This window comes from Paenibacillus assamensis DSM 18201 (assembly GCF_000422445.1).
GTDB lineage: Bacteria > Bacillota > Bacilli > Paenibacillales > Paenibacillaceae > Paenibacillus_B > Paenibacillus_B assamensis.
The window spans coordinates 230,687-288,357 of the sequence record NZ_AULU01000003.1; the positions used below are offsets into that span (position 1 = coordinate 230,687).

Annotated in this window: 47 protein-coding genes (2 of these 47 running past the window's edge); 17 read left to right on the forward strand and 30 right to left on the reverse strand. The window is 43.9% G+C overall.

The genetic code is table 11. From position 1 onward, the window contains the following. Window positions 1-802 carry the 3' portion of an RluA family pseudouridine synthase gene (locus tag H580_RS22855; RefSeq protein WP_084508795.1) on the forward strand. 266 nt of this gene lie to the left of the window's left edge, so 802 of the gene's 1,068 nt are visible here — the last part of the coding sequence; its start codon lies off the left edge, out of view; it ends in the stop codon at window positions 800-802. A gap of 127 nt (window positions 803-929) precedes the next feature. Here the strand turns inward: H580_RS22855 and H580_RS0100825 are convergent, their stop codons facing one another. Further along, complete coding sequence (locus H580_RS0100825; RefSeq protein ID WP_028593113.1) at window positions 930-1,274, reverse strand: GIY-YIG nuclease family protein; 345 nt, start codon at window positions 1,272-1,274, stop codon at window positions 930-932. Between the two features lie 52 nt (window positions 1,275-1,326). Next, complete coding sequence (locus tag H580_RS0100830; protein ID WP_028593114.1) at window positions 1,327-2,079, reverse strand: DUF2087 domain-containing protein; 753 nt, start codon at window positions 2,077-2,079, stop codon at window positions 1,327-1,329. 198 nt (window positions 2,080-2,277) lie between these two features. Here H580_RS0100830 and H580_RS0100835 point away from each other — a divergent pair, with 198 nt between their 5' ends. The 3 genes from H580_RS0100835 to H580_RS22860 all read left to right on the forward strand — a co-directional run bounded on the left by H580_RS0100835 (window position 2,278) and on the right by H580_RS22860 (window position 5,065). After that, complete coding sequence (locus tag H580_RS0100835) at window positions 2,278-2,535, forward strand: YciI family protein (RefSeq protein ID WP_028593115.1); 258 nt, start codon at window positions 2,278-2,280, stop codon at window positions 2,533-2,535. 212 nt (window positions 2,536-2,747) lie between these two features. Further along, on the forward strand, window positions 2,748-3,077 hold the full coding sequence (locus H580_RS0100840) for a YnfA family protein (RefSeq protein ID WP_028593116.1): 330 nt from the start codon (window positions 2,748-2,750) through the stop codon (window positions 3,075-3,077). A gap of 347 nt (window positions 3,078-3,424) precedes the next feature. After that, window positions 3,425-5,065: an N-acetylmuramoyl-L-alanine amidase family protein gene (locus tag H580_RS22860; RefSeq protein ID WP_084508797.1), complete on the forward strand. Its 1,641-nt coding sequence runs from the start codon at window positions 3,425-3,427 to the stop codon at window positions 5,063-5,065. A gap of 136 nt (window positions 5,066-5,201) precedes the next feature. Here the strand turns inward: H580_RS22860 and H580_RS22865 are convergent, their stop codons facing one another. The 5 genes from H580_RS22865 to H580_RS22870 all read right to left on the reverse strand — a co-directional run bounded on the left by H580_RS22865 (window position 5,202) and on the right by H580_RS22870 (window position 9,824). Then, window positions 5,202-5,528, reverse strand: a complete 327-nt coding sequence (locus H580_RS22865; protein ID WP_036604257.1) for a hypothetical protein — start codon at window positions 5,526-5,528, stop codon at window positions 5,202-5,204. Between the two features lie 143 nt (window positions 5,529-5,671). Next, a complete protein-coding gene (locus H580_RS0100855) occupies window positions 5,672-6,544 on the reverse strand; it encodes a sugar phosphate isomerase/epimerase family protein (RefSeq protein WP_028593117.1) in 873 nt (290 codons plus the stop codon). 58 nt (window positions 6,545-6,602) lie between these two features. Continuing rightward, the gene (locus tag H580_RS0100860; RefSeq protein WP_028593118.1) at window positions 6,603-7,682 is read right to left on the reverse strand and encodes a Gfo/Idh/MocA family protein; all 1,080 of its coding nucleotides are present in this window, start codon (window positions 7,680-7,682) and stop codon (window positions 6,603-6,605) included. An 82-nt stretch (window positions 7,683-7,764) separates the two neighbouring features. Beyond that, window positions 7,765-8,637, reverse strand: coding sequence for a sugar phosphate isomerase/epimerase family protein (locus H580_RS0100865; RefSeq protein ID WP_028593119.1), 873 nt, complete (start codon window positions 8,635-8,637; stop codon window positions 7,765-7,767). Between the two features lie 206 nt (window positions 8,638-8,843). Further along, complete coding sequence (locus tag H580_RS22870; protein WP_036604259.1) at window positions 8,844-9,824, reverse strand: helix-turn-helix domain-containing protein; 981 nt, start codon at window positions 9,822-9,824, stop codon at window positions 8,844-8,846. 88 nt (window positions 9,825-9,912) lie between these two features. On the opposite strand from H580_RS22870, the gene H580_RS0100875 reads away from it, so the two are divergent. Beyond that, complete coding sequence (locus tag H580_RS0100875; RefSeq protein WP_028593120.1) at window positions 9,913-10,593, forward strand: MOSC domain-containing protein; 681 nt, start codon at window positions 9,913-9,915, stop codon at window positions 10,591-10,593. Between the two features lie 109 nt (window positions 10,594-10,702). Here H580_RS0100875 and H580_RS0100880 read toward each other — a convergent pair whose 3' ends face one another. From H580_RS0100880 to H580_RS0100910, 7 genes are all read right to left on the reverse strand, one after another. Next, on the reverse strand, window positions 10,703-11,512 hold the full coding sequence (locus H580_RS0100880) for a lincosamide nucleotidyltransferase (protein WP_028593121.1): 810 nt from the start codon (window positions 11,510-11,512) through the stop codon (window positions 10,703-10,705). Between the two features lie 104 nt (window positions 11,513-11,616). After that, window positions 11,617-12,291, reverse strand: coding sequence for an ABC transporter permease (locus H580_RS0100885; RefSeq protein ID WP_028593122.1), 675 nt, complete (start codon window positions 12,289-12,291; stop codon window positions 11,617-11,619). A 15-nt stretch (window positions 12,292-12,306) separates the two neighbouring features. Beyond that, a complete protein-coding gene (locus tag H580_RS0100890; protein ID WP_036604260.1) occupies window positions 12,307-13,236 on the reverse strand; it encodes a glycine betaine ABC transporter substrate-binding protein in 930 nt (309 codons plus the stop codon). 46 nt (window positions 13,237-13,282) lie between these two features. Continuing rightward, window positions 13,283-13,942 carry an ABC transporter permease gene (locus tag H580_RS0100895; RefSeq protein WP_028593124.1) on the reverse strand — a complete coding sequence of 220 codons (660 nt, stop codon included), beginning with the start codon at window positions 13,940-13,942 and terminating at the stop codon, window positions 13,283-13,285. Between the two features lie 2 nt (window positions 13,943-13,944). Beyond that, complete coding sequence (locus H580_RS0100900) at window positions 13,945-15,141, reverse strand: ABC transporter ATP-binding protein (RefSeq protein WP_028593125.1); 1,197 nt, start codon at window positions 15,139-15,141, stop codon at window positions 13,945-13,947. A 267-nt stretch (window positions 15,142-15,408) separates the two neighbouring features. Beyond that, window positions 15,409-17,361, reverse strand: coding sequence for an ATP-dependent DNA helicase (locus H580_RS0100905; protein WP_028593126.1), 1,953 nt, complete (start codon window positions 17,359-17,361; stop codon window positions 15,409-15,411). Between the two features lie 199 nt (window positions 17,362-17,560). Further along, window positions 17,561-18,145, reverse strand: a complete 585-nt coding sequence (locus tag H580_RS0100910; RefSeq protein ID WP_028593127.1) for a hypothetical protein — start codon at window positions 18,143-18,145, stop codon at window positions 17,561-17,563. Between the two features lie 465 nt (window positions 18,146-18,610). Here H580_RS0100910 and H580_RS0100920 point away from each other — a divergent pair, with 465 nt between their 5' ends. Both H580_RS0100920 and H580_RS0100925 read left to right on the forward strand, forming a co-directional pair. Beyond that, complete coding sequence (locus H580_RS0100920) at window positions 18,611-20,044, forward strand: aldehyde dehydrogenase family protein (protein ID WP_028593128.1); 1,434 nt, start codon at window positions 18,611-18,613, stop codon at window positions 20,042-20,044. Between the two features lie 42 nt (window positions 20,045-20,086). Beyond that, entirely contained in the window at window positions 20,087-20,821 is a 735-nt protein-coding gene (locus tag H580_RS0100925; protein WP_084508799.1) for a pentapeptide repeat-containing protein, read from the forward strand. Between the two features lie 220 nt (window positions 20,822-21,041). On the opposite strand, the gene H580_RS0100930 is transcribed toward H580_RS0100925, so the two are convergent. The 3 genes from H580_RS0100930 to H580_RS0100940 form a co-directional block, all read right to left on the reverse strand. Then, complete coding sequence (locus H580_RS0100930; protein ID WP_028593130.1) at window positions 21,042-24,635, reverse strand: FG-GAP-like repeat-containing protein; 3,594 nt, start codon at window positions 24,633-24,635, stop codon at window positions 21,042-21,044. A gap of 426 nt (window positions 24,636-25,061) precedes the next feature. Beyond that, window positions 25,062-28,619: an FG-GAP-like repeat-containing protein gene (locus tag H580_RS0100935; RefSeq protein ID WP_028593131.1), complete on the reverse strand. Its 3,558-nt coding sequence runs from the start codon at window positions 28,617-28,619 to the stop codon at window positions 25,062-25,064. A 378-nt stretch (window positions 28,620-28,997) separates the two neighbouring features. Next, window positions 28,998-32,507: an FG-GAP-like repeat-containing protein gene (locus H580_RS0100940; RefSeq protein WP_028593132.1), complete on the reverse strand. Its 3,510-nt coding sequence runs from the start codon at window positions 32,505-32,507 to the stop codon at window positions 28,998-29,000. A gap of 464 nt (window positions 32,508-32,971) precedes the next feature. On the opposite strand from H580_RS0100940, the gene H580_RS0100945 reads away from it, so the two are divergent. The 5 genes from H580_RS0100945 to H580_RS0100965 all read left to right on the forward strand — a co-directional run bounded on the left by H580_RS0100945 (window position 32,972) and on the right by H580_RS0100965 (window position 38,682). Next, window positions 32,972-34,672, forward strand: coding sequence for a peptide ABC transporter substrate-binding protein (locus H580_RS0100945; RefSeq protein WP_028593133.1), 1,701 nt, complete (start codon window positions 32,972-32,974; stop codon window positions 34,670-34,672). A 123-nt stretch (window positions 34,673-34,795) separates the two neighbouring features. Beyond that, window positions 34,796-35,734 carry an ABC transporter permease gene (locus tag H580_RS0100950; protein WP_028593134.1) on the forward strand — a complete coding sequence of 313 codons (939 nt, stop codon included), beginning with the start codon at window positions 34,796-34,798 and terminating at the stop codon, window positions 35,732-35,734. Beyond that, window positions 35,731-36,681 (forward strand): ABC transporter permease, encoded by a 951-nt coding sequence (locus H580_RS0100955; RefSeq protein ID WP_028593135.1) that lies wholly within the window; start codon window positions 35,731-35,733, stop codon window positions 36,679-36,681. The genes H580_RS0100950 and H580_RS0100955 overlap by 4 nt, the downstream gene beginning before the upstream one ends. 16 nt (window positions 36,682-36,697) lie before the next feature. Then, window positions 36,698-37,723, forward strand: coding sequence for an ABC transporter ATP-binding protein (locus H580_RS0100960; RefSeq protein WP_051217127.1), 1,026 nt, complete (start codon window positions 36,698-36,700; stop codon window positions 37,721-37,723). Beyond that, window positions 37,720-38,682, forward strand: a complete 963-nt coding sequence (locus H580_RS0100965; protein WP_028593137.1) for an ABC transporter ATP-binding protein — start codon at window positions 37,720-37,722, stop codon at window positions 38,680-38,682. The genes H580_RS0100960 and H580_RS0100965 overlap by 4 nt, the downstream gene beginning before the upstream one ends. A gap of 802 nt (window positions 38,683-39,484) precedes the next feature. Here the strand turns inward: H580_RS0100965 and H580_RS0100970 are convergent. The 3 genes from H580_RS0100970 to H580_RS0100980 all read right to left on the reverse strand — a co-directional run bounded on the left by H580_RS0100970 (window position 39,485) and on the right by H580_RS0100980 (window position 42,956). Continuing rightward, entirely contained in the window at window positions 39,485-40,153 is a 669-nt protein-coding gene (locus H580_RS0100970) for a DUF559 domain-containing protein (protein ID WP_028593138.1), read from the reverse strand. A gap of 310 nt (window positions 40,154-40,463) precedes the next feature. Further along, window positions 40,464-42,011 (reverse strand): L-glutamate gamma-semialdehyde dehydrogenase, encoded by a 1,548-nt coding sequence (gene pruA / locus H580_RS0100975; RefSeq protein ID WP_028593139.1) that lies wholly within the window; start codon window positions 42,009-42,011, stop codon window positions 40,464-40,466. Between the two features lie 24 nt (window positions 42,012-42,035). Next, on the reverse strand, window positions 42,036-42,956 hold the full coding sequence (locus tag H580_RS0100980; protein WP_028593140.1) for a proline dehydrogenase family protein: 921 nt from the start codon (window positions 42,954-42,956) through the stop codon (window positions 42,036-42,038). 215 nt (window positions 42,957-43,171) lie between these two features. On the opposite strand from H580_RS0100980, the gene H580_RS0100985 reads away from it, so the two are divergent. Then, window positions 43,172-44,524: a sigma-54-dependent Fis family transcriptional regulator gene (locus H580_RS0100985; RefSeq protein WP_051217128.1), complete on the forward strand. Its 1,353-nt coding sequence runs from the start codon at window positions 43,172-43,174 to the stop codon at window positions 44,522-44,524. 230 nt (window positions 44,525-44,754) lie between these two features. On the opposite strand, the gene H580_RS22875 is transcribed toward H580_RS0100985, so the two are convergent. From H580_RS22875 to H580_RS0101030, 9 genes are all read right to left on the reverse strand, one after another. Continuing rightward, window positions 44,755-45,846 carry a cation diffusion facilitator family transporter gene (locus H580_RS22875; RefSeq protein WP_051217129.1) on the reverse strand — a complete coding sequence of 364 codons (1,092 nt, stop codon included), beginning with the start codon at window positions 45,844-45,846 and terminating at the stop codon, window positions 44,755-44,757. Window positions 45,847-46,169: 323 nt separating this feature from the next. Beyond that, a complete protein-coding gene (locus H580_RS0100995) occupies window positions 46,170-46,430 on the reverse strand; it encodes a hypothetical protein (protein ID WP_157282619.1) in 261 nt (86 codons plus the stop codon). A 79-nt stretch (window positions 46,431-46,509) separates the two neighbouring features. Beyond that, window positions 46,510-47,025 (reverse strand): DUF2179 domain-containing protein, encoded by a 516-nt coding sequence (locus H580_RS0101000; protein WP_028593143.1) that lies wholly within the window; start codon window positions 47,023-47,025, stop codon window positions 46,510-46,512. A 194-nt stretch (window positions 47,026-47,219) separates the two neighbouring features. Next, the gene (gene cobS / locus H580_RS0101005; RefSeq protein WP_028593144.1) at window positions 47,220-48,086 is read right to left on the reverse strand and encodes an adenosylcobinamide-GDP ribazoletransferase; all 867 of its coding nucleotides are present in this window, start codon (window positions 48,084-48,086) and stop codon (window positions 47,220-47,222) included. Beyond that, entirely contained in the window at window positions 48,083-48,649 is a 567-nt protein-coding gene (gene cobU / locus H580_RS0101010; protein ID WP_036604262.1) for a bifunctional adenosylcobinamide kinase/adenosylcobinamide-phosphate guanylyltransferase, read from the reverse strand. The genes cobS and cobU overlap by 4 nt, the downstream gene beginning before the upstream one ends. Next, window positions 48,646-49,698, reverse strand: a complete 1,053-nt coding sequence (cobT, locus tag H580_RS0101015; RefSeq protein ID WP_425414096.1) for a nicotinate-nucleotide--dimethylbenzimidazole phosphoribosyltransferase — start codon at window positions 49,696-49,698, stop codon at window positions 48,646-48,648. Before cobT ends, cobU begins: the two co-directional genes overlap by 4 nt. Before the next feature lie 61 nt (window positions 49,699-49,759). Continuing rightward, window positions 49,760-50,626: an ABC transporter ATP-binding protein gene (locus H580_RS22880; protein ID WP_245583450.1), complete on the reverse strand. Its 867-nt coding sequence runs from the start codon at window positions 50,624-50,626 to the stop codon at window positions 49,760-49,762. A gap of 2 nt (window positions 50,627-50,628) precedes the next feature. Then, the gene (locus tag H580_RS0101025) at window positions 50,629-51,702 is read right to left on the reverse strand and encodes a FecCD family ABC transporter permease (RefSeq protein ID WP_084508801.1); all 1,074 of its coding nucleotides are present in this window, start codon (window positions 51,700-51,702) and stop codon (window positions 50,629-50,631) included. Between the two features lie 17 nt (window positions 51,703-51,719). After that, entirely contained in the window at window positions 51,720-52,712 is a 993-nt protein-coding gene (locus H580_RS0101030; RefSeq protein ID WP_028593148.1) for an ABC transporter substrate-binding protein, read from the reverse strand. A gap of 738 nt (window positions 52,713-53,450) precedes the next feature. On the opposite strand from H580_RS0101030, the gene H580_RS22885 reads away from it, so the two are divergent. Beyond that, a complete protein-coding gene (locus H580_RS22885; protein WP_051217130.1) occupies window positions 53,451-53,948 on the forward strand; it encodes a hypothetical protein in 498 nt (165 codons plus the stop codon). 88 nt (window positions 53,949-54,036) lie between these two features. Here H580_RS22885 and H580_RS0101045 read toward each other — a convergent pair whose 3' ends face one another. Further along, entirely contained in the window at window positions 54,037-54,594 is a 558-nt protein-coding gene (locus H580_RS0101045) for a nitroreductase family protein (protein ID WP_028593149.1), read from the reverse strand. A gap of 128 nt (window positions 54,595-54,722) precedes the next feature. Between H580_RS0101045 and lplA the strand changes: the two genes are divergently transcribed. The 3 genes from lplA to H580_RS0101060 form a co-directional block, all read left to right on the forward strand. Then, window positions 54,723-55,727, forward strand: a complete 1,005-nt coding sequence (gene lplA, locus H580_RS0101050; protein WP_028593150.1) for a lipoate--protein ligase — start codon at window positions 54,723-54,725, stop codon at window positions 55,725-55,727. A gap of 262 nt (window positions 55,728-55,989) precedes the next feature. After that, entirely contained in the window at window positions 55,990-56,913 is a 924-nt protein-coding gene (locus H580_RS22890) for a DMT family transporter (RefSeq protein ID WP_036604265.1), read from the forward strand. A gap of 57 nt (window positions 56,914-56,970) precedes the next feature. Beyond that, on the forward strand, window positions 56,971-57,671 hold the 5' portion of the coding sequence (locus H580_RS0101060) for a Cof-type HAD-IIB family hydrolase (RefSeq protein ID WP_028593151.1). 109 nt of this gene lie beyond the right edge of the window; the window shows 701 of its 810 coding nt (coding positions 1-701); it begins with the start codon at window positions 56,971-56,973; the stop codon falls past the right edge of the window.

The following is a 57,671-nucleotide window of genomic DNA, read 5'->3' on the forward strand; positions in this document are numbered from 1 at the left end:
CAACGCGGTTAAATCCGTACTAGCACGTGGACAAGTATCCGTAAATAACAAAGCGACAACCGTATATAACTTCCAACTTGAACCAGGCGATATTGTCACAGTGAGCAAGGAGAAAACGAGCGATGCGCCTGCCTTCGTAGGCTTGAGAATTATCCATGAAGATGATCATGTAATTGTTATCAACAAAGATGCTGGATTGCTTTCCGTTGCTTCGCCACAGGAAAAAGAAATGACGGCTTACCGTCAGCTTACGGCACATGTGCGCCAAGCGCATCCAGCCAATCGTATTTTCGTCGTTCATCGTCTGGATCGCGATACATCTGGTGTCATGATGTTTGCCAAGAGTGAACATGTTCAACAAACATTGCAAAATGCTTGGAAGGAAAACGTGCAGGAACGTCTATATGTTGCGCTTGTCGAAGGTGCTGTTACTAAACCAGAAGGTACGATTTCCTCCTGGCTAAAAGAAAGCAAAACGCTAAAAATGTACTCCAGCCCATACCCAAATGACGGTCAACATGCGGTTACTCATTACAAAGTGCTGCAGTCCAACCGCCAGTATTCCTTGCTGGAAGTTCAGCTCGAAACAGGTCGCAAAAACCAAATTCGCGCACATATGGAAGACATCGGACATCCAATTGTTGGAGATAAAAAGTACGGTGCAAAAGTAAGAACGATAGGCCGCCTCGGCTTGCATGCTCGTGTTCTTTCCTTTACGCATCCGATAACAGGCAAAGTGCTTCGCTTCGAAACAGACATTCCTAAGAAATTCACGAACCTATTTACAACCGTGAATTCTTAGTCTCAGCTTTCTCTAAATAAGCAAACAAAAAGGGACGGTCACAATGACTCGTCCCTTTTCAGTCTATTGAATTGGCATATCTAAGCCCATGTGGCAGGTATTGATCTCGTAATACCACATATATAGCTTACTTGTTATACCCTGCTTCACCATATGGCTGCAGCTCGTTCAGCCACTTCTCTTCTAGCTTCTTCAATTCTTCTTTCTCATCAAAATAACCATGTTCTTTCTTTTTCAAAATTTCCAGTGTTTCAATTTCAAACGCCGCTTCTCCATAGGCATTCCATTCTGATTGCAGTACCTTATTCATATGTCCGCCCATATTAAGCTGAAATTTCTTTCCTTCAATGGTTCGCAAATTCGACGTGCTTACCACAAGCCTTTTATTATTCATCGTATTGCGGATTTGATACACGCCCGCTTCCGTCTTTATTTCTTTATATGCTGCTTTTAGTTCTTCTCTGCGATTCACTTCTATCGCACTCCTTTCTACTCATAAACCCTCTAATTCATATGACTAGCTCTTACTTGAGCCAATATTCACTGCCGTCTTCTTTACGATCAAGAAAGCCATATTCGATCAAATATCTGCGCAAAGTCACGTAATCATCGTAAACCGCTTTTAAAACTTGATTAATCTCCTTCTCATTGTAAATCGTACCGATCTGGAAACGCTTAGTGATCTCTCGCAGCACGACTAGTTTACTCTTCTCTTTCATCGAGAACGTCTTCAACTTGCCATCCGTCCCGTCAGGGAAGTATTTTTCCAGAAGCTTATTATTCTCTTCTTGCGTCACGTTATATCGCTCATCTACCATCGTAGCCGTCTTATGATACTCTACAAAAGCAGGTGCGTGTTCATCCTTCTCCTTCAGAAGCTCCATTAACGTTAAGAACACCTTTGCTTGACGTTCTTTCTCCTTCAATACGAAGCGGTGATTCCGAATCGTGGAGGCACTACCGATGCCCATCTGCTGCTGAATATCACGATCGCTTTTCCCCTCATAAAAACATTGGAGCAAGCCGTTCTGGTGTTCTGTCAATCCTGTCATCTTCTTATCCATCTGAATGAGATAGCGGAACACAGATTGATGCTCACGCTCAATATGGAGGCGCGTGTATCGCTCAGCTTCGTACAACGTATCGCCTTTCTTATAGATAATGCCTTTCTCCACCTTCTGGCCGCACAACAAACAAACATATTGCTTCTCTTGCTCATGATATCCTTGCTTCAATTCATCTATAGAAGCATTCCAGAACATTTCTGATATATCCATACCTAAACACATCCTATTTTTGTTTGTCTTATAATAGACATTATTACTCATCGTTTGAATATTGTCAAACAAAAAGCAAACAACTGATGTGTTTGTCTATGAATTTTCCTCTGAGATACCCTATTTACACTTTTCGGGCTATACTGAATATAGCTCTGTAGTTCCATTTTCCATATCTATAAAAGGAGAGATCATCGTATGGCTTACTTTGCAGCTATTTTGAACATGAAAGATGTTTCTAAAAATGCTACTTATCGCCCTGACCATCTAGCTTACCTTGAAAGTCTGCACGCACAGGGAAAGATTTATGCTAGAGGACCATTCGCAGACGGCTCAGGTGGCATGGTTGTTTATATTGCAGACTCCTTTGAAGAAGCGAAGCAGTTGGCAGAGCAAGATCCATACATTATTGAAGGTGTACGTCACTTGGAGTTAAGAGAATGGGGTCTTATGTAAGAGAACGAATTTTGTTTCTCAGCAGCTGCCTTTCAAGCTAAGTTAGTGCTTGGAGGCAGCTATTTATATATCAGAATGATTGAGACCGACATACTCATCTTGTTCCTTATCATCCTCATCCTACCTCCAAAGATTGTTTCTCCTGTTTATGACCATTGTCGTTTATAATAAATAGATTGCACAATAAGATCGGTTATATAGGGAGGCTTCACATGTTTACCGCAGTATTGTTGTTTATGGTCGCTGGACTAGCCGAGATTGGCGGAGGATATCTTATTTGGCTGTGGTTAAGGGAGTCCAAGCCACTTTCCTATGGCATTTGGGGAGGTATTATTCTTATCGCTTACGGAATCATCCCCACACTGCAATCATTTCCTTCTTTCGGAAAAGTGTATGCAGCTTACGGAGGCGCATTTGTTATGCTTGCCATCCTTTGGGGCTGGCTTGTAGATAAGCAGGCACCTGATCGATACGATATCATCGGCGGATTGATATGCCTTATCGGCGTTGCGGTTATTTTGTGGGCTCCACGATCTGCATAAAGATAATGAGGGGGGAAGGACACCTTCCTTCTTCTCCGTAGATTTTCCTTTTTCGCTACAATTAACTGGTATAGAAGCTTCTATTTCCCTTGATAGGGTCCCCTCTTTTCGACACTTATTCATAAATAAGACTCTTATTTTATAGTAGAAAGCCACTCTTCTTACATCTATATACAAATTAGTAGGAATAAAGTAACAAAAAAATTATAATCTTCCCTTTTGATTTGTGTTACATTTATTTCAGATCAATCAGCAACATTCGTCTATTATTTCGCGTCTACTAAGTATGGTAATTTAAAGTATTATATGTTTGAATTGGATGATTTACTAACGAGGGATGGAGGATTATGTCGACTACCATGAAAAAATACGGTCTCTTGCTAATGTTACTGACGTTATTGTTCACGCTTCCTACTATTGCTGCTGCTGAGCAAAGTGAAAAATCTACTAATCTCACACAATCTACTACAAAGAGCAAAAAAGCTGCTAATGGAACTAAGGATAAGAATACTACTAAATCTACACAACTTATCCAACCTACTCCTAGCACGAAGGATGCAAAGAGTACAAGCATTATAATAGACGACAAGAAACTGACGCTCCCTTCAAATGCTGAAGTAAAAAATATGAATCAATCTGTCATGATTCCACTTCGAGTTGTCATTGAGCATCTTGGTTTCGCTGTCGATTGGCAGAAAGAGTCCAAACAGCTTCATATTTCTGATGGCACCAACAAAATAGAGCTGACCGTAGGAAGCAATGCCTCTATCGTAAACGGAACAGAAACGACATTAAGCAGTCCGCCAATCGTTGAAGGCGGTACAGCACTTGTCCCTCTTCGATTTGTTGGAGAGCAATTCGGTCTAAAAGTTCGTTGGGATAATGCCAACAAGTCAGTCTTGATTCAAACGCCACCTCCTCCTCCTAAAGAAGAGGTGAATCCAGATCCAAACCAAAATAAAACGATACCTCCTGGAAATACAGGCTCTAACAAGGGTTCTAATTCGGGTACCGCACAAATAAACAATATCAACTATATAGATAATCAATTGATGGTCGAAGTGCAAGGAACAGTGCAGCCCAAAATATTTACTATGACTGACCCGAATCGAATTGTTATGGATATTCCTGCAACTGCCTTCACCACTGATTTTATTAATGGACAGCTTATGAACGGAAAAGCAGGATTCCACGGAAAACTTGACAATTTTATAGATGACCCGCACATCGAGCAAGTCCGCTACTCTTTATTTGACGAAAAGTCTTCTACGATTCGTATCGTACTAGACACGAGAGCAGATATCGGCTACACCATTACTGATGGAGGCAGTGAATCAGGGTTCCTTACGATGGAGCTGCATACAGGAGATCAAGTAGTGCCCCCGGCAATTACGGATCCTCCGACAACGACACCACCGATAACTACGCCGCCAACTACGATTGACGGCAAGAAAATTGTTGTCATCGATCCCGGTCACGGGGCCAAGGATTCAGGTGCTGTCGGTTATTCAGGTAAATACGAGAAAGATTTTGTACTGGGACTAGCTCTAAAAGTGGAACAATTACTGCTCCAAGAAGAGAATATCCAAGTTATTATGACACGAACAGATGATACATTCATAGAGCTCCCAGATCGTATTGAGGTGGCCAACCGCGTAAATGCAGCAGCATTCGTATCCATTCATGCGAATTCAGCAGCACCAAATCGCAAAGCGGGTGGAACCGAAACGTATTTTTATCCGACTTCGCATGAAACATTTGCTGATACTATGCACAAGCACATACTAGGCGCAACTAAGTTCACAGATCGTAAAGTAAAAAGGCATCCGTATGCAGTACTAGCTAAAGCCAAAGTACCTGCCGTTCTATTAGAAATAGGGTTTCTATCAAATCCTCAAGAAGAACAACAAATGCTATCCGAACAATTTCAAAATCGTGTAGCTGTAAGTATTGTGAATGGAATTAAAGAATCAATAGGTGTCCAGTAAACAAGCTTAATCACAACTCACCACCATTTCCCACATCATTTGTGGCTTAATGGAGGTGAGTTGTTCTAATTTTATATGTAAAAAAAGTGCTTGCAGGACAAGCACTAGGCAGTACCCTGCAAGCACAAACTAGTTATTAATATTCGCCACCGTATACTTTATGATGGCAGTCGCTGCGGCGTTTTTTGTGTTTTTTCTTGTGTCCACCACCGTAGCTTTTTCCACCACCATAGCTTCCGCCGCCGTAGCTGCTTCCGCCGTGAGAGCGAGTACCCAAGTTTACTTTGAATTTCTTTACTTTCTTCACAGTGAAGACTTTCTTTTCGATAACTTTAATGATTTTTTTAGCGCTCTTTTTCACTCTTGTGTCGATAAGTTTTTTGCGACCATGACCGTTACCATGACCGTTGCCATGTTTACGTTTTTTGGATTTTTTATGATGGTTCTCAAATTCTCTACCCATACGTAATCCCATCCTTCATATTAAATATTTTGTCTTGCACCACATTATATGAATTGCAAACAGCAGACTCCACGGCGTGAGCCTGCTGCTATAAAAGATGGTGAGAACATATATTTATATGAAAAATAGTATATTACAAGGCATTATTTGTAACGTTTAATAAACTGTACCGCTTTACGAATATCTTCCGCTGGCTCGGTTCCAACTTCACGTTCAATCGTCAAATAACCATTAAAGCCAATGTCTACTAGAGCTTGGAAATAGTTATCAAAGTCAACGTTCCCTTCTCCTAATGGAAGCTCCTTGAATGGACCATCTGTAGCCATTTCTGCAAGCTTTTCATGACTCATCGGCTCAAAACCCAACATGCCATACACTTCTCGTGGATCAACTTCACGCACGCGAATGCCGTCCTTCACATGCGTGTGCACAATGTAATCTTTTAACGTATAAACACCTTGGACAGGATCATCACCTGTTACCATAACCATATTCGCTGGATCGAAGTTAACAGCCATCCCCCTGCCAGTCAATGAATCAAGGAACTGTTTTAAATGCGCAGATGTTTCTGGCCCTGTCTCAATGGCAAAATGTCCGCCTACACTGTTCGCATACTGACTAAGCTCCTCACAAGCACGCTGCATCGTCGCATAGATAGGATGGTCTTCATTAGGGACGATGCCAATGTGCGTCGTTACAATATTTGAACCCAAATCAAGTGCCAAATCTAGAATACGCTTCGACTTTTCAATCTTCCACGGGTTAGCCTCTGGGTCTTGGAATCCATGACCAGCCAAGTCTCCTACTAACGCTGATACTTCCAATCCTAAATCTTCAATATAGGATTTCAATTCCTTACGAGCAGTTGAAGATAGATTAGCAGGATCCATTTCCCCTTCTACCGCATAAATTTGCACACCATTCGCGCCCACCTCTTGTGCCTTGCGCAGCGCTTCTTTTAATGGCAATTTGAAGCTATCTGTCATTACCCCTATCGGTTGATGAATCTTCACCATATTCACTTATTCCCTCCCAATTCAACTATAATGTAACAACTTTATTTTAATAAGCGGATTAATTTAATACCTTCTCTATCTCATAGACAACTTCTTTGCCTGTACGGCTCGATTCATAAATACCGGACAATATTTTAAGCATTTCAACACCATCTTCTACGGGACAAATGGTCTCTTCCCTGCCCAAGCAAGTCTCAACGAAGTGAGCAACCTCAGCAGCAAACCCTTTCTCGAAATCAAAGGAGAGATCATCAATTTGCGGTGTAATATTTAACATCGTATTGTGCTTCTCACTAACAATCGCAAGCTCAGGCTCCACCTCAGCTCCACCCTTATCTCCATACAGCTTCACCGCAAGCTCTTCTTGCTTCGCATGAAGCGTGAAGCTAACATCTACAGCCAGTGAAGCTCCATTTTCAAAACGAATCAGTGCATTAGCCATGTCTTCAATCGTATTATGACTTGCATCATAATCAGCAGCTTGATAGAAGCTAAAGTTCTCAATATGACCGCGATTGCCTAGTTTATTGTACGTATTCCCAGTAACACTTTTCACCTTTGGCTTGCCCATCAAGTACCAGCAAAGATCAATGACATGGACCCCAAGGTCAATCAATGGACCGCCGCCTGAACGCTGTATATCGCTGAACCAGCCGCCTGGATTGCCTAAACGACGCAGACAAGAAGCCTTTGCATAATAAACCTCGCCCAGTTCACCTGCATCGATAAATTTCTTCAGCACCTTCGTATTTGTACCGAAACGGCGCACATAACCGATCTGCAATATTTTTCCGCTCTCTTGAACCGCTTCCTGAATTGACAAAGCCTCTTCCACTGTGCGGCATAACGGCTTCTCCACTAGCACATGCTTGCCCGCCTTCAAAGCAGCAATGCTGTTTTCTGCATGTGTATTATTCCATGTACAAACGCTGACGGCATCAATATGTTCGTCACGTAGAAATTCCGCTACATTGGTATATACTTTACTAGCACCGAATTCGGTTGCCTTTGCTCGTGCCCGCTCCTCATTGAGATCACAGACAGCTACAATTTCTACATCCGGATGCTGAGCATAGCCTTTAAAATGAAACTCCGAAATAGATCCTGCTCCAATGACACCTACACGCAATTTGCTCATCGATTTAGTTCCTCCCTATTAATCGCTCACTTGTATTACCTTTTTAAATACATACTCTCTTATTTCTTCTATGATCAAATCATTACGCCTCATTCCATAATCGACGCAGATTGTCTAACGCAATTCGAGTCCCTTTCAGGCAATCTTCCATCCCTTCAAATTCTATGGATACATAGCCGTCATAGCCAGATTGCTTTACGATGGAAACGAGCTTCGGTATTGGTAAGTCCCCTTGACCTACAATCGCTCCTCTTAAATATTGGCCGTGAAGCGATTGAAACCAGCCCTCACCAGGATTGCAATCAGCAGGCCGCAAGTAGAAATCTTTGAAATGGACCATGCTTGCTAACGTTACGTTAGCGCGAACAGCTGGCTCAGACGGTTCATCCACACAGACAAAGTTACCGACATCTAATGTCGTACGGAAATTGTCGCGATTCACATCAAGCACGATACGGCGCACTCGCTCACTATGCTGCGCATAGAAGCCGTGGTTCTCAATACTCGTCGTAATGCCATATTGGGATGCATATTCCGCCAGCTCGCGACAAGCCGCGACAATTTTGGCGTAATCCTGTTCAAAATAAGCCGTTCCTGTCTCTGCCAAAGGACGGGAAGCAATATCATGGCGCATGCGCTTTACTCCAAGTCGATGAGCGATATCGATATGTCCTTTAATATGGTTCACTTCAGCAGCGTAGGCTTCCTCTGTCAAGCCAGCTACATTGCCACCTACACAGTAATTGGACAGTTCCAAGCCAATCTCATCTGCATACTGTCTAATCTGATCCGCTAGTTCCGGCTTGCCATGCAAGTCGAATCCAATATCTATAAGCTGAACGATCTCAGCATGCTCGCCTCCATTTTCCTTGATCCATTTCAATACAGCGAATATGTCCATTTCCTGTCGTCCCATTGCTTGGTATAAACAATACGTACTAACACCCAGCTTCATCTCGTTCCACTCCCAGCATGCCTAGCAACAAGGTGCCTCCGATGGAAGCGGTTGCAGGTTATAATGTATGTCACACTTTCATTATATGAAATCTGCCTGTGAAGCCATTGAACTATGTTCCACAGTTGTTGTACTTTCTTACAAACATTCGTGAAATGGAGTAAAAAAGAAACAGTCCATAAAGACTGTCTCCTCTTCGTTCTATATTATGGCTTAGCCTGATGTGTAGAATGAGAATGAACAGACCTTGCATTCCGCTTGAATTGAGATGGCGATACCCCTGTATGCCGTTTGAATATGCGTGAAAAATAAGCGATATCATTAAAACCGACACCATACCCAATCTCGGTAATCGTGCTGTCCGTATTGAGCAGCATCTCTGCTGCTTTGCGGATACGCAGATCAATTAAGTAATCATTAAAGGTCTTACCTGTATATCGTTTGAATAACGCACAAAAATAAGATTTAGATAAATTAAATTGACGGCATAACCCTTCCAAACGGAGCTCTTCGGGATAATGTTCATGAATGTAGTTTAACGCTCCCATCATAAGACCTCGGAATTTCTCCATACGATCTTCTTCCTCTGACCCTCCACCTCGCTGCTTAGTCATTTGACGAATAATGATGGACAGCAGCTTCAATAAGTTGGCCTTCAGAACTAGCTCATAGTAATGCTCACCCTGTTGGAACTCAGCAAGCATCTCGCTCAGCAAACGTGTTACTTCCGCATCCGCTTCTCCTAATAAGGTTACTTTCGGTATTAACTCATCTTCACTGACCATAAATTGTTCAAGATAAGAATAGTCGAAGCGATCCGTGCCTTCATTTGGACGTTGAAAATGTTCATTAATAAAATGAGGGAGAAATTCACAGCCGATAATCTCCATCTCTTGATCAGGAATAAGATCAACACGATGAACAGCATAGGGAGGAATGACAAATAAGTTTCCCTTCATCATTTGATACGTCTTACGATCAATCGTATGCTGGAAGGAGCCTTTTACGACATACCAGATCTGGAAATAATCATGGGCATGGTCGCGACTGCTGCCACCAGCTTGTGTCCAACGATATACTTTGAACGGAAGCAAGGTTCCGATTTCTAATTCACCACGATACAACGTTACGTCCGATGATAACGACGGTTGAGCGCTCTCCTGTGCAGCCTGCATCGGATTTTCCATCTCGTACCTCCAAGTCCTTGTATTCCCTTGTGATGCTGTCGCCACTATTATATCATGAAGGTAAAGTAAACAGCAGGAGGAACAAGCTATGCATGTTGAACTTGTAGGACTCCAAGTCGGATTACCTAGTGAATCACTTATTCATAACGGCAAGCCTGTATTGTCAGGTATGATGAAACTTCCTGTAACTCATACGGTAGCACTGCGTACGTTAGGTTTCGAAGGTGATGGTCAAGCGGATTTAAGATATCATGGCGGCCCTGAAAAAGCAGTATGTGTCTATCCTATTGAGCATTACACCTACTGGAAGCAAGAATGGGGGTTCGATCTGCCCCTATCCGCATTTGGAGAAAATGTGACGACTCGCGGACTCATTGAAGATGATGTACATATCGGAGATATTTTTCGCATCGGTACGGCTCGTGTCCAAGTAACCCAGCCGCGCCAGCCTTGCTTCAAGTTAGCAGCCAGATATAACATGCCGAAGATTCCAATATGGATGCAAGAGACCGGTTATACCGGATATTATTGGCGCGTACTAGAAGAAGGCATCGTTTCGCCAGAGGATCAGATTGAGTTGATTCATAGGGATGAACAGCGCCTAAGCATTCGCTTTGCCAACGAAGTGATGCATCAGAAGCTGCATGGAGAAGAAGGTATTCGCGCATTATTGAGCAATAAAGGTCTGTCTACAAGTTGGAGAGCAACCTTTACGAAGCGTTTAGAAGGCGTCGAAACAGATACGTCCAAGCGGATTGAAGGAAGCTAATTGATCACGTTGGTACAGTTCGAACATAAAAGGGATAGCTGCAGTAGAGGAATTCCTTTCTACTGCGACTATCCCTTTTTACATTTAAATGATTACATAAGTAAATGCATTAAGATTCAAGAGTAAGATGATCATTCAACTTACGCAGCATCCCTTTATCCACATCAAATTGATAATTTCCACTAAGATCATGTACAAGGTCTTCAACAACATGCAATGCATTGCGGTATGCTTGATGCAACTCGACTTGATCTAGCTTAGAAGTAATGGATGCATACGCGTGATACAACTTTGCTGATAGATCCTTCTCCAGATTTTTCGTCGCGTTCAACCAAAGATCTGCGGTCTTTTCTCGAACTCTGATCAGTCTCAGGATAAATCGCTGTACATGCGATAAACACTCGAGTGAGCGAGCCAACTCTCCTCTTTTTAACACATTCACACCCATTAGCCATGCATTCACAAAGTTATGAAAAGAATCATTTACATTGTCATCCGTCATTCTCTCAGGCCCATCACCTTTTAAATGATCGAGACATCTTCGTAATTGGTCTGTTATATCATACACGAACATGGACATGGTGTCAGGAAAGCAACCCGTATCTTTGAACGACTTAATAATTTCCATTTCAGATTCACGTAGAAAATGAAATTCTCCTCTAACTAAAGAAGAAAACACGACTACTTCTGTTCCGTACTCATTAATGAAAAGCAAGTCATAAGGTTCGATTTCCTCAATCCAACGGGAAGATGAAAAGGTCTGAATATCCTCATCCTTGATGAAGATATAGAATTCAATATCAGAGTACTGATCGCCTTCGCCTTTTGTAAAGGAGCCGTACATCATACAGGATGAAATACTCGGAGTCGTTGCACACTTCTCCCTAACTTTTGCAATCAACTTTTCTTGTAGCAACATAAGCCATTTCCCCTCCTATATTTTAAATGTAGGAAGCTATTGCTTATCTACTACTGGGCAGCATGAACAACACATATTTCATACTCCTTTCCCTTCCGCTGCTGTTAGCTTGTAACTTGCCTCGACTTGCGATCCGCAAAGTTCAACTTGCGTTGGAGATATCCTAATACAAGATCGGCCACGATAGCAATCGCTGCTGCCGGAATAGCTCCTGCATAAATACGCAGCGGATTCTGATTGTTAATGCCCGCATAAATTTCGCGTCCCAAGCCCTCTCCTCCAACGAGCGGTGCTATAGTCACGACGCCGATAGCGATGACAGCTGCAATTCTTAGACCAGAAATGATGTACGGCAGAGATAATGGAAAGCGCACCTTAACGAGCAGTTGAAGCGGGCTCATTCCGATCCCTTTGCCTGCCTCCATATAACTTGGGTCTACTTGCTTCAGACCAATATACGTATTGCGTACGATGGGGTTCAAGGAATAGAACAATAAACCAACAATAACCGTCTTGGAGCCTAATCCGAGCACGAGCATCAATAACACCAGCAAAGCCAAGCTCGGAATAACTTGCAGTATACTCGTTATGCCTAATATGACTTTGGCTAGCTTTTCATGACGCGTACAGAGCACGCCCAATGGAATTCCTAGCACAATGGCTAGGCCAACTCCACTAACGACCATATAGAGGTGTGAGAGAAAATGCTCCCATAGCAAGTCAGAATTTCGACTCATATACGAGAACAAGTCTGCTAATGACCATTGATAGCTGTCCATCACAGCGCCTCCCTTCTACTTTTCATTCTTTTTCACCAGTAATCCTTGCTGTTCCAAATATTCGATAGCGACTTCGCGCTCACTTTTCTTCTCAATATCTACTTTATAATTCAAATCAATCATCGTCTGTTCATCTATCGTACCGATAAGCGGTTGAATCGCCTGTACGACTTCTGGATGTTTTTGTGCTAGTTCTTTTAACAGTACGGGTGAAGCATCATAAGGCGGGAAAAATTGCTTGTCATCCTCTAACGTTTTCAAATCATATGCCTTAATCCTAGAGTCTGTAGAGTAGGCAAGTACGATATCCACCTGATTATTGCCTACTGCTTCATAGACAAGACTTTGTTCCATCGGAAATGCTTGCCCAAACTCCACGTTGTACGCCTTACGAAATGCTGGATACCCATCATTCGTCCGCTCCATCCACGTCGTGTCTACACCAAGCCGCAAGTCGCCTGCATCCTTAACTACATCGGATATACGTTCATACCCTCGCTCCTCCGCTAGCTTACTCTGTACGGTAAACGCATATGTATTTTCAAACCCTAGTGAATCCATCCACGTAAAACCTAAATACTTGTCAAAACCTGCTTGCGCCTGCTTCAATACTTCTTGACGGTCCTTCGTTTCCTCTACTGGGAAATGATTATTAAACAGTTCTCCACTGTATAGCGTCGCCATATGTACTTCATTTTTCTTCATCGCATTAATAATAACGGCACTTGCAGCTAGATCAGGAATCACCTTCGCCTGCAAATCTGTCTGCTCTTCAATAAGTGCCTTATACATTTCAGCCATGATCTTTGATTCGGTAAACGTCTGTGTTCCGATAACAATCTGATCCTCCTTGCCGCAACCCGTCAGCAGCAAGGTCGTTGCGATAAGCACACCGCAAAGAAGGAGCGCTGTTACCTTTTTAGCCGAAGCTTTTATTTGTATCATTCTCGTCCCTCTTTCTGGATTGTGTTCGTTGAGCATCAACGAGTCTCTATGCGGTAGTCGAACTCGTACGTCCATAACGCTTCGTTAGTATGCGCTCTATCCATCCGAACAGCGTGTCTGTGATCAATACGAGCAAAATAGCACCAACAGCTCCGACTACTACAAGCTCCAGCTTATTAACACCAAGTCCACCAACGATCAATCTTCCTAGACCGCCTGCACCGATTAAGGTCGCCAGTGTCGCCCAGCTAATAATGTATACCGTCGTAATGCGAATACCGGACATGATGTACGGCAAAGCCAGCGGTAGGCGAATGCGTAAAATCGACTGCATCGTGCTATAACCCATACCTCGTGCAGCTTCCAGCACACTATTGTCCACCGAACGAAAACCATCATACGTATTTCGCATAATCGGCATAATGGAATACAAGAACAAAGCAACGATAGCAGGCTTCATCCCTATCCCTAAGAAAGGAATAAATATCGCTAATAACGCGAGACTTGGTATCGTCTGCAATAAGTTCGCCATAAAGAAAACGGTATTCGTCAGCCAGTTCCAACGGCTATAAACGAGTGCAATTCCTAATGGTATCGCTATCAAGCAGCCGAGCAGCACAGAAATACCAGTAAGTACGATGTGCTCTTGCAGTGCGGTTCCAATATCGGAACTCCGTTCTTGTAGGAAGGCTATCCATCCGTCCATCGTTACGCCTCCTCTCCTAAGCTCCAAGCAAACCGTTCTATCATAGCTGGATACACTTCATTTAAGTGTTTAACAATACTTCCCCTCGTTATGAGTCCGACCAGTCGCCCACTGTCATCAACTACAGCTAGATTCGTCAAGCGGTGATTCGTCATTTGCTCAACCGCAATCGGAAGCGGGGTACCAGGCCCAACTTGGTAGCCAATTGGTTTCATAACATCTTTCACCGTCAATGATTCGTCACCATAACGATTCAACACGCGATAGATCGAAACGATGCCTAACAAGGTGCGGTTCTTATCTACGACGAACAAGGAATCTACCTTGCGCGCTTCCATGATCTTGATCGCTTCAGCCAAGCCGCGATTCGGTGATGTCGTAGCAGGTTGGGTAACCATCACTTCATCCACTGTCGTCATGGAAAGAGAAGCATCATCAAGCTCCATTTCATTTTCATCTTTGTCATTCGTATGTATTCGCTTCTGGCCAATAAAGCTGCGTACAAAATCATTAGCTGGGCGTCGTAAAATGGCTTCGGGAGAGCCAGCTTGTACAATCTGCCCGTCTTTCATTAAGACAATCGTATCTGCAATTTTAATCGCTTCATCCATATCATGCGTAACGAACACGATCGTTTTATGTACATCCTCCTGCAGTCTAACCAACTCTTCTTGCAGCTGCTCTCTCGTAATCGGGTCCAATGCACTGAAAGGCTCATCCATCAAAATAATGTCAGGATCAGCAGCCAATGCCCGCGCCACACCAACACGCTGCTGCTGGCCACCACTAAGTTCAGACGGATAGCGATTGCGATACGTATCAGGGTCCAAATTAACGAGCTGCAGCAATTCCGTTACTCTTTTATCAATTTTCGCTTTGTCCCAATTTTTCATCTGCGGTACGATCGCAATATTTTTTGCAATGGTCATATGGGGGAATAGCCCGACATTTTGAATGACATAGCCTATATTTCTTCGAAGTTCTACCGGGTGGTACTCCGATATATCTTTTCCATCAATGAAGATGCGACCGCTGGTAGGGGAAATCAAACGGTTAATATGTTTCATCGTCGTCGACTTGCCGCAGCCGCTCGGCCCGATAAACGCAGTAATCTCGCCTTTTTTAATTATTAAATTAATATCGGTAAGGGCTTGGAAGCCATCATCGTACTTCTTATTCACTTGTTGAAATTCAATCATACTTGCGTTCACCTCATATAGATTAGACTTATTACCTACGAACATATGTCCACTATGATATATAAACGTCTATGCAACGTTCTGAAACATCCATACAAGTATTGGAGATTGAAGCAGCTGATATACTATACCTTTCGGCGTAAATAAAAAGACCCACAAGCAGTCTTTTGCTTGTAGGTCTCCATATCGGTAATGCACCTAAATTTTGTGTTCGTTATCCTTCATTGTGTTCCTCTTCATTTGTGTAAGCTGAAGACAAAACCACGGTTATAGTTCAAGCTGCTCGACGGTAACGCCGGATGGAACGATCTGCATCACTTTCTCTTTGATCGCTGCATCTTCCAGCTTCTCATCAAAGATTGTAATCGTACCTTCATCATCCTGCTTGCGTATGAGTCGCCCAGTTCCTTGCTTCAATCGAAGCAGCATATACGGCATATCCACCTCTTCGAATGGATTCGCTGCATCTTTACGACGTGCTGCAAATACTGGATCATTCGATGGGAATGGCAAAGACCACATAATCACCTGAGATAGAGATGGACCTGGAATATCAAGCCCTTCCCACAGCGTAACGGCGCAAAGACAGCTCGTTTCATTTTGCTGGAACTCCGCAATCAAATTGCTTATTTCACCTGTTCCCTCATATAAAAACTGATAGTTCGCGAACTGTGGAATCTGGCTTGCTCCTTGCTTAAACTGGGCCAATTCTTCTTTGGAACGGAAGAGAAGCAGCGCTCTACCTTCTGTTTGTTGAAGCAATTCAAGTGTCGCTGTCAGTTTCTTCTCCAAATGCTGCTGAGAGCTTAGTGGAGCATACTGTATCTTCATCTGATTCTCGTAGTCGTATGGCGACGCCACTGAGAATGACAACGCTTGTTCAACTCCAAGACTCTCTGACATATAGTCAAAGTTACCTTGAACAGACAACGTAGCTGATGAAAATACAATCGGCATTTTGCTGGAGAACAACTGTTTCGTCAAAATTTCTTTAACCCACTTCGGCATAATAACGAGTGTTAGCGCGTCTTTATCCTCTGTAACCCAAGAAATAAGCTGATTGGACTTCTTGAACAGTCCCAACGCGAGTTGGATCATTTCCAGATGCTCTTCAACAATTTTCAACTGATATTCGTCCAACGTGTACAATCCGCTCTCAAACACGAGTTCTTCCTCAATGGACGCGATCATGTCGCAGAAACGATTGATTTCACGCAGCAACTCATCATTCCAAGCAATTTCTCTGCGATCTGACCCAGGAACGGGTGAGCTATGCACATCAAGCAATGCAAACAAGTGCTCACTTTGCACAATGGATTCTTCCACCGCTACCGCAAGGGATTCTCGCACTTCACCTTCCAGCAGACGCGTAATAATACTTTCAAATACAGCGTGATTCAGTTTGTACGTCAATGCCTTCTGTGCCGCTGTCTCTAGCAGATGCCCTTCATCGAACACAACGGAGCTGTGCTCAGGCAATAACGGAAGCTGCCCTTCACGCTTGCGAGCCTCATATGTCCAAATATGCTCCATATAGAAGTCATGCGAACAAATAATGATATCCGTAGACTTCCGATAATGCTCACGGGATAACGTCTGTCCGCAGCGATGGCGTTGAGCGCACACAAGACAGTCTTGGAACACGTCCCAGCCAATCTTCTCCCACTGTTCATCATGAAGATCTGGATAATCTTTTCGATCACCGTATGAATGAAACGCCTGCATCGTCTCAGGCGAATGAACGAACTTAGGCAAGCTGCGATACATATCATCATAGAGCATCGCATCTTCATCCATCGACGCCCTCGCATCATCGAGCTTATTTAAGCAAATATATTGATCAGGTGATTTGCCCAATCTAGCATCAATAGTAAAATCCAAATATTTAGCAAGCTTCGCGATATCGCCTTCTTGCTTAACAAGCTGCTCGATCAGGGACTCGTCCGCACAAGCGATAATCGCTGGCTTTCTTGTATAACGTGCGTAGTTGATCGCGTATAGCAAATAGACGAGCGTTTTCCCTGTTCCAACTCCTGCTTCTGCAAAGATCGTCTGCTTATCGCGATAAGCACGCTCCAGTTGATAAGCCATATAAATTTGTTCGTCCCGCACTTCAAATCCGAACTCGGGAAGCTTGTCATAAAATACATCCGATACCCAATCGCTTACCTGCTGAACAAACGACTCTTTGGGATCAAAGGAAAAAGGATAGTTGCTCAAAATCTCGTGCCCCCACATCAATATATATAATGCAAACAAAAAGGTCATACATTAATACCACTCACGTACTCATGAAAAAAGGTTGCGCCTGTTTACGCAACCAATACGATCTTTATCCTCGATACAATAAAAATAAAATATATCATTTTTATATGGCAATCGTCAAAAATCAGCTGCTTGATTTCCGCGAACATTTCATTTATTGCAAAGCTTTATTTAAACGAGTTACCTGATAATTCACATAGGCCTCGTATTTCCTTATATCTTGCGTTAATTTATCTCGTTCAGCCTCTACCGCACGGAGACGCTCTTCCAGATTGAATTGCAGTACTTCGATTTCTTGTTCATAACGTTTAATTTGGTTGGACATCTCATCAAATTGCTGCTGCTGTGCATTGTATTTTCGATACATCTCTAGAAATAACTGCATCGCATCATGCATCACATATTCGACTAAAGCTTGCTTGTCCTTCTCAGTCCAATCCGACGATTGCTCCTGACTTACAACTGCTGGTTTGACTGCTCGGCTTGTTTTAAGCGTATCCAGACTTTCCAACACATAGTTATACAAAGAACTTTCGCATCGCTGAATCGGCTGATACAAATTACGCTCATTATCCGGCATTCGTTTCGCAACAAATTGTTTAATAGGATTCAAACCGTATGCGGACATATTCTTTTCAACGAATTGTTGAATCGCTTGTGATAGGGTTGCATCATATTGCATGTCTCCAAATGATTGACTATTCAGCTCCAATGTTTCTTTATTCAATCTCAGCTCCATAGACAAAATCCTCCCCGCTCCCGATGTACTTCTACGATGTAATACCTAGCCTAGTAACTGATTTTTTTCTGTGTATGGCCTCCCAAACGATGGAAACAGTCCTCTTCCAAGGCTGCCTGCTCTTTGAAACCTGCTAAATCTCTTACTTCTTTCATAAAATTTTGAAAAAGTTATATGGATAACTCGATAGGTATCTACTTGAAAATAGAAATTAATAGATTGGCACTCTCTCTATTCATCTAAGATTTACGATAAATTAAATCACAAAGTGTGACTTTTGTCCTATTAAACAATATCTTATTACCCATTTATTAATGTTATCATGAACTTTCAAATATGTAATGTTTATTTTTGTATTTTTGTATTTTTTCTTTCGTTATATATAACCATCAGTGCTTGATTGCCATGAAGAGCAAACGATATGATAAATATAATTTCAATTAATAGATGAAGGAGGCTTTCACCTTGACCCATTTTACGAAGCACCTCTGGATCAACGGACAATGGATAGACACGGAAGCGTACTATGAACTTCATGCACCCTATGATCAAAAGTTAATTGCCAAGGTTGCTAAAGCGACTCCCTCGCATGTGAAGGAAGCAATAGATGGTGCACATACTGCTGCATCTCTAATGCGGGCAATGCCTGCCTTTGAGCGTGCGGGCATTTTAGCGCAAGTTGCGCTGCTGCTGCAAGACCGCAGAGAAGAATTGGCGGTGCTATGCGCCACTGAAGCCGGCAAGCCTATACGCGCAGCGCGTGCGGAAATTGATCGCACAATTACGACGTATCAATTCGCCGCCGAGGAAGCGAAGCGCATCTACGGCGAGACGATTCCGATGGATGCAGCCCCTGGCGGCAGCAACCGGCTTGGCATGACATGGCGCGAGCCGCTCGGAATTGTTGTGGCGATTACGCCATTCAACTTCCCGTTTAATCTTGTCGCGCACAAGCTCGGCCCTGCTTTTGCGGCAGGCAATACGGTTGTGCTTAAGCCTGCCAATCAGACTCCGCTCAGCGCGCTCGCTATTGCGGAGCTGTTTCAAGAAGCGGGCCTCCCTGCTGGTGCGCTGCAAGTACTCACTGGCAGCGGCCGTGAGCTAAGTGATGAGCTGCTGCGTGATGAACGAGTGCGCAAAGTGACCTTTACAGGCAGCCCCGAGGTAGGCAAGACGATTAAAGCAAAAGCCGGCCTGCGCAAAGTTACGCTTGAACTTGGTTCCAATTCAGCCCTCATTATAGAGCCTGATGCGAACATCCCTAACCTTATCGAGCGCTGTGTCGAAGGGGCCTTTTCCTATGCAGGGCAAGTTTGCATTTCACTTCAACGCATCTATGTGCACGAGCAGGTATATGAGGAGTTCTGCGAGCGATTTATTGCACAGACAGCGAAGCTTCGTGTCGGAGATCCGCTAAATGAACATACAGATATTAGCGCGATGATCCATACGAATGAAGTGGATCGCATCGAAGCATGGGTGCAAGAAGCGGTTGCGCAGGGTGCTCGGATTGGCTATGGCGGACAGCGGAACGATTCCGCTTGGGAACCAACTGTTCTGCTCGATGTTACCCCAGACATGAATGTATCGTGCAAGGAAACATTTGCTCCGGTTGTTTCGATTGTAAAATATCGTGAACTGGACGAAGCGATTGCGCTGACCAACGACTCTGCCTATGGGCTCAATATTGGCGTCTATACGAGCAATATTGATCGTGCTTTCTATGCGGCAAGAGCATTAGAGGCAGGCGCTGTCATTATTAATGACATCCCTACCTTTAGGCTGGATCATATGCCTTATGGCGGTGTGAAAGATAGCGGATACGGTAGAGAAGGTGTCAAATACGCGGTTGAGGAAATGACCGAGCTCAAATTCGTCTCCATTCGCCTGAACATGTAAAGCCAACACATTCATGAGAAGATATGAAGGGAAACATGCCAAATGACTTCCATCGCTGACAATACCAAGGCTACCTCTAGCAGCACCGTAAAAAATAAAGACAAGAACAAAGATAAACCTAAAGATAAGAGCAACTCACAACACAAACGTACAGCACCAAAACTGCCTCAGGCGCTGGATTGTGCGCCTGCCTCTGAATTATGGTTGGCAGATGAGCAAATGCTCTCATATGCTTTATATCAAGACGGAATTATTGAACATCAGAACGCTGCCAGCGTTTCCATCGAAAAGGTCATTTTTCAAAATGTTACGTTTCGTGATATGTCACTGCCCAAGCTTGAGCTTACCGATGTTCGCTTCGACAATTGCGACTTATCCAATGTAGACTTTAGCGGTGTCATCGCACATCGCGTAGAATTCCGCAATTGCAAGTTAATGGGCATCGACTTGCTAAGTTCGACGCTGCGACATCTATCATTTCAACGATGTTTGGGCGACTATGCTACCTTTCGCTTTGCTAACATCAAACATACGGAGTTCATAGAGAGTTCTTTTGTGAAGTCAGACTTCTACCACAGCGTACTGTCTGATATCTATTTCAAGGAAGCCAATATCGATCAGTCTCAGTTTTCTAGCACCAAATTGGCAGGCATTGATATTAGCGGCTGTCATTTCTTCAACTTAGGCGTTACACTGGAAGATTTAAAGGGGTGTATCATCTCCCCTGCACAAGCGATAGCATTATCCAAAATATTTGGTCTAATAATTAAAGAGTAATAGGAAGTCTATAAATATAAAAAGGCAGCCCTTTCCCCTCTAAATATGGGAGAGAGAGCTGCCTTCCTTCATTGCTATTATTTATTATTACTAGAGTTATAGTCTGCTTCCTATTTCAACAGACTCCGCGTTTAACATAGATTGTATAGGGTTTCTGTCCAAAGGTTCCCCTTATGGCACATGCATTAACCGTTATCTATCTCTACTACCCGTGTTACACTTATCTATCGGTAATTCGATTTTTGATACTCCACTTCGCATCACCAATCCACTGAGGACGGACAACAGGCAAATCTTTCAATGGTGGTTCTACAAGTAATTCCATAGGTATTACTATAATCGTTTCTATAGGTTCGTCGGCGTTAAACGGCTGCGGCAGCGTCACGCAAGTCTGTACCGTCACACAAGTTTGCAAAGGCCAGCTTACCAGACCTTTCTTATCTTTTGCCCTCACCTGTAGACGATACGACTTGCCTGGAGTAAGCCCTGTCGCCCACGTGTAAGAGTTAATATTTCCCGCAACCGTTACTGGAGCCAACGCTCCGTTTCGCTCTAAGATTTCATACGCTTCGATTCCATCCAAATCAATCGCACTTGGCCACGAAAGGGTAAATGATTTGTACGTAACATCACTTACGCTCAACTGTGCACCAGAAGGCCATGTAGGCGCTACCTTATCGTCATCACGAATGCTAATGTCCAACTGACGATGCGTACCTAACTTAGCACCGCGAGTTGGGGATTGCAGCTTCACTTTAAATGAACGCTCCTGATCCGACTTGTCGTTATTAAGCAGAGGAATCAAGACGGTCTTCTCCGTCTCTCCATCCGCAAACGTCAACGTGCCCGTCGAAGCAACGTAATCTACACCAGCTAATCCAGTTCCGTCTTCCGTTCCATATACAACGCTTGTGACTCCACTACGATCACCAACACGTTTCACCTTCACTTGTGCATAGCCTGAATGCTCCCATACTTGCTGCGAAGCATGGTTGAACTGCAAGCTTCCAGACACGAGAAGATTGTCATATACAGTTAGATCTCCCCTATCCTGAAGCCTACTAGCAATATCATCTTTTCCATCCCCATTAAAATCACCAATTAGATATTGGGAACCATACCAGAATTTCATATTGCCTACATACAAACCTTGCAGTTGGAAGCCACCATTCCCATCATTCACGACTGCTTCAACGCCTGCTAGGTAGACAAATACAAAATCCTTATCGTCATCACCATTCAAATCAGCAAGCCGAATCTCATATATCCACTCTGTCGCAGGAATACGATAAGTTCCATCGAAGCTCCCTTGCGCATTTCCATAATAAACGACGACTTCTTGTTGCGTATTAAAACCATGAAAAGCAACAATATCCGTATAGCCATCTTTATTAAAGTCGGCTGCCTGAGGGCTAGTTCCCTTTTCAATGACTTTTAACTTTGTAAAGGTTCGATCACCATTGTTCTTGTACAGATGCAATTTTTCATGCTGATAACCTCCTTCATAAGCAGCAATATCCAGATGACCATCGCCATTCCAATCTCCACTCAATACACGGTAAGCAGTATGAGCCAACGGTTGTCGCATTACCTCTGTAAAAGCGTAGTTGCCGCTGCCTTGCAGCATAATAAGTTCATTGCTGCTCTCATAAACAATATCGTTTATACCATCATTCGTGAAATCACCGATTTGATAATCATAATGTGATCGTAGAGGTATATCTGTAACTTGCTCATATCCGCCGCTCTCATTCTCGCTCGTGACGCAGATTCCACTGCCTCCAGAAGCAAGCCATTCTTCTTTACCATCCTGATTCAAATCCAGACTGTACTTGACTCTTCCACATTGCTCAATCGGCAGCCTGCCATAGAACTGCCAGGTTTGATCGGACAGAACTTGGGCTATATTTGTTCGTCCGTGTCCATCATGCACTATTAATTCATCAAAGCCATCGCCATTGCTATCCGCCTTATGCAGAGTATATTTATGCTCCAGCAAGTAACGGAAATTCACACTATTCACCTGATAAGAAGGAAGAGATGGTGCTTCACTTGTTTTCGGAAGTGTGACATGCCCCGACAACGTTTTGCCACGTTCGCCATTTGCATTTTTCGCAGTCACCTGCACATGATACGTTTTCCCCGGTACAAGACCTTTCAACGTATGACTATAAACGTTTTTCGTCACCGTAACAGGAGCAAAGGCTTGAGTGGTTTCCTTGATCTCGTAAGATTCAATTCCCACTTGGTCTTGAGCTTGCGGCCATACTGCGGTCATCGAGTACGGTGTAGCATCCGCAATGTCCACGATTGCTCCATTCGGCCACTGCGGCACGGCTGAGTTAGAGCGAATTTGAATATTTATTTTCCGATTAAGACCGAGCGCCACCCCACTTGTCGGATATTTTAATCGAACCGAAAATGCACGAGTTCCTTCAAAGCTGCCAACTGTTGTAATGGGAACCGACACCGTTTTAACCGTTTCACCGTCATGAAAAGCTAAAGAACCTGCTGTTCGCTTATAATCAGTTCCTGCCTTGGCTGTGCCATCAAGGGTATCGTACTCGACTAGCGTATAGCCCGAGCTTCCTCCTGTACGCCGTACCTCCACCTGCACCGTATCTGCATGCGCGGCTACTTCTTTTTCGGCTTGGTTAAAGTGCACCTCGCCATTGAATGGGAAATTAAGTGCCACGCCTGTTGCTTTGTTGAAGTAATGAGGATAAGATACCAAGTCCTCTCTGCCATCTCCATTGAAGTCCACCACTTGATTGGGTATAACCATTACATCGATTTTCTCAGGCACACTAAACTTCCCATTTCGGTTCCATAATACATATTCAAAGTAATTCTCCCAATCATCATAGAGAATGAGATCTGGATATCCGTCCGCGTTCACATCCGTGCTGAACATTCTATAATAACGGGTAACATGACCAATCTCATCTTTACGAGCGAATTGCGCTCCTATATCACCGTAATGAACTTCGTATTTCCCACCTCTACCAATAATGTCGGTAAATCCGTCTTGGTTAACATCTACAGCTTCAAAATCATAGCCCAACCCAAGTGTCTTCGCATGAGAAAATCCAAATTGTCCATTCCCTGTAAATAGAACAATAGGTTTTTGGTACAATTGATAAGCAAAGTCCAGATGCCCATCCTTATTCCAGTCACCTGTTTTAACATGTACATAACCATACAGCGCTTCCGTCTGGTGCGTGTAGCTGCCTACTTCTGTATAGGTTAAACTAGCGCTTCCCTTCAAATAATGAACTTTTGTAGAAGAAACAAGAATAAGGTCTTTAATACCGTCTTTATTAAAATCAGCAATTGCCTGTTCCGAATAAGCGGCGGAGGTAAGCGGAATGGCACTTTTCAACTCATAGGAACCTACTGCATTTCGTCCAAATATTTCGACCTGTGATGGGCTGAATACTAAAACTTCACCAAATTGGTCATCATCCAAGTCTTCAATATGTACTCGCTCTAAACTCGGATCCGCCTGCTTCGCTGTTACTGGTTGCCGTGTGAATGTGCCATCTGAGGCAACATAATAAAGGACGAGTAAATGATCGTTAGTAATGACGGCAAGGTCAGCGTTTCCTTCATTGTTCAAGTTTCCAACATGTTCAGTGCGCACCGGATCATTTACCGTAATATTATTCCATCTGTAGTAGTTGCTATTATTTTTGTTGTCGGCAGGTGGAGCTGCCTGTGCAGTGAATAAAGCCGGAAACATCGAGGCGACCAAAAATACGGTGAGCATAAGTGCAAAATTTCTCCGTGCGAAAATACCCCTTTTTTTTAGCATACCAATTTCTCCTCTACTAGATTAGTAAAAGCAAAAGTGTCAGGATAACGATGATGATGAAGTAATGCATTTGTGCAAAAAAAACCGTGGTGAGATATTGTGTCGAATATGAGGGAGTAACGAGGGAGTCGTACAGTAAGAAAGGTGCTATTTTGAAAAAATGAAGAAATATGTCTATCTGTCTGTATCGTAGCACATTTAAGAGCCCAAACAACTGATCTGGCAAAACTAGTGGAATTGTTACAGCAACCTCCATTTTATCTACCTTTTCGAGCTTGCATCTCTTATTTACACATAAAAAAAGAAGCCTGCTCCATTACAGGAGCAAGGCTGTCTCTCTCTTCATGATACGTTATGAAATTACGCTATCTACTCCATCGTGTCAGACGTACTTCTTACTTACTAATCTTCACTTTCTATTCACGATTAGCGAGTCCCACGCCGCACCGCTAAAGTCAGTCTTTCATCGCCCAGCCACTGAGGAAGTACGTATGGAAGATCGATCAAAGGCGGCTCAATAGGTAGTTCACTTGGTAATTGTATCGGCACATCAATGGGTTCTGTTGAATGTAACGGCTTCGGCAGCTTCACGCATGCCTGCACGGTCACACAAGACTGAAGCGGCCAGCTTGTCAGCCCTTTCTTATCCTTCGCTCTTACTTGCAATCGATATGACTTGCCCGAGGTCAGCCCTGATGACCATGTATAAGTATTTACATTGCCAGCTACCGTCACAGGAGCTAACGCTCCATCCCGCTCTATAATTTCATACGATGCAATGCCATCCAAGTCGATTGCGTTCGGCCATGAAATCGTAAAGGAACGATACGTTACATCGCTTACAGTCAGCTTCGCGCCGACAGGCCATGTAGGTGCAAGATTGACATCCTTGCTAAGGTTCACTTCTAACTGATGATACTGGCCTAGCTTGGCACCGCGAGTTGGTGATTGCAGCTTCACTTTAAACTTCCGATTCACATTCGATGTTCCGTTCTTGATTAGTGGGATTTTAACCGTTTTCTCCGTCTCACCATCTGCAAATGTCAGCGTTCCCGTAGAGGCAGCGTAATCTACGCCCGCTAATGCGGTTCCATCCTCCGTTCCGTAAACAACACTCGTAACTCCGTGACGATCACCTACGCGTTTCACCTTCACTTGTACGAACTCCGCAGTTTCCTGCACATGTTGTGAAGCATTGCTGAATTGCAAGGACCCCGAAGTCAACCTATTATCATACAATTCAAACCCGCTATAATCTTCCCGCCTGTAACCAATATCATCTTTGCCATCACCATTGAAATCTCCCATCAAATAGCGAGAACTGAACCACATCATCTCATTAAATACACCTTGTGGTTGGAAACTGCCCTTCCCTTGATTCACGACTGCTTCTACTCCAGAAAAATAGACCAGTACAAAATCTTTATTTGAATCATTATTCAAATCTGCTAGATGAATTTCATACACTCCATACGGTGGGGTGTAACGATAAGGCGTATTATCAAAAGAGCCCTGCGCATCCCCGTAATAAACAAACACATCTGAGCCCCAATGAGAAGTTACGATATCATCATAGCCATCGCCATTGAAGTCTGCTGCTTGCGGCGTTGTCGGGTTATGAATTTCTTTTATTTTTTCAAATCTATTCCCGTTATTTTTGTATACATGTAAATTTCCATCAAAAACAGCTACATCCATTTTGCCATCGCCATTCCAATCCCCTGTTAACACCTGCACTCCATTAAGATAAAGAGATTGTTCAAAAACCCGCGTGAACGTATAATCGCCGTTACCTTTAAGAATACCAAGCGTCCCACCCGAAATATACACGATATCCTGAATTCCCTCTTTCGTAAAATCCACGATCTTATAATCAGTGTACGATGGTATTGAGGCCACCTTTTCGTAAGCTTGCATACTACCTTCGGCAACAATACCGATACTTGGAGCTATCCACTCTTCCTTCCCATTCCTGTTAAAGTCAGCTCGGTAGCTGTTTTCTCCTCCCTGTCCTAATGGCAGTCGTCCATGGAAAAGCCATGATTGATCGGAATTGAGTTTGACCATCATCGTTGACCACTGATCATAGACAACTAATTCATCGGAGCCATCCCCGTTACTATCAACGGCATTCATTTTGTACCCTCTAGAAAAAAGGCCAAACCTTACTGGATTCCAGCGATACGATGGCTCATTCTGAATATTATTACTAACTGGAATCGTAATATGTCCTCTCAATGCTTGACTCACTTTACCGTGCTCATTTTTTGCTGTCACTTGGAAATGATACGTCTTCCCTGGAACAAGCCCCGTATTCCACGTATAACTATATACGTCTTTCGTAACGGAAACGGGAGCCAGCGATTGGTCTTTTTCGCTAATTTCGTAAGATTGAATGCCCTTGCTGTCTTGGGCCTGCGGCCATACGATCGTTACTGAACTCGATGTCACATCTGCAATATCAACAACTGCTCCATTTCGCCAGTGAGGTACCGTTTCGTTAGCGCGAATGTGGATATTAATCGTTTGGTTTTGACCAAAATTAGTACCATTTGTGGGGTTTTTTAAGCGAATCGAGAATGTACGAGCACCTTGAAAGCGATTTACAGATATAATTGGAACTGTCAATGACTTGACCGTCTCACCATTATTAAATTCCAGAACCCCGGACGTCTTTGTATAATCAGTTCCGGCTTTGGCTGTACCATCTTGCGTTGCATATTCAATGATGCTATGAACTGCACTACCTCCTGTACGCTCCACCTGCACTTGCACCGATTGTTGATGGGCTTCTATTGTCTGCTCCTTTTGACTAAATTGAATCTGTCCTGAGACGCCATTATTTCGTATAACGACAATTTCATGTGTATAATAATTTTGGTTGGACACAAAATCATCTCTGCCATCTCTATCGAAATCCAACAGTTGATACGTATGATTTGAATAGACAAATAGACGGGATTGCTCAGGCATACTGTATTTCCCATTCCGATTCCACAAAATGTACGTATAATAGTCCGTAGAATCATAGAGAACAAGATCCGGATAGCCGTCCTTATTCACATCTGTACTAAATATTTCAAAATACCCATCTACAAACTCAACCGAGGATTTTTGAGTAAACTGTCCGTTCATATCTCCATAGTACACTTCATATCGATAGTGATAGTTCCCACGGTTGTAGCCGATAAGATCAGTAAATCCATCCTGATTCACATCATCGGTTACAAAAGAGTGGATGGAAATCTCCTTTAGATAAGAGAATCCCAATTCTCCATTCCCTTTAAACAAAACTGCCTGCTGTCCATATAGCTGATAGACGAAGTCTAAATGACCATCATTATTCCAATCACCTGTTTCTATTGTTACCTGGCCATACCTTGCGTCTGTCTTATGCGTGTAAGTGCCCACTTCCTGATACGCCAGGTTAGCTGAGCCCTGTAAAAAATGTAGTTTCGTAGAAGAAGCAACAATAAGATCTTTAGTACCATCCTTATTAAAATCTACAATAGCTTGATCGGAGTATGCTCCGATTGGAATCGTGCTTTTTAGTCCATAAGAACCGTCTGCATCCCTGCTAAAAATCTCAATTTTAGACTTACTAAATGCTATCACTTCTCCAAACTGGTCCCCGTTCAAATCCGTAATTTGCACTCGCTCCAAGTTCGGGTCCGCCAGCTTTGCCGTTACTGGTCTACGGGTAAGCGTTCCATCTGACGATACGTAGTATAGAACAAGAAAGTTATCTTCCGTAATAACTGCTAAATCAGCGTTTCCCGTATTATCTAGATTACCAGCAACTTGGCTGCGTGCTCGCTCATTCAGCTTAAGTGTTCTCCAATCGGAGTAATTGCTGTCTTTCTTCGTCTCAATAACCGTTGCATCTGCTGCAATAAATGACATTGGAAATAAGGATATAAACATGAAGACTACCAATACAGCTGCGAGATAGCGTCGAGCAGAGATCAACCATTTCCTTTGCATGCAGGATTCTCCTTTACTTGATTAATAAATTACGGGTACGACGATGAATGCAAATAGCACCGTTGTGTAAAGTGAGTTCATGCTGTAATAGGCAATGGCTAATGCGAGAACTTCGTAGATGAGTCATTGTGCCATCTTGATCGAACAGATGTAATTCATGTGTAGAATAATAGCTTCCGTCAGTATAGTAGCATATAAAAAAGCCCAAATTAGGATAATGGCAAAACTAGTGAAAATGTTACACCTAACCTCTTTTTCTCTATCTTTTCGCATCTGTATCAGTGTGTCGTACGACTAATTTTCACGTAGGAAAGGCACCCTGCTCCATACTGCTACTAGGAACAAGATGCCTTGATAATAGGCAATTATTTTATTGCATCAGTGTATTGTATTTATGACCTTATGATTGCTTGTCTGAGTCAAAGGAATGAGGTACGGGATCTGTGTGGTAGCCGTCAACGATGTGGTACTTACTATTCCCTTCGTATCTCTTGCCCGCAGCAGGAACGTGTACGTTCTCTCTGGTATTAACCCGCTATTCCAAGTATAGGAATACTTATCTCCCGATACGATCACCTTATCTAAAGCTGCATTTGTCTCCACAATCTCATATGTCGAAATGCCGTCCACATCCAGCGCTGCTGGCCACGAGAGCGTCAATGTTTGATAGGTGGCTTCCGTTACACTCAGCTCTGCACCCTTACTCCAGCTTGGCGCTATTTCATCAACTTCATCGTCGCCTTCGATCGTAATCGCTACTTCCTGATGCTCACCTAATTGAGTACCGCGACTAGGCGCTTCAAGCATAACCTTAAATGTTCGTGCCGCATTTGCCTCTTTATCGATAATCGGAATGCTTATCGTCTTCTCCGTCTCACCGTCTGCATATACAAGTGTGCCAGAAGACGCTACATAATCAACGCCAGCAGTTGCCGTACCATTATGCGTACCATAGACGACACTCGTCACCCCTGAACGATGACCTACTCGCTTCACTTTCACTTTTACATGACCATCATCTTCTTCTACCGTGGCAGTCGGGTGCTGGAATTGCAGCTGCCCATAAGCCTGCTCATTGATATAAGTGATATGCTGTCCCTGATACTCAGGATTGTAAATTGATATATCTGTCTTTCCATCACCTGAAAAATCACCAAATACGATGGTACTGGAGTATTTCAACTCTTTATTAAGCAGTTCCTCAACGGCTTTGAATGATCCTTTCCTATCATTGAAACTAATCATAGGTTTCGAATACCTCGGCAGCAGTACAATGTCGACATATCCATCTCTATTCATATCTAGCAATTCATACGGATCAAACCATCTAAGGATAGGAGAGTTCTCGATTCGTTTTGCTACGAAACCTTGTTCACCTCCATAATAGACGACAAATCCCTGCTCAGAATGAGAGACAATATCATCATATCCGTCAGCATTCATGTCGTTTGAACGCCCCGTTTTATAGCCTGACAATTGGGTTACGTATTCAAAATGACCATCCTCATTTCCCTTATACACGCTAATCTTATCCGAAACAATCGCTACATCTAGAACTCCATCTTTGTCCCAATCTCCACTGATAATGTTTTCAATGGAGTAGCTTGCATAAGGTAACCGGCTTAGCTCGGTAAAAGTATAGTTTTCTCCTCCCTTTAATAGAATGAGCTCATTCTTATGGGTCGCATATAAAATATCTGCGATATTATCTTGTGTGAAGTCCGCAATATGGTATGCATGGTATGCACTTAAAGACGGAAGGAAAATATCCACTAAGAATCCAAATTTCTCAGTCTTGTCAAATCCATTAACACATAGATATTGCCCCCTATAGGAACTGTTAACTATCTCCTCTTTACCATCTCCATTCATGTCTATACTTTTGCCCGCCCGCGAGCCACAAAACTTGATTTCCGATTTGATTCGATACCCGTCAGCAAAGTTCCTAACCAACATTTCTTGAGCAGGACTCACAATAATAAGATCATCAATCCCGTTTCCATCCACGTCTGCAGAACCGACTTCTCCAAGATCGAACGATTTATCCTGCATAAACGTAGAGAAAGCTGGAGCTTTAGCTGGATCATATCCCTCTGTTGGAACGGTTACTGACGCAGACAAGGGCAGACTAGCCACTCCTTTTTTCGTCTTTGCTGTAACCTCAAGTTCGTATTTCTTTCCCGGAACTAACTTGGTTAGCCATGAATGATTGTACACATCTGCCGTAACACTGACTGGCTCCAAAGCCTGCTTTGCTTCTTTTATGTCATAAGAAACGATACGATCTCTTTCATTCGTCGAAGCCTTCGGCCATTCAACAGTCAGGCCCGACAAGCTGACATCTGCAATGGTAAGAGAGGCGTGCGCTGGCCATTTCGGTGCGCCTACATGTGGAATTTCATTACCGTCATCATCAGCAATAAAAATATCCACCTTTGAAACTTGTCCTATTCCAGCTCCACGAGTCGCGTTGCTAAGCTGCACCGAGAAACTACGCTTTTTATTACTGCGCTCATCGTTATCGATTATCGGAATGGTCAGCCACTGTTCTGTCACACCGTGAGGAAACTGGATAATACCATGAGAACGCTTGTAATCCACACTAGCCTTTGCCGTTCCATCAACCGTCGTATATTCCGCATACGCAAGGTTGTCGTTTCCATCCGTACGTGTTACTTTTACTCTTACAGCACCGCTATTCTCAATGACTGGCAGCTGCGGAGCTGCGAATTGAATGTAGCCATTAGCTGCCATATTCAAGTAAAAGGTTACTTTATTTCTATACGAATCGTAGTAATATATATCTCTCTTTCCATCACCATTCAAATCTGTAAATTTCGAGTTCGGTGTATATGTAAAATTTTCACGCTCAGAAAAAGATTGTCCGCGATTACTCCACATTAATTGAGTGGGTTTAATTGCAGAGATATCATTCCAGTCAATAACAAGATCTGGATACCCATCCCTATTCATGTCTTCAGCAATTACACTTGAAAGTCCATGTATCCTAGTATTCAAAAAATTCCTGAATGTACCGCTCGCATCGCCATAGAAAATAGCAATACTTCCTCCCGTTTGATTTTGCGCATAATCCAATTCACCTACTATATCGTCGTATCCATCTGCGTTCATATCCGCTACTTCAAATGGAAATGAGTCTTCATCCGATTTAGGTAAAAAAGTTACATAACTAAAGGTCATATCCCCATTATTTTTATATACAAATGTGTTCGTCCATCCTGCCTGTAAAGCGAAATCTAGCTGTTTGTCATTGTCCCAATCACCACTTTTAAGTGTATTTACAATTTTATTGTCGGTAGAAATACTTCCTACATTCGAATAAGATAACCCTCCACTTCCTTGCATAATATGCAAAGCCTTCGGAGCAGCTAATATCAAGTCACCGAAACCATCATTATTAAAGTCCCCTGCCAAATACTGCGTTACCTCTCCAATGGGAATTTGCTGTTTGAATTCGTATTTCGCCTTCGTATTAACCCCATAGATTTGAACCGTCTTGGAGTTAAATACTAACAATTCAGCCTGTTTATCACCTGTTAGCTCAACAATTTCAGCCTTGTGAGGGAGTAGACTTTCGTAAATGGGAACACACTCTTTTACAAATGTGCCATCTAACTTTGTCTTATACAGTACAAGCCTGCATTTGTCCGTAACGATAACGAAATCCCCGCCACCCTGATTGTCCAAATTCCCTGCACTCAAATATCGCACGGATTCTGTCGGCACAAATTCTCCCGCTTTACTAAATAAATCGCTGGGTTCTTGTGAAGCTTGTGCCTGCACAGCAGAAAATGGAGCAATCAAGCTTACAACCATAACAATCGTTAGCAAAGCACAAAAAATACGACGAAAATGATACCTTCTCATGTTTAATTCCCCTTTATTTTGTTTTTTGTTACTTTTTTCTTGCCTATTACATGCGAGTCGAACAGAGAAGTTACGAACTTACCATCCGTCTGTGAATGCTTGTTGTCGAGGAAAAACTCAAATTTTGCGTGCAAAAGTCGTTAGAGGTGGGCTTGAACAGCTGTATCGTAGCATATTCATGTGTACTTCTTGTGTTTTTTCATTTGCTATAGGTAAAGTGTTGTGAATCTCGCTGTAAACAACCCTATTTAAAAAATGTCGATTTCATATACGAACAACTCCATTTTGTTGTCACATACCCTCGATCTATACTTCATTTCATATAATGAATAAATTTCAAACATGTAGATGAATGTTTGTACATATGATAGGGACTAACCAAGCGTCAATTTGGATTACAGATACTGCTAACAACAGTTTGAACCTTGGTTCACTATTTATATGGATGAAGGGGATGAATAAAAATGAAGAGACGACCAATGCTCGTACTACTCGTACTCATGCTCTCGCTGAGCACTATTTTGAGTGCCTGCACAAGCTCTACTGCTCCAGAGGCTAACAAGCCTACAGAAACGCAGAAACCGAATAATGAATCAAAAAATGATCCATCCAAAGAAACGACCGCCAAACAAGAATTCCGGTTCAACCTAGCTACTGAACCTCCTTCGTTAGACCCAAGCCTGGCTCAAGATGTCACATCAATGACGATTCTAAACGCCACATTTGAAGGACTAACCAGCACAGATGCAAACAGCAAGGTTATACCTGGCGTAGCAGAGAAATGGGACATTTCACCTGATGGAAAAAAATATACGTTCACACTTAGGCAAAATGCTAAATGGTCCAATGGCGATCCTGTTACCGCACATGACTTTGAATTTGCATGGAAGAGAGTACTAAATCCCAACCTCCCACAAACTTCACCATATAATTACCAACTCTACTATATTAAAAATGGAGAAGCTTACTTTACGAAGAAAATAAAAGATTCGAATCAAATCGGAGTGAAAGCAACCGGAGACTACACGCTTGAAGTTGAGCTTGAAAATCCAGCACCTTACTTCTTGGATTTAACAGCATTCGCAACTTACTACCCTGTACACAAATCTGCTAAGGATAACCCTGCATGGGCGAATGAGGCGAACACAATCATTTCAAATGGACCATTTAAAATTTCATCTTGGGCTCATTCCTCTCAAATTGAACTCGTTCCGAACGAGCACTATCATAAGCGTGATGAAATTAAACTGACTAAAGTTACTGCAGTCATGCTTGAGGATACGAATGCGGTCTTGAATATGTATGAGACAAATGCGCTCGATTATATCGGGCCACCATTCAATGGCGGTATTCCAAGTGAGCAGATTCCGATTTTGAAGCAAACGAAAAAAGATGAGCTCGTCATCAAGCCGCAAGCCTCAACCTACTACTACCTGTTCAACAACAAAGTAAAGCCATTCGATAATAAAAAGGTTCGCAAAGCTTTGTCGATGGCACTCAATCGTCAACTGCTAACCGAGAAAATTACACTTGGAGATCAGAAGCCAGCCTTCGCAATGGTTCCTCCAGGTATTAATATTGCGAACGAAGAGTTCCGCAGCCAAGTGGATGGAAACTACTTCAAGGAAGATATAGCAGAAGCTCAGAAGCTGCTTGCAGAAGGTCTCAAAGAATCTGGTCTTGATAAAATGCCTGCATTTACGATGAAATATAACACCAATGATCTTCATAAGAAAGTCGCTCAGGCGGTAGCTGATATGTGGAAACAAAACTTAAATATCGACGTGAAGCTGCAAAACGTAGAATGGACCGTATTCCTCGATCAGCGCACAGCACTTGACTATGAGGTTGCTCGCGCTGGATGGAATCCAGACTATAATGATCCAATGACATTCCTCGACCTGTATACGACCGGAAGCGGCAATAACGATCTTGGCTTTAACAATAAAAAGTATGACGACCTCATCAAAGCTGCCATGAAAGAAGTGGATCTAGCAAAACGTCAAGACTTGCTCGCAAGTGCTGAAAAAGTGCTCATCGAAGAAGAAATGGCTTTATTGCCGATATACTACTACACCTCCATTACACTCATTAAGCCTAACTTCAAAAACATATATGTGGATCCGCTCGCCAACTTCCGCTTCGATCGCGGCTACGTTGAGTAACTAGCTTCATTGATACAATGACAAGTCGGGATACAGGTATGAAACAACTTGTATCCCGACTTCCCACAAGAACAAAGCGCCGTACCACGATCTATCTGCCATCTGGAGGAGTGATCTCATGTGATGTTTCGATATATTTTGAACAAATTCGTATTTTTTGTCCTGGCGATGTTTGTTCTCGCTTCCATTACATTTATCCTAATGAAAGCTATTCCTGGCGATCCTTTTGTATCGGAGAAAGCCGTTCCTCCTGATGTAAAAGCTCGCCTATTAGCCCAATACGGGTTGGATAAGCCTTTGTATGTCCAGTATGTCACCTACTTAGGAAACCTGTTGACAGGTGACTTAGGCATTTCCATGAAGCTTGCAAATCGCGCCGTCGTAGACTTTATTCGCGATTCATTTCCACTGTCGCTCAAGTTAGGCATTACAGCCATTTTCACCTCCGTCATTATTGGCGTTACCTTAGGAATGACGGCTGCATTTCGCCACCGCAAACTGATGGATTCAACCGCTATGGTCATTGCCGTGCTTGGGGTATCCGTTCCTAGCTTCGTTATGGCTGCCATATTACAATGGCTCTTTGCCGTTCGTATCCCCATGTTCAATGTCGTTGGGCTGGTGCAAGCAAAAGATTACGTACTGCCAACAATGGCGTTGTCCGCAATGCCTATCGCTTATATTGCGAGACTGACACGATCGAACATGCTTGAAGTGCTCCATTCTGACTATATAAAGACAGCACGCGCGAAGGGACTTAACAGTTGGCAGATCATGCGCCGCCACGTACTGCGCAACGGCATATTACCTGTCGTCACCTTTCTAGGTCCGCTCACCGCTAACGTTATAACCGGCTCGTTCATCATTGAACAAATATTCGGAATCGCTGGCTTAGGCAAAATTTACGTTCAAAGCATTGGCAATCGCGACTATTCGCTCATTATGGGCATCACCATATTTTACGGCCTTATTTTAATGACCGCTCGATTCTTTACAGATGTCGCCTATGGATTCATTGATCCCCGAATTAAGCTTGGCAAGCGAAAGGAGGGTTCCGCATGACCCCTCAGCATCAAACTGCTAGTTCAGCAGATCTTATCGTTACAGCCGATCATTTTCAAAAGGCAGTTGTTGATCAACATGAAGCTGAAGTAATTGAAAGAGCAAGTGTATCCACTTGGAAAGATGTATGGTACCGTTTAAGCCGAAATTGGACAGCCATGACTGGATTATGTATTTTAACTGTACTTATTTTACTTGCAATTATTGGACCCTGGCTAACCCCTTATGACTTTTCAAAAAATGACCTGATGTCCACCAGTCTCGCACCATCTGAAAAGCACTGGTTTGGAACCGATGATCTCGGACGAGATATGTTCGCACGCACTTGGATGGGAGCACGTATTTCACTCATAGTCGGCTTCGCAGCAGCCTTCATTAACTTGATTATTGGCGTCCTCTATGGCGGGATCATGGGTTATGTCGGTGGACGAATCGGCGATATCATGAACAAAATATCAGAAATCATCTATTCGATACCGGATCTATTAGTGGCAATCCTACTTGTAGTTGTATTTGAGCCTAGCCTATTTACGATTATATTTGCATTCTGTCTTACAGGCTGGATCAATATGTCCTGGATTGTTCGAGGTCAAATCATTCAGCTTAAAAATCAAGAATATGTACTTGCTTCACGCTCGTTGGGTGCATCAGGCATGCGCATTTTATTCCGTCACCTGCTGCCTAACACCCTTGGTCCCATTATTGTAATGCTCACCATGGCAGTTCCGGCTGCAATCTTCGGCGAAGCTGTCCTCAGTTTCCTCGGCTTGGGCGTTCAGTTGCCCGCTGCCTCTTGGGGAACGATGATCAACGATGGCACGAAGGTCATGCTGCTCTACCCATGGCGCATGCTGTTCCCTGCGATCATGATCAGCTTGACGATGCTTGCCTTCAATATGTTCGGTGACGGCTTGCGTGATGCACTTGATCCTAAACTGAAAAAATGATGGAGGTGAGCCCTATATGCAGCAAACTTCACCGCTACTAGAAAAGTTCAAGGAACCTCTTCTAGAGGTACAAGATTTGCAAGTCTCCTTCAAAGTAAGGGATGGAGAAGTACAGGCAGTGCGGGGTGTATCGTTTCAGGTTCAAGCTGGGGAAGCCGTCGCCATCGTAGGTGAATCAGGATGTGGAAAGAGCGTAACAGCGCAGAGCATTATGAGGCTGCTTCCTTCCCCACCGTCTTTCGTCAAACAAGGCAAGCTGATGTTTAAAGGTCGTGACTTGCTAGAATTGAAAGAAAAAGAAATGCAAGCGATTCGCGGCAAGGAAATAGGCATGATCTTTCAAGACCCGATGACATCGCTCAATCCGACAATGACGGTAGGCAAACAGATTGCAGAAGTACTCCGCCGTCATCAGAAAGTTGGATTGCGCCAAGCCAAGCAGCAGGCAATCGAGATGCTTCAACTTGTGGGCATCCCAAATGCGGCTTCCCGATATGCACAGTACCCACATGAATTCTCAGGCGGGATGCGACAGCGGGCGATGATTGCGATTGCACTTGCCTGCCAGCCTTCGTTGCTCATTGCGGACGAGCCAACGACTGCGCTCGATGTTACTATCCAAGCTCAAATTCTATGTGTTATGAAAGATTTGCAGCAGAAGTTCAATACTTCCATTATCCTTATTACCCATGATCTCGGTATTGTCGCCGACTTATGCGATCGGGTCATCGTGATGTACGCGGGAAAGATCGTTGAGACAGGTACGAAGTGGGAAATATTTAAGAATCCTCAGCACCCGTATACGAAAGGATTGCTGCGCTCCCTGCCACGACTCGATCAGTCGAAGGATGAGCCACTGGTCGCCATTCATGGCACGCCGCCTGATTTGCTAAAGCCACCTGCTGGTTGTGGTTTCTTTGCTCGCTGTGAGCATGCTATGCATATTTGCAAAGAAGCTGATCCGCATCCGACAATGCTTAGTGAGTCGCATGTATCCCGATGCTGGAAGCTGCACCCATTAGCGAAGGAGGTTGTCGGATGACGGACATCTCACCTTTGCTGCAAGTCAGCGGACTGAAAAAATATTTTTACGTGAAGCGAAAAGGAGTGTTACGAGCCGTTAATGATGTGACATTTTCCATTTGGAAAGGAGAAACATTAGGCTTAGTTGGCGAATCGGGCTGTGGAAAATCTACGGTTGGTCGCACACTGCTGCGGCTGTACGAGCCCACTGCTGGAAGCGTTACTTTCAATGGCACTAACATATATAATCTGAATCATAAAAAGCTGAAAGCTGCTCGGCGCCAGATGCAGATGATTTTTCAAGATCCCTACGCTTCCCTTAACCCGCGAATGACCATTTCAGAAATTATTGGTGAAGCGTTGGATATTCATCAATTGGCAAGCAGTAAGGCGCAGCGCAAGTACCGTATTGAGCAGCTGCTGGATCAGGTCGGATTATGTCCTGAACACGCTTGCCGCTATCCGCATGAGTTTTCAGGTGGCCAGCGGCAGCGTATTGGCATTGCACGTGCGCTAGCCGTCGATCCGCAATTTATCGTGTGCGACGAGCCTATTTCCGCGCTGGATGTATCCATTCAGGCACAGGTCGTCAATCTATTGAAAGATTTGCAAGAACGACTCGGCCTTACTTACTTATTTATTGCGCATGATCTATCGATGGTAAAGCATATTAGTGACCGCGTGGCCGTCATGTATTTAGGAAAAATAGTGGAGCTTGCCGACAGCAATTGTTTATATTCTGAGCCGCTTCATCCGTATACAAAAGCACTCATGTCCGCCATTCCTGTGCCTGATCCCGATGTAGAGGCTGCGAAAGAACGCATCGTGTTGAAAGGCGAGATTCCAAGCCCGCTCGCCCCACCTTCAGGCTGCCATTTCCGCACCCGCTGCCCGGTCGCCACGGAGCGCTGTTCAAGCGAAGAACCTGAATATCGTGAAGTACTTCCGCGGCACTATGTAGCATGCCATCAGGTATAACGATGAGATGTAGTTATGAGATGTAGTTATCAGGTCCAGCTATTAGCTATACCTAGTAGCTATTAGGTTTAACTTTCAGATTTAGATATGAGATGTAGTTATCAGCTATGCTATAGGCCGTAGCTGTTACATGCAGGATACCGATTCAACCCTTAAATTTAGTTGCCAGATCTGCTATTAGTTGTAGCTGTCAAAGACCTGGTCGTCAGTTCTGCTATTAGTTGTAGCTATCAGAGATTTAGTTGTCAGTTCTGCTGTCAATTGTAGCTATCAGAGATCTAGTTATCAGTTCTGCTCTCAGTTGTAAGCAGCCGTTCTGTCCGTCATTTGTATTGCAGGTATAGGTGAAAGGCTTGTGAAACTAGCCCATACAGGGCACTCACAAGCCTTTTGCTGCAGGCATGCGGCCAGATAAGAGGCAGCTGAGAGCTACTTGAGCACTTAATATCACAAATTGAGTGTTTGTCGAAAAACACGCCAATCAAGTAACGGCATAAACCACAGACCACTTTTGCACCTCGAACACTCGGAAATGGACAAAAGTGCAGGTATTTTTTCTGAAATCTCCCTTTTTTCATACCAAATGCGCAAAAATGCATCTATTTTTCCCTTAAACCTAGTAAATTAGGTTTTGAGTTCAATTTAACTGCACTTTTGTCCATTTTGGCCCTAAAATATGCGTTTTCCCTTTATATAACTGCATTTTTGTCCGCAGCAGTCTATTTCTACTGCCCACTTTCTATTGCCTGCTGTCCACTCTCGAAATCTCATATCCTCGCGATACCATTTCAAACCAAACCATTTACAACAGTTTCAATGCCTGCTGCTGTATTTCATACCTAGCAATCCGCTTCCCACCAGGCTCTACTATTGCGCAGAACAGGCCTTTTGCCTGTAACGATTGCAGCAACCGCACCGCAGTACGATGACTGACTTCTAGGTGATTTGCTACATCCACAGGTTTGAGCGGACGGGCTATTCTGCAAGCGAGTCGGATCACCTCAAGCTCTACTGCTTGCTTTAGCAGAATGGGCTCTACCCCTGAGAGATAGCGACTTAACACCATACGCAGCAGCGTTTTGCAAAGCTCAGGTCGATGAGCAATATCGTCATAGGAAAATGAAATAACTTGATAGCCCATAGCCACTAAAAAGGTTTCTCGATTCAACTCGTAGCTATATTTTTGTCGATCCATATCACGTACATGCGGGCCAAATCCCTTAATTTCTATAATCAATTTCACGGCCGGCGACAACCATGCAAAATCACAAAAATAAGATTGGCCTCTCCAATCTACCACTTCGTATTCAGGATGCAAATGATCAAACTTCTCTTGCAAGGGCCACCATACTTGTTGACAAAACAATTTTTCTGCATGCTGATGACCACGTTCTAGCCTCCCTCTCCTCTCGCCAGTTCTTCGCTTGATATGCTGCTGAATAAATTCGTGATGCGCTTCCTCGAAGTTCATTTTCATCCCCCTTTCCCATATAACGATCTATGAAATGCAGTATGTAGCAGGTAACAAAAAAACGTCCCGCTGCATTCTACTAGAGAATACAATCGGGACGTTCTTCGTCTATTTGCTATTATAGCAGAAGATATTGTAACTTCACTCCATAAAATGCAATCCTCAGTTTGAATTTTACTCTGAGCATCTTATGTGCATCACCGTTCATCATTCATCATTGAACGGTGTTCATGCAGCTTACACTTCAACACTGCATTGCTTCAATGCTTCGCCCTGTATTGGGATAGCATTTATCTGAATCTGAAACTAATTAATATTTCTCAGACACCAGCTTCGCCTGCGTGAACAACAGCAAGTAGTCTCTGCCACCAGCTTTTGAATCTGTGCCCGACATGTTGAAGCCCCCGAACGGATGAACACCTACCAACGCTCCTGTACATTTACGGTTGAAGTACAAATTGCCGCAATGCATCCGCGCGCGTGCATATTCCAAATGCTCACGGTTTCCACTGAACACAGCACCAGTCAAACCGTATTCCGTATCGTTAAATATGGAAATTGCTTCTTCAAAGCTATCCGCTTTGCACAATGCAAGTACAGGACCAAAGATCTCTTCTTGCATAATACGTGCACGTGGAGCCACATCAGCAAATACGGTAGGCTGAATATAATATCCGTTACCCTCTGCGATAGAGCCACCTGCGACTAAACGACTTTCTTCCTTGCCAATCTCGATATATTGAAGGATTTTTTTATATGCATTTTGATCAATAACAGGGCCAATCGCAACATTTTCCACAGCTGTCCCTACTGCTAATGCTTTCGTTTTTTCGATGACGAGTTCAACAACAGCATCGTACACATCGGCATGGATAATCGCACGCGAGCCTGCAGAACATTTTTGACCTTGGAAGCCAAATGCAGATTGTACAATGGCAGTAGCCGCTTCTTCAACCGGTGCACTATTATCGACGACAATACCATCTTTGCCGCCCATTTCAGCGATTAGTCGTTTAATCCAAATTTGGCCAGGCTGAGTACGGGAGATACGTTCGTTAATTCGCAAGCCTACATCGCGCGATCCTGTGAAGGATACGAAGCGAGTACGCGGATGATCAACAATCAGATCACCAATTTCTGCACCAGAACCAGGAATAAAGTTAATAACACCAGCAGGAAGCCCAACTTCCTCCATCAGCTCAACAAACTTCGCTGCAATTACAGGCGAAGTAGATGCTGGCTTCAGCACAACCGTATTGCCAGCAACAACAGCAGCAGCGGTCATACCAGCCATGATTGCCAATGGGAAGTTCCACGGAGGAATAACGACGCCTACACCTAGTGGGATATACGTTAAGCGGTTATCTTCGCCTTCCAGTACCGTCAAAGGCTGCGGTCCACTTAAGCGGATCATTTCTCTGCCATAGAACTCTAGGAAATCGATCGCTTCTGCAACGTCTGCATCCGCTTCTCCCCAATTCTTCCCGACTTCATAGACGAGCCAAGCGGAGTATTCAAACTTCCGCCTGCGCATAACAGCCGCTGCCTTGAAAAGATAGCCTGCTCGCACTTCTGGATCAACATACTGCCAAGATTGGAACGCAGCATCTGCAATAGCGATCGCACGCTGTGCCAGCTCTGCATTCGCTTGAGAAAGATGCCCGATCACCTCATCTTTATTGCCCGGATTGATCGAAACCGCCTGCTTCTCCGTTACGATTTTCTCTCCATTTATAATCAGTGGATACGAGCGTCCAAGTTCACTTGCCACTTGCTTCAATGCCTGCTCCATCGCTTGTCGGTTAGCCTCTACTGTAAATGCTGTGAACGGTTCGTTGCGAAATGCTGCTATTGTCATCGATAAATTCCTCCTATGAATCCATTATGATTTGAATAAGGACTTCAGTACGAATAACACATTAGCGGGACGTTCAGCCAAGCGGCGCATAAAGTAGCCATACCAGTCATCCCCATATGGCACATATACACGCATTGTATAGCCTTCATCAGCTAATTGCTGCTGCGCTTGCACCCGAATGCCATACAACATCTGAAACTCGAATTGACTCTTCGGAATGCCCTTTTCCTTCACGAACTGCTTCACATGCTCAATGATGGCTTCATCATGTGTGGCAATGGCTGCATAATTACCGTCAAGCAAATGCTGTTCAATGATTCGCTGAAAGTTTCGATCCACATCTTCTTTGCGTGGGAAAGCAACCTCATGCGATTCCTTATACGCACCTTTCACAAGACGCAAGTTCGGACGGTACACCGCAAGTGCAGAAATATCATCTGCACTCTTATAGAGATAGGCTTGAATAACAAGACCAATCGTCTCTCCGTATTCCTTCCGTAACTGTTCAAATATTTCGATGCTTACACGGTTACGCGCGTAATCTTCCATATCAATACGCACAAAGTTGTTGTACTGCTTCGCTACATCCAAGATCATGCGCATATGCTTCATGCACAGCTCTACAGATATATCAAGGCCTAGCTGCGTCATTTTCAAAGACAAATGAGAGTTCGCGCCACTACTTGCAATCTCATGCAGTGTACGGATGCAATAATCAGTTGCTTCGCGCGCTTCCTCTGCTGTCGTGATGAATTCTCCAAGATGATCGAGTGTTGCGACGATACCCTTCGCATTCAACTCTCGAATGGCTGTAACCGCTTCCGAAATTTGCACGCCAGCGACGAATCGCTTTGCTCCAAAGCGGAGCCCATACTTTTTGGCTGTACGGTTTGCAGCTCTATTTTTAGATAAAAACAAAAAGGTGTTCCGCAATAGACTTTCCATCGACTAAAACGCCTCCTAGCCCATTCAATAGTGTTTAATTTTTGAACACTTTTTCAGCTATTGATTAATTATAATCACAAGTGGTTTATTTTGTAAATACATATACAGGAAGTAATTCATTTCACAATCTATTGAAAGTGGAAAGACCATTGCAAACCAATACTACGTTTGACATAATATGGACAACAGCTTTTGTGGGAGAGGACATATGTGATATGAAGCTAGAAATAAATCAACAGGAACCTGTCCAATCATGGACAGTGTTAGAACAGCACGCGTTGCTTAATGGACTGCTCGACACAGTAAATGATGCAGTCACTGTCGTGGATAAGGATGGAATTGTCCTTTACTGGAACCACCAAGCAGAGATCATGTACGGCATTTCTCGTGTAACGATTGTTGGAAAGCGAATCGCAGAATTTTTCCAGCGGGAATCGATTATGCTGTTTCAAGTAATGGAGAGCGGAACGCCGATTCGTCAGCTTTATCATGAACCACGCCCAGGCGTACACGTCATGATCAATACGAGCCCCATATTCGACGCTAAGGGTCAACTACTCGGCGCAATCGCAATCGAGAGCAATATGACCTCTTACGTCAAATTAAGTGCGGAGATGTACCGAAAGTCAGACGCCGAGAAATTTGTATCCGTAGTTGCGCCATTTAAGCCTGAACAGTTGCATCGAGCAAGGCTCGTCGTGGAGCGTAAACGTCCTCTTCTACTTACAGGTGAAGTCGGATCAGGAAGACGCAGCTGTGCAGAGTGGATATATGATCAATTAGAGCTGGAAGGTCTTTTCGTCACCATGAGCTGTGCGAACATCCCAGAGGGCATGCTTGAAGCCGAGTTGTTCGGCTATCAAGGCGAAAGTGATAGCGAGCGGCCTGGGAAGCTAGATCAAGCGGAGAACGGCATTCTGTTCCTAAAAGATGTCGATCAGCTCCCCCTACCCGTACAGGAGAAGCTGCACGATATGCTGACCAGCGGCAGCTATAGCCGCATGAAAGGCAGTGCGCAGCTCACTTGCCGCTGCCGCATCATCGCAACGTATACGGGTGCAGCGCAGCGTGAGGAAGATGCCGAGCTGCCGGTAACTTGGCTGTCCGCGTTGTACTACACGTTCGTGCAGCACCATGTGCCTGCTGTGCGCGAACGTGTAGAAGAGCTGCCGCAGCTGTGCAATTTGTACATTGCGGAAGCCGCGGATAAGTACGGCTTCCCGCAGCCTGTGCTCCAGCACGACGCCATGGCACAAGTTGCGGCCTACGATTGGCCGAACAACTTGCCGCAGCTGCGCAGTGCGATGGAGCATGCCGCGCTCGCTGCCCATGATGCGGGCGCGAGTGCTATTTCAGCGAAGGAGCTGCCGGACTACGCACGGCTGACGACGCTCGCTGAGCTGACCGAGGATGAGCTGCCATTGAGCGCTCATTCCGAGGAGATGGAGCGCAGCCGCATTGGCGATGCGCTGAAGCGCGCGCAGGGCAACAAGGCACGCGCTGCCCGGATGCTGGGCATATCGCGCGGCGCTTTGTATTACAAGCTCCGCCAATATGAGCTTGAATAAGGGAGACGGTTCCCTCAAGTTCAAGCGTAGCAAGATCATCAGAGCTGCTAGCCTGCCAACTTTATTCATAAGGCAAACATGCATAAACATAAAAATAGCGGTACAGGGAGAAGAATGCTAACCCTGTACCGCTATTTTTCACGCTATATGTTTTTGTTTGCTCATGAAATACAAAGTCTTCATTTAATCGGGAGCATATTTTATGATTATAGCTTTGAACGCTAGTCGTGTTAGTGTTTATGTCCTTGACCACTATGATCGTGGCCGTGATCATGCTCGTAGTCGTGTTTATGGCTATGTTCATGGTCGTGTTCATGGTCATGTTTATGGTCATGTACATGTCCACTATCACCTTCATGATTATGATCATGCTGCTCTGCCGCCTGCGGCCCAACCTCACATATTAGATCCCCATGTTGGATCGAAGAGTCTTCTACTTGCACGGTAGCATGATCGATCTCATACTTTTTCTTGAGGAGCATCAGAGCCTCATTCAGAACAAAATAACTATCCGTCCCGTCTTTAACCTTCAAATGGCAACTCAATGCATCAAATCCTGACGTTACCGTCCAAATATGAAGATCATGAACATGAATAACACCTGAAATACTTGCCAGTGTACGGCTTACTTCCTCCGTGTCTAATCGAGAAGGAGCACCTTCCATCAATACATTAACCGAATCCCTCGTCACACGCCATGCACTTATAATAATTAGAATGGCTACGATAATACTAATAATCGGGTCTGCTACATACCATTCGAACTTCCACATAATGAATCCAGCTGCAATGGCTCCAATCGAACCGAGCATATCGCCTAGTACATGCAAATAGGCACTCCGCATATTCAAGTTATTTTTTATATCGCCTCTCATCAGTACATAAGCAGCAGCAATGTTAGCCAGTAGACCAGCAAATGCAATTCCCATCATCGACAAACTCGCTACTTCCTGCGGATTAACAAGTCGTTCATAAGCTTCCCACAGGATGACACCAGAAATAAGAACAAGTGTAATACCATTTATAAATGCAGCTAATATTTCAAATCTGTAAAATCCATAAGTCTTCTTCGGCGAAGGCTTCTTTGCAGCAAAGATCATGGCAATCAAGCTGAGCAGCAATGATGAAGCATCGCTAAGCATATGCCCTGCATCCGATAATAGCGCAAGGCTATTTGTAATAACGCCCCCCACCACTTCCACGATGAGGAAGACGAATATAATAATTAAGGACCAGAACAGCGCTTTCTTATTCGCGCCCCTTCCATGTGAATGCCCATGATCGTGTCCGTGAGCATGGCTATGTCCGTGATGCAAGCCCATAGTGAGTTCCCCTTTCGTTCCATAACATTTCCTTTTGTTACCCACATTATACCGTTTGTTATTATAATATTCAAGTAATTATTTGAATGAATATTTGAAAACTGATTTTTTTCCGAGAGTTAGCCGTTTCATAATCTTTAGTATTTACTCATTTCTCCTTAATCTTTAGTATTCAATCTTTCATTGTTAAACTTTAATCTCCTGCACCCTGTTACAGCAAAAAGACCGTCACTTATCGTAACGGTCAGCTTGTTGAGCAGCTCTCCCATTTTAAACTCATCTTCCTACGCGAACTTGCTAGGTCTCCAACTTCTCAATGCTTCTCAAAGAGATTGGCAATTTACAAGCATGACGTTGGACAGGGTAAATCGAATGTGTGACAAAAATATTCCTGCAAAAGTGCAGGTTTTAAGTTCGTTATTGCCACTAATAAGGTCAAATCCTGCATTTGTGCAGGCTTTTAGCCCAATATGGTGAGGATTCAGCGCATTTGAAGGCATAAAGATACACATTTGCATCTTTTCATCTATAATTGCAGCCTCAAGCCTCAAAAAGATGTACATTTGCAGGAATAACACTGGCATCCTCATCAATCCCAAATAACCTATTTCGCATCCGCCAAATCAATAAGCGAAGAGTATCTCCGCTTATCGAGTGTATCGCTTATCTTCGCGTGCTCTTCGTCCAAAAGCCACCGTATAACTGTGTCGGTTCATACGTTACAATAAACGCCTTCGGTTCAATTTCCAATATCGATTTGTACAGCTTCTTTTGATTTTTTCGCTTTGCCAGCACTTCATACATCATACGGTCCCCATCACGACCATGCCCGATCCAAGTCGTTACGCCATAACCGGAATCACGAAGTTTGTTCGCTAATTGGGTCTCTGGATCGTTCACGATGATGCGTAAAGTCACATAACCCAGTGCTATTTTTTCTTCTATCCATGTCCCAACAAGTACACCCAAACCGTAACCAACCGCATAGACGATTAAACTAATTGGCTGATCCAAATATTGCAGCACCATATTAAGACCCAATACATAAATCGTAATCTCAATACAACTTATGCCTGCTGCATAATATCGTTGGTTCTTCAATGTCAAAATCATCCGCAGTGTGAAGAACGTGACATATACAATTTGGATGACAAATATGGAAATAAGGATTTCAATCATAAATCTGTTCTCTCCTGTCAATGATCACTACTGTTCGCTACATTACCCCGTTTGTGTGCTTTCTAACCTTGTAAAATAAGGAAACGCAGAACAGCCGTAAATAACGAGGAGCTTAACGCTAGAGTCAATCAAAAATAACCTTCGTCTATTTAAGAATCTTCACTGTTTGAGTTTGATGTTTGATGTTTGTTTCATCAACCATTATATAAATAGACTGCCCATTTTACGCCGATTACAAGAAGCAGCAATCCGATCGAGACGGTCAACTCACCCATCGCACCGTATATATCACCAGATAGTCCGCCAATTCTGCGCTGAACCACACAAGCAATCCAATGCGTTACACCTAGTAGAACCAGAATGAGTATTAGTGACCCAACACCCACCCATATCCATAGATGCTGCATAGTAATGACCGCCAATATAGTAGTTGGTTCATACAGCCCCGCGTACGAAAGAGAAGCCGTGATAAATACACATACTCCAAATAAAACTAGCATAACGATTGCTGATACGAGCAAATGCGTACGTTTCGTCCCCATAAAATAGCGACCTAAGCCAGATTCTGCTTCGGTATGCGGATATACGACAATCGCCCATACCATGACATAGCGGCTCATAATAAATGGCAGCGCAACAAGCGGACTCCAACTACCCATTTCGAATAGTGCACCGATAAATGACCACTGCATAAGCAAAATCAGAACACAAGCAAGCACACCCATTGCACCTACTCGACTATCCTTCATGATTTCGATAACTTTGTCACGATCCCGGTTGCTTAACATGCCATCTGCTGTATCCATAAGACCATCCATATGCAATCCACCCGATAACACCACCGCAAAAAACACGAGCAGCGCGGCGGCTGGATATGCTGGTAATACGAACTGGAGAAGAGCTCCTGCCAGCCATATGCACAGTCCAATTGCGGCGCCTGCCAATGGAAACCAGATGGTGCTAAGCTTAAGCACTTCAGGCGTGAATGGTACTTGCTTGCGGATAGGGATCCGCGTCAGAAATTGCAGCGCTGCGATGGCGCTATAGAAATGAGCTTTCATAGCTGTACCATCCTGCTCTTCAATTCTATCGGTATCCCTGCTGTTACAAGATACACCTCGTCAGCCAACGATGCTATGCGCTGATTCAACCTGCCCGCATGATCCCGAAATGTTCGTCCAAGCTCGTAAGCTGGCACAACACCACTGCCTACTTCATTCGTAACGAGAATAACGGTCCCTTGTTTGCTAAATTGCCCTACGGCCTCTTCTAATTGAGTGATTCGATCTGCTAGCAATTGATCAGCATCTTTCCGCTGCTCAACGGCCAACAACTCATTCGATAACCAGACTGTGAGGCAATCAACTAGCACATAACAGGATGTTTCCTGCCGCAGCTGCTCTGGTAAGTCCAAGGAACATTCTTTACTGCTCCAAGCATAGCCGCTGTAGTCTCGATCCTGTTTATGCCTATTTATACGCTCTTTCATTTCCTGATCAAAAGGCTGTGCAGTAGCATAATAACAACTCCCTGCCGGAGCTAACTTCATCATATACTTCTCAGCGAACGTACTCTTCCCGCTGCGAGCACCGCCTGTTACGAGGATAAGGCGATGGCTGCTCATGCTTCTTTCCCCGATACACCAGCCTGAGCGAATGTAGCCATTTCACGCATAATCGAGCATGCAGAATCAATCAACGGAAAGGCAAGCACGGCTCCTGTTCCTTCACCTAGGCGCATATTCAAGTGCAGCACAGGCTGTAGTTCCATTTCACGGAGAACAGCTAGGTGCCCTCTTTCCTCTGACAAGTGAGAACTTATTAAATATGGACGGACTTCAGGAACAAGACGAACAGCTGCAAGCGCAGCAACACTTGAGATGAATCCATCAATAACTACTGGTACACGATGCTTTGCTGCACCAATAATAACACCGACCAAACCACCAATTTCAAGCCCGCCCACTTTGGCGAGCACATCCATAGCATCATTTGGGTCTGGCGCATTTACATGTAACGCTTGACTCACAACATCACATTTATGCTTCCACAACTCATCTCCAATACCTGTCCCTCTGCCGACTGTATCTTCAGGCTGCAAGCCTGTAAATGCACACAGCATAGCTGAGCTTGCAGTCGTATTGCCAATTCCCATTTCCCCAGTAGCGATCAATCGATAGCCTTCATCAATCAATTGCTCTGCAACATCGATGCCCACACAAATTGCTGCTTTTGCTTCTTCGTGGCTCATCGCTGCTCCCTTAGCCATATTCGCTGTACCGCGCTTCACTTTGCGAGACAGTAGCTTGGGATGTACCAAATCAGCATTTACACCAATATCAACACAGTACACATCCGCACCTGCCTGTCTTGCAAGCACATTAACTGCGGCGCCTCCATGGACAAAATTCATCACCATTTGTGGGGTTACTTCAGCAGGGAAAGCACTCACTCCCTCAGCACATACTCCATGGTCCCCCGCCATCACAATGACAGCACGCTTATCGATATTAGGAACCAGTTGCCCCGTGATTGCAGCAAGCTGCATCGATAAATGCTCTAACACCCCAAGACTTCCTTGCGGCTTCGTCAATTGATTCTGATGATCAAGTGCAGCTTGGCGCACTTCTTCATTTAATTTTGGAATAGCTGGAATCCAATTTGTTTGCATCATATTCATTTCACCTCATCAAATTCTTTCACACAATCCCATTGCTTTAACTGATAACTAGAAACTACTCTACTGACGTATATAACTCTTCTGGACAAAGAAGCACTTGCGGACGATTCACTTTCGGATGACTGACAATTTCAGCATGAACATGAAATACCTGCTCAAAGCATTCACTCGTAATCATCTCTGCCGCACTCCCTTGCCCATGTATGATTCCTTCATTTAGCACGGCGATTCGATCGCAATAGAGCGCAGCCAAATTTAGATCATGCAGAACAGAAACAACGGTTAGACCGCAATCTTTTTGCCAATCGCGAATAATGTCCATAAACTGCATTTGATAATGAATATCTAGATAAGTCGTCGGTTCATCCAGCAAAATAATACTAGGTGATTGTGCCATCAGCTTGGCTAGCGCGACACGTTGACGCTGCCCCCCACTCAATCGATCAATTCGACGATCTGCTAATTGTTCCAACTGCAGCCGTTCCATAATATGATCGATAAATGGTCCACTATCTTCGTTTTCGGTTCCCCACCACGATTGATATGGAAACCGCCCCATTTCGACAACTTCACGAACGCTATAGTGCAGTGGTGGAATCGTTTCTTGCTGCAACACTGCCATTAATCGAGATAGCTCCTTGCGCTTATACGCGCCTAACGGACGACCATATAATTGAACTTCACCAGATGTCGGCTGTTCAGCACGGGATAATATAGAAAGCAATGTTGACTTCCCGCTACCATTTGGTCCAATAATCCCTAACCATTCACCTTTGCGTATTTCCAGGGAAATATCCTGTAACACAGGCAGCTTACTATAACCATGCGTGATAGCCTGCGCGGATAAAATGACCTCTCCTTGAGGAACTGGTCGAGCATCGGCCAATTGAGCGAAGTGGTTCATGCTTATTTGCTCTCTCATAGTCATCCCTCCTGAGACTTACGCTTGTTGCGAATAAGTAAAAAGGCGAAAAATGGCGCGCCAAGGAATGAAGTCACGACGCCCAATGGAATTTCTGTCGGAGCCAGCAGCGTACGAGCAATCGTATCTGCCCACAGTACGTATAAGGCACCGCCCAATGCAGACATCGGAATGAGGAAGCGATAGTCGGCCCCGATGATCAATCTTAGCAGATGCGGCACGACTAGCCCTACGAACCCGATCACACCCGCAACAGAAACGGCTGCCGCTGCTACAAAGGTTGCTGTCAGTAGCACAATCCATTTCGTCCGTTCGACATGCAGTCCCATATGCGCTGCTTGACGCTCTCCCAATGCAAGCATATTTAGAGAACGGGAGTATGCAATAAGTACAATAAGCCCACCGACAAAATACGGCAGCAATATTCCAGCATACGACCAACCTCGCATTGCCAAGCTGCCCATCGTCCAGAACAAAATTTCATTAATTCCGTCTTGAGACATAGCAACCAAGAACGATACGATCGCTCCAAGGAAGGATTGCATAACGACCCCAGATAAGATTAGTGTCTGGATCGGCAGCTTCCCATTCTCTCTAGCCATTCTTAATACAACAAACAAAGCCATAACAGCTGTTACAAAGGCTGTGACTGGAATTGTCCATTGCCCGAGAAAAGCATATTGCAGTCCAAAATAAATTAGCAGTGCTGCTCCTACGGAAGCACCCGAAGATATGCCTAGTGTGTATGGATCAGCTAATGGATTGCGCAGCACACCTTGAAACGCAGCACCCGAGACACCAAGCGCACCACCTACTAGCAGCGCCATAATGACTCGCGGCAAACGAACATGGATCATAATTTGTGCCGAGGAAGGGTCCCATGTAACAGGGATGTATTCTCCTACCCACGGCAGATGGTGCAATAATATACGGACGATGTCTCCAAGCGGCAAATCCACAGATCCAACCGCTAAACATATAACAATGGACAAGAGGAGCAGCGAAATACCCGCTGCTCCTGCTCCAATACCCCTGTGCTTTTTAATCCATGCTTGTTGTTGAGTAAAAGTTGTCATTCGTCTGTCATCCCAACTTATTTTACTTGATCCGGATGGATAGCTTTAGCAATCGATTGCAGCGCATCAGCCAATCTTGGACCCGGACGGCTAATCGTGTCATCTTCGATACCGATCACTTGTTTGTTTTTCAGCGCATTCATCTCGCTCCAACCTTTACGCTCACGAATAATCGTCTCAAGTGGCTTATTTGTATCGTAATCTTTCACGCCTTTTCCATATAAAATAACGTCTGGATTTTTCTTAATAATCGTTTCTTCATTGATTTGGAACCAACCTGTCTGATCAGCGGCAATATTAACGCCTCCAGCGATTTCAAGCAATTCATGCATATACTCGCCGCTGCCTACTGTCCAGCCTGGGGAGAATTCCATGTATACGTTCTTCTTAGGCGCATCTTTCACGCTAGCTTGTACATCCGCACGGACTTTCTTCATATGATCTGTAACTTCCTTCGCATCCGTTTGGCGGTCGGTAATAAGTCCATAAGTCTCTACACTGTTAATGACACCGTCATATGATTTGGGATCCAACTTAAATGTACGGATTCCCATATCACGGAACTTGTTAACAGCCTCATCCTTCATTGCGATACCTGTAAATACAACATCGGGTTTCGCAGCAATAATAGCTTCTACATTCGGCTCCAACCCGCCCATTTTCGGCTTTGTTGCAGCTGCTGCTGGATAATCATCGTGATCAGATACACCTACGATCTCTTTATCCAAACCAATCGCAAATAGCATTTCCGTATCTGCTGGAGAAACAGAGACAATTCGTTCAGGTGCCTTCTCAAATGTGAATTCCTGCCCTGTCGCATCTTTAATTTTCAGAGGATAGGTTGTCTTCAATTCTTGGTCAGCAGGCTTCGACTCCGGAGTTGGTGTCTCAACCTGACCTTTAGTCTCAGCTGGCTTCGCCGTATTTGCGCCACCGCAAGCCATAACTGTCAATGATAATGCCACAATAGTTAGTAAACTAAGTATGCGTTTCCAATTTCCAAGCTTCATAACCGGTTTCTCTCCTTATTTACCATGCAATGTAGTCATTCTGTCGTCTCAAGATGCAATATATACACGAACGCAATCGTTTCGACTCTTATATTGTAGATGAAAATTTCAAACCAATGCAACTCCCATCCTACTTGAACACATGTTTGATTATAGTAAGTAGCTTTCGTAATGACAAGGAAAATGATCATATCGCCAGCCATTTTTCCAATTTATAATAAATAAACAGCAAAAACCTCGCTGGACTCTTCATATAATCGCTACAATTATTGCTCCAAAGGAATGCACCCATCCAAAGGTATGCCTGAGGCCAACTCACTGCAACCTTGTACAACGAACATCGTCAAAATAAGAAAGGGGCGTTTACATGGAATAATGATTAAAGAAATTTGTACTTCTTCTCTACGTCTGCATACCCTCTAGAAAACGATCATATATCTAAGACGCAGTAAAATACAATGCCGCACCCGGCTAATTGCCCACCATCATTTCAACTTCTACTTCTCTGCCACAGTCACTTTTTCATTTCATCCAGCAATCCGAACTTGTATGATAAGGAAGCGCCTCTAAAAAAATATTTTCAAACTAATCTCATAAAAGCGCTCACTATAACAACTCTGTTAAATGTTGTATAATAATAAGACTTTCTTTACATTCTGCATATTTATCTGTTTAGTAATCTGTTTACTCATCTGCTTATTCATAAATTATTATTACCCATTAAAGGAGGAGCCACCTATGCCGGTGCAGTACAAGACAGCTTGGGCTTCACTAAGCGCCGCCATTCTCGTTACCGTCTATTATTCTTGGAATCTTCTTGCTCTTAAAGGAAATATAACGCTGCATAGTTCAGAAATGATGTCGTTAGCACGTAACGTATTCGGATTCACGATTATTGTCCAAATGCTAATCCTATTCATCCACTTCGTTTCCAAAGATGAGCCTGATCTCAAAGAGCAAGCTCGCTTTATATCCCTTCGTTCAGGACGTATAGCGCTCTTATTTTTAATTGTTGCTGTTGCGTCTTGTGCCGCTTATCTCATTTATGTCGCAGATACACGCTCCTTGCTGCTCTCGCCGCTGATTAGTGCGCATTTACTCGTTAGCGTATTGCTTGCAGCATGGATAATAAGGTACACCGCCGAGTTATGGATGTATCATCGCGCACGACACTTGAGCGTAGAAAGCGTGGGGACCCCAGCTTCACCCGATGATTCTAATCCATTTCTAACCTGAGGTGCTTCAACTGCTGAAGTGACCAAACATATAAAAAAAGTCCCTGTTCACCACCTATGGTACAGGGACTTTCACATGTATGATCCAATTAAAATTCAGTCACCAATTCTGCCGCTTCCTTACGTGGGCGTACAGGACGCACCTCATCTGGATAACCAATAAAGAGATTCCCGATAATCTTCTCTCCTGGCTTAATACCTAACGCATCCCGGTAAAATGGCAGATTGATATAGGCGCCTGTATGCCACAGCATGCCTACCCCTTCTTCCCATGCGAGCAGTTGAAGATTTTGTACAAGGGCACTAACTGCCATCACATCTTCTTCCCGGATGTTCGGACGAGGATCTTCAGGCATGACGACGACAAGAAATGCAGGAATATGATTCACATAGTCACGATATTTTTGCTTTTGTGCTTCATCGCCTTCTTTGAACTTACCTAACTTGATGACAGATTCCACTAGCTTATTTGAGTATTCCTGTTTCCCCTGCTCACCAACAAAGATAAACCTCCAAGGCTGGCGCAGACCATGATTAGGAGCATAAACAGCATCATCCAACCAACCGAGAACCTGTTCTTTCGTAACCGGAGTATTTTTAAAATCATAAGTAGAGCGACGACCACGAATCGTTTCTTTAATAGACATTACGATTAAGCCTCCTTATATTCTCCTTTTACTCCATTATATTGATAACGATTATCAATATCAAACTATGTTTATGTTTTTTCATATATGGATTACAATAGAATATATATGCAAAGGAGGCACCCATCTTGAAATTTATTGATAATCAAGGGATTACTGATCCCCGTATTAATTTAGCAATTGAAGAGTTCGTGCTTAAGCACCTTCCGATGGATGGAGACAGCTATCTTCTCTTCTATATAAATGAGCCCTCGATTATTATCGGGCGCAATCAAAATACGATCGAGGAAATTAACACGGATTATGTCAAAGAGCAAGGTATTCATGTCGTTCGCCGCTTATCCGGTGGTGGCGCTGTCTATCATGACCTTGGCAATTTAAACTTCAGCTTTTTAACAAAGGATGACGGCGAATCCTTCCACAACTTCCGTAAGTTTACGCAGCCTGTTATCGATACACTTCGTTCGATGGGCGTAGAAGCTGACCTCACAGGTCGTAATGATATTCAAGTTGGCGAGCGTAAAATTTCCGGAAATGCTCAATTCTCAACTCGTGGCCGCATGTTCAGTCATGGGACACTTTTATTCGATTCGCAAATGGAGCATGTTTCATCCGCGCTTAAGGTAAAAGCAATAAAAGTCGAATCCAAGAGCACAAAGTCCGTTCGTTCTCGTGTAGCGAACATCACGGAATTTATGTCGGACAAGCTATCCATGGAGGAGTTCCGCGATTCCTTGCTGCGCCATATTTTCGGGATCGAGCCTGACCAAGTTCCTCAGTACAAACTGACGGAAGAAGACTGGGCAACCATCCATAAAATTTCGGAAGAGCGGTACCAGAACTGGGATTGGAACTATGGCTACTCTCCAAAATTCAATGTACAAAATGCCAAGAAATTTACTGGCGGTATCGTTGACGTTCGCCTGGATATTAAAGACGGACTCATCGAGTCGCTAACGATTTTCGGAGATTTCTTCGGACTTGGTGAAGTAAAAGATATTGAAGAACGTCTTGCAGGCGTTCGTTACGAAGAGCAAGCTGTTCGTGAGGCACTGGCTGATATGGACATTCCTTACTACCTTGGTCGCGTTGAGCGTGATGAATTTATTCATTTACTCATGCTAAATGACTAATCCATAGAGGCATTTGCAATCAGGAGTACGTAACCCAGAGGTTGGGTCAGATAGAAGGTACCTACCCTTCCTGACAGCTTCTGGGTTATTCCGTATTCTATTTACTTGAAGGATTTATCTATTCGATCACTATCCACATCGCTATAATAGAAATGGACCTTTATCTTTCCGCGTTCATACATGGCCTACTTCTCTCGTGTGTACAGATAAATGTTTGAATAACCTAACAGCTTATGAGTGTCGGAGGAGATTATAACGCCATATGAAACGCGATTGGATTGTTTACGTGACTTTGTTGTTCGTCGCCTTTGTCTGGGGAGCGAGCTTCATCGTCGTACAGGCAGCTGTACAGACGCTGCCCCCGTTAGCTTTTAATGCAGTTCGTTTTATCGGATCAGCCCTATTATTTCTAGTTGTCCTGCTGTTTTCACGAGTCAAGCTGAAAGATAGACTTTCACCAAAGCTAGCCTTGCACGGAATGATATTAGGTGTCTGTTTATTTGCAGCATATGCCTTACAGACTGTAGGCTTGCTTCATACGACAACGACCAATACTGGATTTATTACAGGAATATCGGTTGTACTGGTGCCTTTTTTTAGCGTCATTCTCACACAGCAAAAGCTGGCTTTACCTACTTGGATCGCTGCTGTACTAGCACTTGTTGGACTCTATCTATTAACGTTTAACGGTCAAGCGTTTCAATGGAACTATGGCGATATGCTCGTACTGCTTTGTGCAGTCTGCTTCGCGCTTCATATTGCTTTCACGGGGATTTACGCATCCTTGCATGACACTATTGCCTTAGTTACGATTCAATTAACGACAGTCGGTGTGCTTTCAATGATAAGCTCACTTCTATTAGAACCGCTGCAATCACCAGCTGAGCTTATGGAGGCTATATTAGATCCCCAAGTATTATTCGCCTTAGTTGTATCGATAGGATTGTCGACTGCATTCGCTTTCTGGGCACAAACTTGGTGTCAGAAGCATATTTCAGCTGCCCGTGTTGCACTTATATTTGCAACAGAACCTGTATTCGCTGCCATTACTGGCATCGTTTTCGCAGGTGAGAAGTTGGGCACATTGGCAGTATGGGGGTGCATTTTTATATTTTTCAGCATGATTGTGGCAGAATGGAAATGGAACCGGCACCGAGATACAATAGAAAAAGAAGCTTCCATGTGATTGAAATAAATAACCTATATAAAATAGAGAAATCAAAAGTAGAGGGAGAAACCTACTATGTACAAATTAATTGCTATCGACGTTGATGATACATTGATTACTGATGATAAAGTCGTTACGGAAGGTACGAAACAAGCGCTTATCCAAGCGATTGGGCAAGGAACAGCTGTTACACTCGCAACGGGGAGAATGTACGCTTCTGCGCGCAATATCGCGCTGCAAACAGGATTGAATGTGCCGCTTATTACGTATCAAGGCTCACTTATTAAAAATGTCATTAGCGGCGAGGTACTTTACGAGTGCGCGGTGCCTGAAGATGCAGCCATGAAGCTCTTTGAATATTGTGAGGAGAAGGGGCTTCATTTGCAGCTTTATGTGGATGACCAAGTGTACGCGCAAGAAAAAAATGAGAAGCTAATCGCTTATTGCGAGTTGTCTAACATTCCTTATACGATCGAGCCAGACTTTAGAGGGGTGCTGTCACGCTGCCGTTCAACGAAAATGCTCATTATCGACGAGCCGGCTCTGCTAGATGAAGTGGCAGCACAACTTCGCGGCTTGCTTGGGCCAGATGTTCATATTACAAAGTCTAAGCCGCATTTCTTGGAGATTACTCACCGTGAAGGTACAAAAGGCCATGCTCTTCGCTTCTTGGCGGAGCATTTCGGCTGCACATTAGAAGAAACAATCGGAATCGGCGATTCCTGGAATGACCATGATCTTATTGAGACCGCAGGACTCGGTGTTGCGATGGGCAA

Bases quoted from the DNA above. Each gene is read 5' to 3' on its own strand.
- H580_RS0100830 (WP_028593114.1), bottom strand. From the start codon at position 2,079: ATGGATATATCAGAAATGTTCTGGAATGCTTCTATAGATGAATTGAAG.
- H580_RS0100835 (WP_028593115.1), top strand. From the start codon at position 2,278: ATGGCTTACTTTGCAGCTATTTTGAACATGAAAGATGTTTCTAAAAAT.
- H580_RS0100840 (WP_028593116.1), top strand. From the start codon at position 2,748: ATGTTTACCGCAGTATTGTTGTTTATGGTCGCTGGACTAGCCGAGATT.
- H580_RS22860 (WP_084508797.1), top strand. From the start codon at position 3,425: ATGTCGACTACCATGAAAAAATACGGTCTCTTGCTAATGTTACTGACG.
- H580_RS22865 (WP_036604257.1), bottom strand. From the start codon at position 5,528: ATGGGTAGAGAATTTGAGAACCATCATAAAAAATCCAAAAAACGTAAA.
- H580_RS0100855 (WP_028593117.1), bottom strand. From the start codon at position 6,544: ATGGTGAAGATTCATCAACCGATAGGGGTAATGACAGATAGCTTCAAA.
- H580_RS0100860 (WP_028593118.1), bottom strand. From the start codon at position 7,682: ATGAGCAAATTGCGTGTAGGTGTCATTGGAGCAGGATCTATTTCGGAG.
- H580_RS0100865 (WP_028593119.1), bottom strand. From the start codon at position 8,637: ATGAAGCTGGGTGTTAGTACGTATTGTTTATACCAAGCAATGGGACGA.
- H580_RS22870 (WP_036604259.1), bottom strand. From the start codon at position 9,824: ATGGAAAATCCGATGCAGGCTGCACAGGAGAGCGCTCAACCGTCGTTA.
- H580_RS0100875 (WP_028593120.1), top strand. From the start codon at position 9,913: ATGCATGTTGAACTTGTAGGACTCCAAGTCGGATTACCTAGTGAATCA.
- H580_RS0100880 (WP_028593121.1), bottom strand. From the start codon at position 11,512: ATGTTGCTACAAGAAAAGTTGATTGCAAAAGTTAGGGAGAAGTGTGCA.
- H580_RS0100885 (WP_028593122.1), bottom strand. From the start codon at position 12,291: ATGGACAGCTATCAATGGTCATTAGCAGACTTGTTCTCGTATATGAGT.
- H580_RS0100890 (WP_036604260.1), bottom strand. From the start codon at position 13,236: ATGATACAAATAAAAGCTTCGGCTAAAAAGGTAACAGCGCTCCTTCTT.
- H580_RS0100895 (WP_028593124.1), bottom strand. From the start codon at position 13,942: ATGGACGGATGGATAGCCTTCCTACAAGAACGGAGTTCCGATATTGGA.
- H580_RS0100900 (WP_028593125.1), bottom strand. From the start codon at position 15,141: ATGATTGAATTTCAACAAGTGAATAAGAAGTACGATGATGGCTTCCAA.
- H580_RS0100910 (WP_028593127.1), bottom strand. From the start codon at position 18,145: ATGGAGCTGAGATTGAATAAAGAAACATTGGAGCTGAATAGTCAATCA.
- H580_RS0100925 (WP_084508799.1), top strand. From the start codon at position 20,087: ATGACTTCCATCGCTGACAATACCAAGGCTACCTCTAGCAGCACCGTA.
- H580_RS0100930 (WP_028593130.1), bottom strand. From the start codon at position 24,635: ATGCTAAAAAAAAGGGGTATTTTCGCACGGAGAAATTTTGCACTTATG.
- H580_RS0100935 (WP_028593131.1), bottom strand. From the start codon at position 28,619: ATGCAAAGGAAATGGTTGATCTCTGCTCGACGCTATCTCGCAGCTGTA.
- H580_RS0100940 (WP_028593132.1), bottom strand. From the start codon at position 32,507: ATGAGAAGGTATCATTTTCGTCGTATTTTTTGTGCTTTGCTAACGATT.
- H580_RS0100945 (WP_028593133.1), top strand. From the start codon at position 32,972: ATGAAGAGACGACCAATGCTCGTACTACTCGTACTCATGCTCTCGCTG.
- H580_RS0100950 (WP_028593134.1), top strand. From the start codon at position 34,796: ATGTTTCGATATATTTTGAACAAATTCGTATTTTTTGTCCTGGCGATG.
- H580_RS0100955 (WP_028593135.1), top strand. From the start codon at position 35,731: ATGACCCCTCAGCATCAAACTGCTAGTTCAGCAGATCTTATCGTTACA.
- H580_RS0100960 (WP_051217127.1), top strand. From the start codon at position 36,698: ATGCAGCAAACTTCACCGCTACTAGAAAAGTTCAAGGAACCTCTTCTA.
- H580_RS0100965 (WP_028593137.1), top strand. From the start codon at position 37,720: ATGACGGACATCTCACCTTTGCTGCAAGTCAGCGGACTGAAAAAATAT.
- H580_RS0100970 (WP_028593138.1), bottom strand. From the start codon at position 40,153: ATGAACTTCGAGGAAGCGCATCACGAATTTATTCAGCAGCATATCAAG.
- pruA (WP_028593139.1), bottom strand. From the start codon at position 42,011: ATGACAATAGCAGCATTTCGCAACGAACCGTTCACAGCATTTACAGTA.
- H580_RS0100980 (WP_028593140.1), bottom strand. From the start codon at position 42,956: ATGGAAAGTCTATTGCGGAACACCTTTTTGTTTTTATCTAAAAATAGA.
- H580_RS0100985 (WP_051217128.1), top strand. From the start codon at position 43,172: ATGAAGCTAGAAATAAATCAACAGGAACCTGTCCAATCATGGACAGTG.
- H580_RS22875 (WP_051217129.1), bottom strand. From the start codon at position 45,846: ATGGGCTTGCATCACGGACATAGCCATGCTCACGGACACGATCATGGG.
- H580_RS0100995 (WP_157282619.1), bottom strand. From the start codon at position 46,430: ATGCCAGTGTTATTCCTGCAAATGTACATCTTTTTGAGGCTTGAGGCT.
- H580_RS0101000 (WP_028593143.1), bottom strand. From the start codon at position 47,025: ATGATTGAAATCCTTATTTCCATATTTGTCATCCAAATTGTATATGTC.
- cobS (WP_028593144.1), bottom strand. From the start codon at position 48,086: ATGAAAGCTCATTTCTATAGCGCCATCGCAGCGCTGCAATTTCTGACG.
- cobU (WP_036604262.1), bottom strand. From the start codon at position 48,649: ATGAGCAGCCATCGCCTTATCCTCGTAACAGGCGGTGCTCGCAGCGGG.
- cobT (WP_425414096.1), bottom strand. From the start codon at position 49,698: ATGATGCAAACAAATTGGATTCCAGCTATTCCAAAATTAAATGAAGAA.
- H580_RS22880 (WP_245583450.1), bottom strand. From the start codon at position 50,626: ATGAGAGAGCAAATAAGCATGAACCACTTCGCTCAATTGGCCGATGCT.
- H580_RS0101025 (WP_084508801.1), bottom strand. From the start codon at position 51,702: ATGACAACTTTTACTCAACAACAAGCATGGATTAAAAAGCACAGGGGT.
- H580_RS0101030 (WP_028593148.1), bottom strand. From the start codon at position 52,712: ATGAAGCTTGGAAATTGGAAACGCATACTTAGTTTACTAACTATTGTG.
- H580_RS22885 (WP_051217130.1), top strand. From the start codon at position 53,451: ATGCCGGTGCAGTACAAGACAGCTTGGGCTTCACTAAGCGCCGCCATT.
- H580_RS0101045 (WP_028593149.1), bottom strand. From the start codon at position 54,594: ATGTCTATTAAAGAAACGATTCGTGGTCGTCGCTCTACTTATGATTTT.
- H580_RS22890 (WP_036604265.1), top strand. From the start codon at position 55,990: ATGAAACGCGATTGGATTGTTTACGTGACTTTGTTGTTCGTCGCCTTT.